The sequence below is a fragment of the Shouchella rhizosphaerae genome (genome assembly GCF_036700015.1).
GTDB lineage: Bacteria > Bacillota > Bacilli > Bacillales > Bacillaceae_D > Shouchella > Shouchella rhizosphaerae.
Genome location: NZ_CP144921.1, coordinates 1,260,705 through 1,318,375, shown reverse-complemented (window position 1 = coordinate 1,318,375; position 57,671 = coordinate 1,260,705). Strand labels below are relative to the sequence as shown.

General features: G+C 43.2%; 43 protein-coding genes and 7 CRISPR repeat arrays (2 of these 50 cut by a window edge). Of the genes, 35 read left to right on the top strand and 8 right to left on the bottom strand.

Annotated elements, in window-relative coordinates; all coding sequences use genetic code 11:
- From V5G21_RS06675 to V5G21_RS06595, 18 genes are all read left to right on the top strand, one after another.
- A protein-coding gene (locus V5G21_RS06675) for a BCCT family transporter (RefSeq protein WP_251225534.1) crosses the window boundary here: on the top strand, window positions 1-1,124 show its 3' portion. 436 nt of this gene lie to the left of the window's left edge; only the last 1,124 of its 1,560 coding nucleotides appear in the window; its start codon lies beyond the left edge, outside the window; its stop codon occupies window positions 1,122-1,124.
- A gap of 778 nt (window positions 1,125-1,902) precedes the next feature.
- Window positions 1,903-1,989 carry a putative holin-like toxin gene (locus V5G21_RS21400; protein WP_222869330.1) on the top strand — a complete coding sequence of 29 codons (87 nt, stop codon included), beginning with the start codon at window positions 1,903-1,905 and terminating at the stop codon, window positions 1,987-1,989.
- A 435-nt stretch (window positions 1,990-2,424) separates the two neighbouring features.
- Entirely contained in the window at window positions 2,425-3,105 is a 681-nt protein-coding gene (locus tag V5G21_RS06670; RefSeq protein WP_220557591.1) for an aspartate/glutamate racemase family protein, read from the top strand.
- Window positions 3,106-3,424: 319 nt separating this feature from the next.
- Entirely contained in the window at window positions 3,425-5,839 is a 2,415-nt protein-coding gene (locus V5G21_RS06665) for a CRISPR-associated helicase/endonuclease Cas3 (RefSeq protein ID WP_011248435.1), read from the top strand.
- Window positions 5,840-6,275: 436 nt separating this feature from the next.
- Window positions 6,276-6,986 (top strand): type I-C CRISPR-associated protein Cas5c, encoded by a 711-nt coding sequence (gene cas5c, locus V5G21_RS06660; RefSeq protein ID WP_095317604.1) that lies wholly within the window; start codon window positions 6,276-6,278, stop codon window positions 6,984-6,986.
- Window position 6,987: 1 nt separating this feature from the next.
- Window positions 6,988-8,871 carry a type I-C CRISPR-associated protein Cas8c/Csd1 gene (gene cas8c / locus V5G21_RS06655; RefSeq protein WP_095317605.1) on the top strand — a complete coding sequence of 628 codons (1,884 nt, stop codon included), beginning with the start codon at window positions 6,988-6,990 and terminating at the stop codon, window positions 8,869-8,871.
- Window positions 8,868-9,725, top strand: coding sequence for a type I-C CRISPR-associated protein Cas7/Csd2 (cas7c, locus tag V5G21_RS06650; RefSeq protein ID WP_011248432.1), 858 nt, complete (start codon window positions 8,868-8,870; stop codon window positions 9,723-9,725). Before cas8c ends, cas7c begins: the two co-directional genes overlap by 4 nt.
- Complete coding sequence (gene cas4, locus V5G21_RS06645; protein ID WP_041824141.1) at window positions 9,715-10,374, top strand: CRISPR-associated protein Cas4; 660 nt, start codon at window positions 9,715-9,717, stop codon at window positions 10,372-10,374. Before cas7c ends, cas4 begins: the two co-directional genes overlap by 11 nt.
- A complete protein-coding gene (cas1c, locus tag V5G21_RS06640; protein WP_011248430.1) occupies window positions 10,371-11,402 on the top strand; it encodes a type I-C CRISPR-associated endonuclease Cas1c in 1,032 nt (343 codons plus the stop codon). The genes cas4 and cas1c overlap by 4 nt, the downstream gene beginning before the upstream one ends.
- A gap of 8 nt (window positions 11,403-11,410) precedes the next feature.
- Window positions 11,411-11,701 (top strand): CRISPR-associated endonuclease Cas2, encoded by a 291-nt coding sequence (cas2, locus tag V5G21_RS06635; RefSeq protein ID WP_041824839.1) that lies wholly within the window; start codon window positions 11,411-11,413, stop codon window positions 11,699-11,701.
- Window positions 11,702-11,883: 182 nt separating this feature from the next.
- Window positions 11,884-12,446: direct repeats of the CRISPR family, unit length 32 nt.
- 114 nt (window positions 12,447-12,560) lie between these two features.
- Complete coding sequence (locus tag V5G21_RS06630) at window positions 12,561-12,974, top strand: hypothetical protein (protein ID WP_095317606.1); 414 nt, start codon at window positions 12,561-12,563, stop codon at window positions 12,972-12,974.
- Between the two features lie 230 nt (window positions 12,975-13,204).
- Window positions 13,205-14,562: direct repeats of the CRISPR family, unit length 32 nt; unit sequence GTCGCACTCTATATGAGTGCGTGGATTGAAAT.
- Between the two features lie 442 nt (window positions 14,563-15,004).
- On the top strand, window positions 15,005-16,801 hold the full coding sequence (locus V5G21_RS06625; protein WP_095253758.1) for a hypothetical protein: 1,797 nt from the start codon (window positions 15,005-15,007) through the stop codon (window positions 16,799-16,801).
- 56 nt (window positions 16,802-16,857) lie between these two features.
- On the top strand, window positions 16,858-17,574 hold the full coding sequence (locus V5G21_RS06620; protein ID WP_179289983.1) for a response regulator transcription factor: 717 nt from the start codon (window positions 16,858-16,860) through the stop codon (window positions 17,572-17,574).
- Between the two features lie 20 nt (window positions 17,575-17,594).
- Window positions 17,595-19,328, top strand: a complete 1,734-nt coding sequence (locus tag V5G21_RS06615; RefSeq protein WP_095256978.1) for a cache domain-containing sensor histidine kinase — start codon at window positions 17,595-17,597, stop codon at window positions 19,326-19,328.
- Window positions 19,329-19,418: 90 nt separating this feature from the next.
- A complete protein-coding gene (locus V5G21_RS06610) occupies window positions 19,419-20,684 on the top strand; it encodes an ABC transporter substrate-binding protein (RefSeq protein ID WP_035203523.1) in 1,266 nt (421 codons plus the stop codon).
- A gap of 19 nt (window positions 20,685-20,703) precedes the next feature.
- Window positions 20,704-21,633, top strand: coding sequence for a carbohydrate ABC transporter permease (locus V5G21_RS06605; protein ID WP_095293905.1), 930 nt, complete (start codon window positions 20,704-20,706; stop codon window positions 21,631-21,633).
- Entirely contained in the window at window positions 21,623-22,456 is an 834-nt protein-coding gene (locus V5G21_RS06600; RefSeq protein WP_011248421.1) for a carbohydrate ABC transporter permease, read from the top strand. The genes V5G21_RS06605 and V5G21_RS06600 overlap by 11 nt, the downstream gene beginning before the upstream one ends.
- Window positions 22,457-22,482: 26 nt before the next feature.
- A complete protein-coding gene (locus V5G21_RS06595) occupies window positions 22,483-23,847 on the top strand; it encodes an FAD-dependent oxidoreductase (protein ID WP_011248420.1) in 1,365 nt (454 codons plus the stop codon).
- 412 nt (window positions 23,848-24,259) lie between these two features.
- A CRISPR array of direct repeats spans window positions 24,260-24,952; the repeat unit is 32 nt; unit sequence GTCGCACTCTATGTGAGTGCGTGGATTGAAAT.
- 183 nt (window positions 24,953-25,135) lie between these two features.
- Here V5G21_RS06595 and V5G21_RS06590 read toward each other — a convergent pair.
- Together V5G21_RS06590 and V5G21_RS06585 are read right to left on the bottom strand one after the other, a co-directional pair.
- On the bottom strand, window positions 25,136-26,461 hold the full coding sequence (locus V5G21_RS06590) for a 6-phospho-alpha-glucosidase (protein WP_212929643.1): 1,326 nt from the start codon (window positions 26,459-26,461) through the stop codon (window positions 25,136-25,138).
- 29 nt (window positions 26,462-26,490) lie between these two features.
- Window positions 26,491-28,074: an alpha-glucoside-specific PTS transporter subunit IIBC gene (locus V5G21_RS06585; protein WP_212929644.1), complete on the bottom strand. Its 1,584-nt coding sequence runs from the start codon at window positions 28,072-28,074 to the stop codon at window positions 26,491-26,493.
- A 144-nt stretch (window positions 28,075-28,218) separates the two neighbouring features.
- Here V5G21_RS06585 and V5G21_RS06580 point away from each other — a divergent pair, with 144 nt between their 5' ends.
- The 5 genes from V5G21_RS06580 (at window position 28,219) to V5G21_RS06560 (ending at window position 32,714) form a co-directional block, all read left to right on the top strand.
- On the top strand, window positions 28,219-28,986 hold the full coding sequence (locus tag V5G21_RS06580; protein WP_338465409.1) for a MurR/RpiR family transcriptional regulator: 768 nt from the start codon (window positions 28,219-28,221) through the stop codon (window positions 28,984-28,986).
- A gap of 70 nt (window positions 28,987-29,056) precedes the next feature.
- Window positions 29,057-29,542 carry a DUF1648 domain-containing protein gene (locus V5G21_RS06575; RefSeq protein ID WP_063609164.1) on the top strand — a complete coding sequence of 162 codons (486 nt, stop codon included), beginning with the start codon at window positions 29,057-29,059 and terminating at the stop codon, window positions 29,540-29,542.
- 198 nt (window positions 29,543-29,740) lie between these two features.
- The gene (locus tag V5G21_RS06570) at window positions 29,741-30,214 is read left to right on the top strand and encodes a DUF5381 family protein (RefSeq protein WP_063609166.1); all 474 of its coding nucleotides are present in this window, start codon (window positions 29,741-29,743) and stop codon (window positions 30,212-30,214) included.
- 67 nt (window positions 30,215-30,281) lie between these two features.
- Complete coding sequence (locus V5G21_RS06565) at window positions 30,282-31,016, top strand: SMI1/KNR4 family protein (RefSeq protein ID WP_212929647.1); 735 nt, start codon at window positions 30,282-30,284, stop codon at window positions 31,014-31,016.
- A gap of 368 nt (window positions 31,017-31,384) precedes the next feature.
- Window positions 31,385-31,946: a CRISPR direct-repeat array (repeat unit 32 nt; unit sequence GTCGCACTCTTCGTGAGTGCGTGGATTGAAAT).
- A 294-nt stretch (window positions 31,947-32,240) separates the two neighbouring features.
- The gene (locus V5G21_RS06560) at window positions 32,241-32,714 is read left to right on the top strand and encodes a GNAT family N-acetyltransferase (protein WP_063609169.1); all 474 of its coding nucleotides are present in this window, start codon (window positions 32,241-32,243) and stop codon (window positions 32,712-32,714) included.
- Between the two features lie 153 nt (window positions 32,715-32,867).
- Here the strand turns inward: V5G21_RS06560 and V5G21_RS06555 are convergent, their stop codons facing one another.
- A complete protein-coding gene (locus V5G21_RS06555) occupies window positions 32,868-33,812 on the bottom strand; it encodes a 1-phosphofructokinase family hexose kinase (protein WP_212929648.1) in 945 nt (314 codons plus the stop codon).
- A gap of 182 nt (window positions 33,813-33,994) precedes the next feature.
- Here V5G21_RS06555 and V5G21_RS06550 point away from each other — a divergent pair, with 182 nt between their 5' ends.
- The 6 genes from V5G21_RS06550 to V5G21_RS06525 are packed head-to-tail and all read left to right on the top strand — an operon-like array spanning window position 33,995 to window position 38,854.
- A complete protein-coding gene (locus tag V5G21_RS06550; RefSeq protein WP_011248411.1) occupies window positions 33,995-34,783 on the top strand; it encodes a DeoR/GlpR family DNA-binding transcription regulator in 789 nt (262 codons plus the stop codon).
- The gene (locus V5G21_RS06545) at window positions 34,776-35,255 is read left to right on the top strand and encodes a PTS sugar transporter subunit IIA (protein ID WP_011248410.1); all 480 of its coding nucleotides are present in this window, start codon (window positions 34,776-34,778) and stop codon (window positions 35,253-35,255) included. Before V5G21_RS06550 ends, V5G21_RS06545 begins: the two co-directional genes overlap by 8 nt.
- A gap of 2 nt (window positions 35,256-35,257) precedes the next feature.
- Window positions 35,258-35,533, top strand: a complete 276-nt coding sequence (gene gatB / locus V5G21_RS06540) for a PTS galactitol transporter subunit IIB (RefSeq protein ID WP_011248409.1) — start codon at window positions 35,258-35,260, stop codon at window positions 35,531-35,533.
- A gap of 25 nt (window positions 35,534-35,558) precedes the next feature.
- On the top strand, window positions 35,559-36,905 hold the full coding sequence (locus V5G21_RS06535; RefSeq protein ID WP_011248408.1) for a PTS galactitol transporter subunit IIC: 1,347 nt from the start codon (window positions 35,559-35,561) through the stop codon (window positions 36,903-36,905).
- A gap of 20 nt (window positions 36,906-36,925) precedes the next feature.
- Complete coding sequence (locus V5G21_RS06530) at window positions 36,926-37,984, top strand: galactitol-1-phosphate 5-dehydrogenase (protein WP_035203494.1); 1,059 nt, start codon at window positions 36,926-36,928, stop codon at window positions 37,982-37,984.
- On the top strand, window positions 37,985-38,854 hold the full coding sequence (locus V5G21_RS06525; RefSeq protein WP_338465407.1) for a class II fructose-bisphosphate aldolase: 870 nt from the start codon (window positions 37,985-37,987) through the stop codon (window positions 38,852-38,854).
- Window positions 38,855-39,267: 413 nt separating this feature from the next.
- A CRISPR array of direct repeats spans window positions 39,268-40,166; the repeat unit is 32 nt; unit sequence GTCGCACTCTTAGTGAGTGCGTGGATTGAAAT.
- Window positions 40,167-40,608: 442 nt separating this feature from the next.
- Here the strand turns inward: V5G21_RS06525 and V5G21_RS06520 are convergent.
- Window positions 40,609-41,709: a tetratricopeptide repeat protein gene (locus V5G21_RS06520; RefSeq protein ID WP_338465406.1), complete on the bottom strand. Its 1,101-nt coding sequence runs from the start codon at window positions 41,707-41,709 to the stop codon at window positions 40,609-40,611.
- Between the two features lie 1,064 nt (window positions 41,710-42,773).
- Here V5G21_RS06520 and V5G21_RS06515 point away from each other — a divergent pair.
- The 4 genes from V5G21_RS06515 (at window position 42,774) to V5G21_RS06500 (ending at window position 46,587) form a co-directional block, all read left to right on the top strand.
- A complete protein-coding gene (locus V5G21_RS06515) occupies window positions 42,774-43,250 on the top strand; it encodes a DUF2975 domain-containing protein (protein ID WP_095236527.1) in 477 nt (158 codons plus the stop codon).
- A gap of 10 nt (window positions 43,251-43,260) precedes the next feature.
- Window positions 43,261-43,485 (top strand): helix-turn-helix domain-containing protein, encoded by a 225-nt coding sequence (locus V5G21_RS06510; protein WP_035203484.1) that lies wholly within the window; start codon window positions 43,261-43,263, stop codon window positions 43,483-43,485.
- Between the two features lie 44 nt (window positions 43,486-43,529).
- Window positions 43,530-44,321 (top strand): DUF817 domain-containing protein, encoded by a 792-nt coding sequence (locus V5G21_RS06505; protein WP_338465405.1) that lies wholly within the window; start codon window positions 43,530-43,532, stop codon window positions 44,319-44,321.
- A 343-nt stretch (window positions 44,322-44,664) separates the two neighbouring features.
- Window positions 44,665-45,760: direct repeats of the CRISPR family, unit length 32 nt; unit sequence GTCGCACTCTTTGTGAGTGCGTGGATTGAAAT.
- Between the two features lie 353 nt (window positions 45,761-46,113).
- Window positions 46,114-46,587 (top strand): GNAT family N-acetyltransferase, encoded by a 474-nt coding sequence (locus V5G21_RS06500; protein ID WP_095236529.1) that lies wholly within the window; start codon window positions 46,114-46,116, stop codon window positions 46,585-46,587.
- Between the two features lie 118 nt (window positions 46,588-46,705).
- On the opposite strand, the gene ppsA is transcribed toward V5G21_RS06500, so the two are convergent.
- From ppsA to V5G21_RS06485, 3 genes are all read right to left on the bottom strand, one after another.
- Window positions 46,706-49,306: a phosphoenolpyruvate synthase gene (gene ppsA, locus V5G21_RS06495; protein WP_338465404.1), complete on the bottom strand. Its 2,601-nt coding sequence runs from the start codon at window positions 49,304-49,306 to the stop codon at window positions 46,706-46,708.
- Window positions 49,307-49,811: 505 nt separating this feature from the next.
- Window positions 49,812-50,442: a CRISPR direct-repeat array (repeat unit 32 nt; unit sequence GTCGCACTCTTAGTGAGTGCGTGGATTGAAAT).
- 388 nt (window positions 50,443-50,830) lie between these two features.
- A complete protein-coding gene (locus V5G21_RS06490) occupies window positions 50,831-51,538 on the bottom strand; it encodes a GntR family transcriptional regulator (RefSeq protein ID WP_338465403.1) in 708 nt (235 codons plus the stop codon).
- An 80-nt stretch (window positions 51,539-51,618) separates the two neighbouring features.
- On the bottom strand, window positions 51,619-52,818 hold the full coding sequence (locus V5G21_RS06485; RefSeq protein WP_095236532.1) for an enolase C-terminal domain-like protein: 1,200 nt from the start codon (window positions 52,816-52,818) through the stop codon (window positions 51,619-51,621).
- A gap of 296 nt (window positions 52,819-53,114) precedes the next feature.
- On the opposite strand from V5G21_RS06485, the gene V5G21_RS06480 reads away from it, so the two are divergent.
- Both V5G21_RS06480 and V5G21_RS06475 read left to right on the top strand, forming a co-directional pair.
- A complete protein-coding gene (locus tag V5G21_RS06480; protein WP_338465402.1) occupies window positions 53,115-54,479 on the top strand; it encodes a PTS transporter subunit EIIC in 1,365 nt (454 codons plus the stop codon).
- Between the two features lie 467 nt (window positions 54,480-54,946).
- The gene (locus V5G21_RS06475; RefSeq protein WP_035203455.1) at window positions 54,947-55,444 is read left to right on the top strand and encodes a hypothetical protein; all 498 of its coding nucleotides are present in this window, start codon (window positions 54,947-54,949) and stop codon (window positions 55,442-55,444) included.
- A gap of 170 nt (window positions 55,445-55,614) precedes the next feature.
- Here V5G21_RS06475 and V5G21_RS06470 read toward each other — a convergent pair whose 3' ends face one another.
- Window positions 55,615-57,671, bottom strand: partial view of an ATP-binding protein gene (locus V5G21_RS06470; RefSeq protein WP_095236534.1) — the 3' portion only. Its footprint extends 907 nt past the window's final position; 2,057 of the gene's 2,964 nt are visible here — the last part of the coding sequence; its start codon lies off the right edge, out of view; its stop codon occupies window positions 55,615-55,617.

The window sequence follows — 57,671 nt, the reverse complement described above, 5'->3', positions numbered from 1 at the left end:
GGAGTTTCCAAACGTTTGCTGTCTTTGTGATGGCAGCGCCGGCAATGGCCTACATCCTTCACGTCCGGAAAAAGCCAAAAATGCGCATTTCCGAAGCGTGCCGTGTTATTTTTGGCGATAAATTCACGGACGGTCTTGGCGGCATCGTATTGGATACGCTCTTTTTAGTCAGCATTTTAGCAGGCGCTGCCGTAACATTAGGGCTAGGCACACCGATTGTGACAGAGAATTTAGCAGAACTGTTTAATATAGAGGTCACGTTTTTGTTAACGATGATCGTCACTTTAATTTGGGTGTTTGTGTTTACTCTTAGTGCCTACGTAGGGTTAGACAAAGGAATCAAACGTTTGAGTACAATGAACATGTACCTTGCCGGGGTTTTTGCTTTATTTATCATGATTATCGGCCCAGGCATTTTTATTTTAGATTTCTTTACCGATTCCGTTCGCGTCTTGGTATCACGTTATCTAGACTTTTCCCTTTATACAAACTCCCTCCATACAGAGGGAGGAGGTTCTCATATTGAAAGCCATACAGTCTTTTGGTTTGCGTACAATGCGACATGGGCGATGCTCCACGGTGTATTTGCAGCGGTGGTCTCAAAAGGAAGGACCATTAAAGAAATGATTTTAACGTATCTTTTAGCGCCGACGATGCTATCGTGGGTGGCGACAGGGATTTTAGGAGGCCTTGGCGTTGAGCGACACACAAGCGGGGACGTTTCTGTGTTAAATATTGTCCAAGAACAAGAACCCGTCACAGCAGTACCGCAAATTTTGGCGTCTATTCCGATACCAGAAATATCCATTGCGGTGTTTATCATCATTGCCACGATCTTCTTAGTCACAACATTAGACTCGACGACGTATACGATCGCGACCTATATGTCGACACAAGACATGAGCAGGCGCACCCCTTCAAGACACCTCCGCATTTTTGTCGCCGTGGTCATTACCGTGCTGGCACTAACGCTCATGAACATAGGTGGATTGGCGCCACTTGAAGTATTATCCGGGTTAATGGGCATCCCAATCATCGCGATTCAAATACTGACGATCATCGCCGCCAAAAAAATGATGGACGAAGACAAAGCATGGATTAATAACGTTAGAAAAGAGAAATAGGAAAGGGCGATTTGTAGAAGTTAGCTGAGCCTGCCGGTATAAGTAGCCGGCAGGCTTTGTATTTTTGGGGAAAGCACGTAATTATGAGTGGCGGTGAGGCCAGTGTTTGTGGAATGGGCGATTGCTTGCAAAAAGACATTAGATTTTGATCTATGATCATTAAAAGTGGAGGACGTGATATAATTTGGATAGTCTGACACGCTGAGAGGTGCGAACCCCAAGCACACATAAAATCCCTAGATCACCCGCACCAAAAAAGAGCTCAAATATGAGAAAATATGTGTAAAAGTGGTGAAATGTTGTTAGTTTCCCATGATATGATAAAGGAGAAGAGCGGCTTTTCTCTATTATTTGTGGTTTAAATTCCAAAAAATAGGGAGATTTGGCTATCGCACTCTTTGTGAGTGCGTGGATTGAAATCATACTTGCACCATGGAAATCAATATGTCGTCCGGTCGCACTCTTTGTGAGTGCGTGGATTGAAATGTATTTTCAATTCGATACAAAAAAAGCCTCGGCACAAAAATGCCGGGGCTACAGTTTTTAGAATGGTATGTTACTTTTGCCTGTTGATTTAAAGGTACTTAATTTCGCCTGCAGTTGAATCAAAATTTGGTGGGGTAAATTGGCAACGATGGCTGGCAGTTCATTCTACCAAGGTCCATTTCTGAAAGATAGTCTGTGTTAACAACAAGGGAACATGCTATAATTGAAAAACAATAGCATAACGGTTACTCAAGGGTGGTCGGCACACTCCCATGAAAGGGGGTGTTGCTGTATGACAGTATTTGAAGGAATTTCCCTTATGTTGACGTTTGGGCTTCTGATCGTTGCAATGCTGTCATTTCACAACCACAAAAAATAATCCACCCTTGAGTTAGTGGCTCAGGTGGATTATTCGTCCAATCGGCCGATCCCTTGCAGGGAACCGAGCTATTGTTTGACTGAAGGTGTGACAGCACCTTCAGTCTTTTTACTTTACTCATTTCTTATGATCAGTATACCCTTTTTCTTAGGAAAAGAAAACCCCAATATAAGACGTGACGGTTTCCTGAGATGAAACGGATAAAGTGAAAAAATGTTGAAATATTGTTCGTGTTCCATGATATGATGAGGGAAAGAGTGACTTTTCCCTATTATTATCGGAAGTACACGAAGTCGCACTCCTTGTGGTTGCGGGGATTGAATTGGCCTACTGTAGGCATTGCATTCGAGTGCGTAGATAGATTGCCCATAATCCTACCCTAGAGTAAAATGTACAATAGACTTAAAAAAGCAACATATTAATTAGGAGGAAACGATGATTGGAATATTAGCAGGAATGGGACCGAAATCGACTGGGCCATTTGTAGATAAAACTGTAGATCAGTGCCAAAAAATATATGGTGCAGTGAATGATATCGATTTTCCACACATGATGATTTATTCATGTCCGACGCCTTTCTATATTGATAAGCCGCTTAATCATAAGGATATGGAAATGGCTATAATTAATGGGGCTAAGAGGCTCGAGAAAACAGGTGTTGATTTTATAGCAATCCCATGTAATACGGCGCATGTCTATTTTGACCAGGTGAAAAATTCACTTTCTATTCCTTTGTTAAACATGGTCGAGGAAACAATAAAGAGAGTACCGGAACATTCAAAGAAGGTGGCTCTTTTAGCTACCACCCCTACCGTTCAATCTGGTATATTCCAAGAGGCCTTAGCCAAAGAGGGGTATGAATTTTTGCATCAAGATGATTGGCAAACGTGTATCAATCAAATCATTGAAAAAATTAAACAAGGTCAGATCAGTGAGTCTCTCGAATTATGGGATGAACTCTATTTACAATTAGCTGATACGATTGATACGGCTATTATTGCATGTACAGATTTAAACGTTGTTACAGATAAAAGTTCAGGCGATATTTCTCTTGTGGATTCATCCACTTGTCTCGCGGAAGCGATTGTACACAAATATTTATCATTAAAAAACTGATTTTACTCTTTTCGAAGTGAAAAAGCTCGTGCCTGTTCTTCCTGCATACTAAATCACGCAATTAGGATAGTATGAGGGAGGTGAAAAACTCCCTGTGAAATGATGATTGAATAGCTTTTTCTCGATGTCTATCGGGAGAAGGCTTTTTTAGTCTCAAAATCTGTGTGTGCGAAGTCTGAAGCCTTTTGAACTACTATAAAAACGCTCTACACAGATAATAGAGTAGAAAAAGAGAGAATGTTGTCTAGTTTTTAGTGATTTCGGACTTTTTATATGGTAAAATATACATGGATAAATCACATTTTTAGGAGATTTGGCCATGTATATTGCTCATGTACGAGAAACGGATAAAGCAAAACAAACGTTAAAAGACCATTTGCTTGGTGCCAGTCGAATAGCTGAGGCTCATGGGGCAAAGCTTGGATTGAAACATGTCGCTGGCTTAGCAGGGGTGCTTCATGACTTGGGGAAATTTAGTGATGAATTTCAAGATTACCTTGATAAAGCTGTATTCCATCCGGAACTAGCCGAGAAAAAAAGAGGTCAAGTCGACCACTCTACGGCAGGAGGCAAACTTCTATTTGGCATGCTTCATAATAAGGAAAATACGTTCCACGAAAAGCTTCTTGCCGAAATTGTTGGAAACGCCATCATTTCACATCATTCTAATTTGCAAGACTATATCTCTCCTACGATAGAATCGAACTTTCTAAAGCGTGTTTTAGAGAAGGACCTTGCGGAATATGGGTTAGCTGTCGAGCGCTTTTTTCAGGAAGTTGTGCCAAAAGCGGAATTCACAGAGTATGTCACGAAAGCAGTGGAGGAGATCAAGCAGTTTACGGATAATAGTCCAACACAAAGCTTTTTTCTAACTAAGTACATATTTAGCTGTTTAATCGATGCCGACCGCACTGACACACGTATGTTTGAAGAACAGGCGCAGGAAGAAGAACGTATTCAGCATAGGCCATTGTTTGAGCATTATTATCAAAAATTAATGAACCATCTTACATCATTAAAAGAAAGCAGCGAAGCAAAGCAACCGATTAATGTATTGCGGTCTGCGATGTCTGATCAGTGTGAATCATTTGCCAAACGACCATCTGGTATTTATACGCTTTCCATTCCGACAGGTGGAGGAAAGACATTGGCGAGCCTGCGGTATGCCTTAAAACATGCGCAAGAATATGAGAAGCAACGAATTATTTACGTTGTTCCTTTCACGACCATCATTGAACAGAATGCTCAAGAGGTCCGTGGCATTTTGGAAGATAATGAGAACATTTTAGAACACCATTCAAACGTAATCGAGGAAGAGTATAGCGAAAGTGAGTTTGGTGATGAACAAGAAGACGGGATGATCACGAAAAAGGAGCGGCTGAAACTTGCCCGGGATAACTGGGATAGCCCGATTATTTTCACGACTCTTGTCCAGTTTTTGAATGTATTTTACGCAAAAGGGAACCGCAATACACGGCGATTGCATAACTTAAGCCATTCCGTTTTGATTTTTGACGAAGTGCAGAAAGTGCCGACAAAATGTGTGTCTCTCTTTAACGAAGCACTCAACTTTTTAAAGAAGTCTGCCCACTGCAGTATTCTCCTTTGTACAGCGACTCAGCCTAGTCTTGAAAACGTAAAACACGGCCTTTTAAAGGAGCGGGATGGGGAAATTGTACCGAACCTAACGGAAGTATCCGAAGCGTTTAAGCGAGTGGAAATTATCAATAAAACCGCCAAACCGATGACTAATGAGGAGCTCGCTGAATGGATTAGGGCCGAAGCAACGTCATGGGGCAGTACCCTTGTCATTTTAAATACCAAATCAGCAGTTAAAAACCTGTATGAGAAATTAAAAGGCGGTCCCTTGCCGGTCTTCCATTTAAGTACATCGATGTGCGCGGCCCACCGTAAGGAACAATTAAATGAAATTCGGACTTTGCTTCAAGAAGGAACGCCGTTTATTTGTGTGACTACGCAATTGATTGAAGCAGGAATCGACGTGAGCTTTAAATGTGTGATTCGCTCACTGGCTGGGCTCGACTCAATTGCTCAGGCTGCAGGTCGATGCAACCGCCATGGAGAAGATCGCTTGCGTTATGTATACGTCATCGATCATGCGGAGGAAAAGTTATCGAAATTGAAGGAGATTGAGGCAGGGAAGTGGATTGCAGGGAACATCTTTGCCAATTTTAAAAAGAAAGCCGAAAAATACGAAGGCAATCTCCTCTCCCAAGCAGCAATGCGTGAATATTTTCTTTACTACTACAACCGAATGGATGCCGAATTAAATTATTATGTATCAAAAGTAGATAAAGAAATGACCAAGCTTTTGATGTTTCATGCAAAGGAAAATAGCTATGTGACTCATTTTCAAAAGAAGAATGGGACGGCTTTTCCTCTTTTATTAAACGGAAGTTATAAAACAGCAGCAGACCACTTTCGTGTAATTGACCAACACACGACATCCGTTATTGTTCCTTATGGAGACGGTCGGGATATAATTGCTCAACTAAACAGTGATGAGTGGGTTGACGATTTGGGGAAAGTGTTAAGAGAAGCCCAACAATATACAGTGAACCTTTATTCTCAGGAGATTGACCAGTTAAAAAAGGAAAACGCCCTCGTCATGCATTTGGACGGAATGGTGTATGAATTAAAGGAAAGCTGGTATCACGACAAGTACGGCGTCGATTTAAAAGGGGAGGGCGGGATGGAGTTTACGTCATGGTAAAAAACCTATCTTATTATAGATAGGCTTTCGTACATACTTATTATTATTTCAATCCACGCACTCGTATAGAGTGCGACATGATGCTTTGAAAAATTTCAATCCACGAATAAATAGATAGTAATACTAATTTACGATAACTGAATCAAATTAGAACTCGTTCTAAAAGATTTGGACTTGATTTTCAATAATAAGTAAGTACGGACGTTTTCCACTTTGCCTGCATATTTATAATGCAGAAAGGAGGAAAGCACATGATGAAAACGAACACGCAAAAAACAAAATTAATGAATGAAAAAGTCGAAATAATCTATGCTGAAATACTTAGACAAATTGTCGAAGTAATTAATAGGAGAACGAGCTAGATATTAGAGCAGCCTGTGGGGATAAAATTCTTTTCAGGCTGCGCCACACCCTAAAAAGGAGGTGAATCCAACGCATGAAAAACGAAATCCAATTTGAAGTATTTGGCGATTACGCTCTCTTTACCGATCCGCTCACGAAAATTGGCGGTGAGAAGCTTTCCTACAGTGTCCCTACTTATCAAGCCTTGAAGGGAATCGTTGAATCGATATACTGGAAACCGACTATTATATTTACCATTGATAAGCTTCGAGTTATGAAGCCAATTCAAATGGAGTCTAAAGGAGTGCGTCCGATTGACTATGGTGGGGGCAACACGCTTGCCCATTATACGTATTTAAAAGACGTGCATTATCAGGTGAAGGCCCATTTTGACTTCAATTTTAACCGTCCAGACTTGGCATTTGACCGCAATGAAGGGAAGCATTATAGCATTCTTCAACGTTCGTTAAAAGCTGGCGGACGTCGGGATATTTTTCTTGGGACGAGGGAGTGCCAAGGGTATGTTGCCCCGTGTGAGTTTGGTAGTGGCTCCGGCTATTACGATGGACAAGGAGAGTACCGTTTAGGAACGATGGTTCATGGCTTTAACTATCCGGATGAGACAGGGCAAAATCAGCTTGAAGTCCGTTTGTGGCCAGCTGTCATGAACGATGGATACATCAAGTTTCCAAAGCCGGAAGACTGTACGATGATTCGTCCGATCAAAGAAATGGAACCAAAGGAATTTAAGCGGGACGACATCCAATCGGTTGAGCAATTAAGTTATGAGGTAGGAGGTGAATAACATGAGTTGGTTGCTTCAATTGCATCAAACGTATGATGACAATCTAGACCAGGTTGGAAAAACGGTGAAAAAAGGGGAAGATCGGGAGTACACACTTCTGCCGATTTCCCATACGACGCAAAATGCCCATATTGAAGTAACGATCGATGAAGACGGTGACTTTCTAAGGGCAAAAGCTTTAACGAAAGCAAGCACGGTCATTCCGTGTACGGAAGAGGCTGCCAGCCGGTCAGGTTCAAAAATCGCACCGTATCCACTTCACGATAAGCTCAGCTATGTTGCTGGTGATTTTGTCAAATATGGGGGGGAGATCAAAAATCAAGATGACGTTCCTTTCGACACTTACATTAAAAATTTAGCTGAGTGGGCGAACTCTCCGTATGCGACGGAGAAGGTGAAGTGCATTTATACGTATTTGAAAAAAGGGCGTTTGATTGAAGATTTGGTCAGTGAAGGAGTACTTGTACTCGATAAAAATCAACAATTACTCGAAAAATGGGACAAGTCATACGAAGAGCAGATTGGAGGAAAGCCCGCTATTTTTTCAAGTGGTGCGACTGACCAGTACAGCGCTTTCGTCCGGTTCAATGTCTTTCACCCTGAATCGATTGATGATGTTTGGAAAGATAAACAAATGTTTGATTCCTTCATCGCTTTTTACAATGAAAAATTAGGCGAAGAAGATATTTGTTTTGTGAAAGGTGAGCGGCTTCCAAGTACGGAACGTCATGCGAATAAAATCCGTCATGCTGCAGACAAGGCGAAACTAATATCAGCCAATGATAATACTGGTTTTACTTTTCGCGGACGTTTTAAGACAAGTAAGGAAGCAGTAGGCATTAGCTACGAAGTGTCACAGAAGGCTCATAATGCACTAAAATGGTTGATTCATCGCCAAGGGAAAACAATCGATGAGCGAGTGTTTCTCGTTTGGAGTAATGATAACAGTCCAGTCCCGAATCCAGATGATGATGCGGTCGATATGATGAGGCATAGCAATCGGGAATTGGAACGGGATCCAGAAACGGGACAACTTTTTGCAAAGGAAGTAACGAAAGCCATCGGTGGCTACCGAAGTGATTTGAAGTACCAACCTGAGGTAAACATTCTTGTCCTTGATTCTGCGACTACCGGAAGAATGGCTGTTCTCTATTATCGAAATTTGAATAAAGAACTCTATTTAGACCGTTTAGAGGAGTGGCACCAATTTTGTGCTTGGGAGCATCGCTATAAAAGAGATGAAAAGGAATTTATTTCATTTTTTGGAGCTCCTGCAACGAAAGACATTGCCTTTGCAGCATACGGACCACGGGCAAGTGATAAGGTTGTCAAAGGCTTAATGGAGCGAATGCTCCCTTGTATTGTGGATAAGCGCCCAATTCCTAAAGATATTGTAAAGAGCGCTTTTCACCGCGCATCCAATCCTGTGGCGATGGAGCGGTGGGAATGGGAGAAAACGTTAAGCATTACTTGCGCACTAATTCGAAAAATGTTCATAGAAAAGAAGGAGGAATGGGGTGTGGCGCTAGATCAACATTCAAAAGACCGTAGCTATTTGTTTGGACGCTTGCTCGCTGTAGCTGATGTGTTAGAACGAGGTGCTCTTGGTAAAGACGAAACAAGGGCCACTAATGCGATTCGCTATATGAATTCGTTCGCAAAAAATCCCAGTCGTACTTGGAAGACCATTCAGGAAAGCTTGCAGCCATACCAAGCTAAACTTGGAACGAAATCAACTTATTTATCAAAGCTTATCGATGAAATTAGTGACCAATTTGACATTGATGATTTTAACAACACCCCTTTGACGGAAAAATATTTGCTCGGATTTTATAGCCAACGCCGTGAACTTTATAAGAAGAAAGAGGAGGAACCGAACCAATGAGCACACTTGACCATAAAATTGATTTCGCTGTTATCTTGTCTGTCTCAAAAGCAAATCCAAATGGAGATCCGCTAAATGGGAATCGTCCGCGCCAAAACTATGACGGGCATGGAGAAATTTCTGACGTCGCCATTAAACGTAAAATCCGCAATCGTTTGCAAGACATGGGAGAGCCCGTATTTGTTCAATCCGATGATCGGAAGGTAGATTCTCATAAAAGTTTGCGAGAGCGGGCAGATTCGAATCCTGAGTTAGCCAAGATGTTAAAAGCAAAAAATGCTTCTTCCGACGATTTTGCACAAATTGCTTGTGAGGAATGGATTGATGTCCGCAGTTTTGGACAAGTATTTGCCTTTAAAGGGTCGAACTTATCTGTCGGCGTTCGTGGTCCTGTTTCAATTCATACTGCAACGAGTATAGACCCCATTGACATTGTCAGTACGCAAATTACGAAAAGCGTAAACTCCGTAACTGGTGACAAACGTAGTTCTGATACCATGGGAATGAAGCACCGTGTCGACTTTGGCGTTTATGTGTTTAAAGGCAGCATCAACACACAGTTGGCTGAAAAAACAGGCTTTACGAATGAGGACGCAGAGAAAATCAAACAGGCACTCGTCACTTTGTTTGAGAATGACAGCTCCTCCGCTCGTCCAGACGGCAGCATGGAAGTCCATAAAGTGTACTGGTGGGAGCATTCTTCAAAGCTTGGCCAATATTCTTCCGCCAAAGTGCATCGTTCTTTAAAGGTTGAAGCGAAGACGGATTCACCAAAAGCTTTTGATGAAGAAAATTATTCTGTTGAGTTATCTGATTTGGAAGGACTATCTGTCGAGGTTTTGGATGGTCAGTAAGGAAGAAGATCGCTATTTGATGTTATCGGGCCTGCAGCATTTCCAATTTTGCAAACGGCAGTGGGCCCTGATCCACATCGAACAGCAATGGGAAGAAAATGTAAGGACAATTGAAGGACAGCATCTGCATAAAAAAGCGGATCAGCCATTTATTAAAGAAAAGCGTGGCAGTAAGCTCACTGTCCGCGCTATGCCGATTCAATCAAAGCAACTGCAAATTAGCGGGATTTGTGATGTCGTCGAATTCGTTGAGGATCCTGATGGCGTGGAGTTGTCAGGTGTGTCGGGCACGTATCAAGCATTTCCTGTGGAGTACAAGCGGGGCAAGCCAAAGAAGGGCGATGAAGACATTGTCCAATTGGTTGCCCAGGCCATCTGTTTAGAAGAAATGCTTGTTTGTCGCATTGACAAGGGGTATTTGTTTTACAATGAGATCAAGCACCGTGTGGAAGTAGCAATCACCGATAGTTTAAGAGAGAAAGTAGTCGAAATGGCAAAAGAAATGCATCATTACTATGACAATCGTTATACTCCAAAAGTGAAGACAGGTCCTTTTTGCAAGAACTGTTCGTTGCAACATATTTGCTTGCCGAAGTTGATGAATAAACGCTCCGTGAAAAGCTATATTGAGGGGAGGCTGAGCGAGTGAAGAAGCTGTTAAACACGTTGTATGTGACTCAGCCTGATACGTATTTGTCACTCGATGGAGACAATGTCGTTTTACTTAAAGAACAAGAAAAACTTGGCAGGCTTCCTCTTCACAATTTGGAGTCGATTGTCAGCTTTGGTTATACAGGAGCCAGTCCAGCGTTAATGGGCTATTGTGCAGATCGAAATATTTCGATAACCTTTCTAACAAAAAACGGACGTTTTTTAGCAAGAGTCGTCGGTGAAAGTCGCGGCAATGTCGTCTTAAGGAAGACACAGTATCGTATTTCAGAAAGTGAGAAAGAATCAACAAACATTGCCCGGAATTTCATCATAGGGAAAATTTACAACAACAAATGGATGCTGGAACGAATGACGCGAGAGCATCCTCTACGAGTAGATGTTGAACAGTTTAAATCCATTTCTCAGCTTCTTTCAACGATTTTGCAAGAGGTTCGTAGCTGTGATAACCTCGAAAGCCTTCGCGGTTGGGAAGGACAAGCCGCAATCAACTATAATAAAGTGTTTAATCAAATGATTTTACAGCAGAAAGATAGTTTTACCTTCCATGGACGTTCACGAAGACCGCCAAAGGACAACGTGAATGCGATGCTATCCTTTGCATACACTTTACTTGCAAACGATGCTGCCGCTGCACTAGAGACGGTCGGTTTGGATGCTTATGTCGGATTTATGCACCAAGACCGACCTGGCCGGGCATCTCTTGCATTAGATCTTATGGAAGAGTTAAGGGGAATTTATGCTGACCGATTTGTCCTATCTTTAATTAATCGTAAGGAAGTGACAGCGGATGACTTCTACAAAAAGGAAAACGGCGCAGTCCTTATGTCAGATGATGCACGTAAGTCGTTTCTGAAAGCGTGGCAAACCAAGAAGCAAGAAAAAATATCCCACCCTTATCTCGGAGAAAAAATTTCATGGGGGCTTGTGCCCTATGCTCAGGCTTTACTGTTGGCCCGTTTCCTACGAGGAGATTTAGACGAATACCCGCCATTTTTGTGGAAGTAGGTGAAAACATGCTCGTCTTGATTACATATGATGTCCAAACGTCAAGCCTAGGAGGGTCCAAAAGGCTGCGCAAAGTGGCCAAAGCATGCCAAAACTACGGACAACGAGTGCAAAATTCCGTTTTCGAGTGTATTGTGGATTCAGCTCAGTTAACATCATTAAAACTTGAACTAAGTAGTTTAATTGATAAAGAAAAAGATAGTTTGCGCATTTATCGATTAGGAAACAACTATAAATCGAAAGTGGAGCACATTGGTGCAAAACCGACCGTAGACATAGAGGATCCTCTGATTTTTTAATGGTGCGGACCCCAAGTGAACATAAAATCCCTAGGGGACCCGCACCAAAAAACAATTAAAATATGTGTTAACGTGTATTAATTTGAAGAAAGATGTTATTGGTTTTAAAGGATTAGAGTAGAATCAATGAAGATTTCCTACTTTAAGAGCTTTTTTTCCCTTTTAATTAGAGGATTTCCGCTGTCGCACTCTTCGTGAGTGCGTGGATTGAAATCAGTAGAGAAACAAACCTTTTATTCAGTCATCAGTCGCACTCTTCGTGAGTGCGTGGATTGAAATTCTTGGTTTAGTAGCTATCGCCTCTGCTGCTTTTGTCGCACTCTTCGTGAGTGCGTGGATTGAAATCTGAATTATGCGCTAATGGAATAGAAGACGGTACCGTCGCACTCTTCGTGAGTGCGTGGGTTGAAATGTGGGTCTTGACTACTGTATCATTCGAAAAGCTGGTCGCACTCTTCGTGAGTGCGTGGGTTGAAATTCGACGAGACACCGCATGTCTTACGTCTTATTATGGTCGCACTCTTCGTGAGTGCGTGGGTTGAAATAAAACGCGGTTTTAAGACTAAAGCAGAAGCCAAAGTCGCACTCTTCGTGAGTGCGTGGGTTGAAATTTTTGTGGCGAACGTGCTGCGTATTTCATACGTCAGTCGCACTCTTCGTGAGTGCGTGGGTTGAAATCCTTTTATAAGTCTTGAAGGATTTTGGATCGATGTGTCGCACTCTTCGTGAGTGCGTGGATTGAAATTTTAAGCACTCCATCGTAGCAGCAGCTTGTACCTGTCGCACTCTTTATGACTTCGTGGAAAAACAGAAAATATCGGTTATGTACTAAGTAAATACAGAGGACGTGAAATTTTATATGACTTGGCATAACCAAGATCCTTTAAACCTGAGTAAGGAAGAGTGGATAAATCTCTTGCAGGATGAAAAAGTTTTCAACAAGATCGGCTTAGAGATGGTTTTCTTTGTATATAAGCAACCTAATTATCAATCAAATGCAACGGAAATCGGTGAAGCTTTAGGCGGAGTATCGCAGCAACAGGTGACCGCCTGGAATCGTAGTATTGCCAAAAAGATCTATCAAAAGCTTCAAAAAGAACCGCCATTTAATAGTAGGGGTGGCAAACGTTACTGGAATGTACTATTTGATGGAGCTGTCGAGAGGGAGCTTGATGATAAAGGGAATTTTATCTGGAAATTAAGGCCTTCTCTTATCTCTGCTTTAAAAAGATTGGGAACTTCTGATAATAAAACGGCTAAAATTGAGAGTTGAAGATTAAATCCCAAATTGCAGAAATATTTGTGGGGTAGATCCCTTTTATTTGGTGCGAACCCCAAGCGCACATAAAATCCCTAGATCACCCGCACCAAAAAAGAGTTTGAATATGAGATAATATGTATTAAAGTGTTAAAATGTTGTACGTGTTCCGTGTTATGATTAAGGAAAGAAGCGACTTTCCCTAATATTTATTGTTTTATTCCCAATAAGTAGGGGAAATTCGCTGTCGCACTCTATATGAGTGCGTGGATTGAAATTGCTTTTCTATAGTCCGATTCGTTTATCCGTCCCCGTCGCACTCTATATGAGTGCGTGGATTGAAATTATTGGTGTACATGATAGTTTTTTTTATGAACAGAGGTCGCACTCTATATGAGTGCGTGGATTGAAATCAGGCTGGCCGTACAAGTGTCTCTAATGCCAGCCGGTCGCACTCTATATGAGTGCGTGGATTGAAATATCAATGACGGCAGCATAGCTGTTGTTTTAGTGAAGTCGCACTCTATATGAGTGCGTGGATTGAAATGGAGGAGGCAAGTAAAAACAATATTCACACTTACGTCGCACTCTATATGAGTGCGTGGATTGAAATAAGAACACAGCTGGAACTTGGTGCCATTTGTGCGTCGCACTCTATATGAGTGCGTGGATTGAAATAAAGCGGTAACAAGTGGCTTAAAGGACATCCAAGGTCGCACTCTATATGAGTGTGTGGATTGAAATCCCTTGCATCTCAAGAGTTGCCTGGGCTGTGACGTCGCACTCTATATGAGTGCGTGGATTGAAATCCACTTTCGGATCATGGACAAGCTCCGGCCCTCGTCGCACTCTATATGAGTGCGTGGATTGAAATATTTTGATATGGATAAAAGGCACCCTTAGCAGCGCGTCGCACTCTATATGAGTGCGTGGATTGAAATTCGTTAAAATGACATATTGGGAAGACGGCTTTTAGTCGCACTCTATATGAGTGCGTGGATTGAAATCTAAATTTAAAGTTGGTGGGAAATGGATTTATCCGTCGCACTCTATATGAGTGCGTGGATTGAAATTTAGCTCTTTTAAACGTTTTGAAAAAGTTGTATGTCGCACTCTATATGAGTGCGTGGATTGAAATATCAATGTTAAAAGCTGTTCCTTTTTCATTACTTGTCGCACTCTATATGAGTGCGTGGATTGAAATTTTAGGACGGTGTACGGTGGCTAGGAAAGACTTTAGTCGCACTCTATATGAGTGCGTGGATTGAAATAAAACAAAGCGAAGTCGATGCTAAAGAAGCTGAGTCGCACTCTATATGAGTGCGTGGATTGAAATGACTTGCCGGAATTAGACAAGCGTAAAACTAAAGGTCGCACTCTATATGAGTGCGTGGATTGAATATATATCGCTTTGTTTGTTAACCTTGTGGGGTTGATGTCGCACTCTATATGAGTGCGTGGATTGAAATCGGTTAAGATCGGAACTGTTGAGCTGTGGTTTGATGTCGCACTCTATATGAGTGCGTGGATTGAAATGCCCTAATGTAGGCTCGCCATTTACCGGATCTTTTGTCGCACTCTACATGAGCGCGTGGACTGAAATAGAAAGAAATCCACCAATCGATCATTTGTAGAAAAAGTCACCCTCGTTGGGTAGGCGTAGATTGAAGACGTCTCCTTCCATTTCACCTTTGAAGTTGCATTTCGAGAAAGTCGTCATACTTATTGCTTTGAGCGGATGGTTTCAACATCCGCTCTTTTGCGTGAATCCTTTTTTAACTCAAGGGACTTCTTTGACAAGCGTCTTCTTAGAAAGTCATAGCGATATGAACCAAGGCAATTACAAATGATTACCAACGAGAAAACGATTATGATGCATGTTCTAGTTTCTGAAGAGGTGCCTTCCTAAAAAGTGATGCAACTACCGATCAGTTCAATCAATCTAAAAAACCCCTTAAAAAAACACCACCAGATCTTAATGCAACAGGAATATCTACAGCTTTGCTTGACGCTATAATGAGTAGACATATGAGAGGAGGAGTTAAATGAAATCTCCATTGAAAGCGCTTACTGTTTCGGTGATTTTATTGTTGGCTGGTCTGGTTTTGGGCGATGATCGTATGGAGGCTCATGAGTTGCCGTTGTTTCATTTTGAAAAAACGCTGATTGAGCCGAGTGAGATGCGGTATAATCCAACGGGAGAAGTTGATTTTCCGACGGTTATTCGGGCTGCTGATTATTTTGAGAATCCTCTTGGAACGTATTACATGTATTATGGTCCCCACGATGCTCCAGGAGGGATTGCGCTTGCGTATGCGGATTCGGTAACTGGGCCTTGGACGGAATACGCTTCGAACCCGGTGATCTCAAGAAACTGGCAGCCGTACTACAATGTTTCACATGTGGCCTCTGCTCATCCGATTTGGAATGAGGAGGAGGGCAAGTTGTTTTTGTATTTTCATGGGGAAAACTCAGTGACTCGTCTTGCTTCTTCTGAAGATGGCATTCATTTTGATTATGAACAGGTCGTGATTGACACGTCTGATTTTACAGGGATTAGCGAGGCTTCTTATGCGCGTGTATTTGAGCATGAGCTTGATGGAAAGGACAATCGCTATGTGATGCTGTTAATGGGAAACAATAATGGGACGCGGCGGATTTATTTAGCTTGGTCAGCTGATGGGCGGGAGTGGGAGGCGCAACAAGAACCGCTCATTTCCCCGCAGCCTGGGCAAGGAGGGAATTTGTCAGGAGCTTACTACTTTCCTTACAATGGCCACCATTATGTTACGGTGCATGGGGGATCAGGAAATCAGTATGTGGTAGATGTTGGCGAGAATTTTGACCAGGAAATTCATTTAGGGCCTTATTATCAGCCGTCAGCTGTTGCTCCTGAAAACGGACGTGCGGCGTCGCGCTCCTATATTTATTCGGAAGATGAGCTATACATGGTGTATGAAGCTGGGCAACGTGGATCTACGAAAATTGCCCTTGCTCGGGCGATTCTTGGTGATGAACGAGTGGAAATGGCGTCAGCCTCTTTGCGATTGCCAAGTCGAGTTGTTTCAACCAATAGCGAAATTGATTTTGAGGTTCTTGCTCGTCGATACGATGGAACAACGATTGCGGAAAATGAGCTTTCGATTTCCCTGTTTTCAAGTGATTCGTCTGTTGTGAGGGTGGACGGTCAGCGCCTTTATTCTGGTGGAGAAGGAATCGCAGAAGTACGAGCAGAAGTGTCTTATCAAGGAAAAGTTATCACGACTGAAGCGATTTCGATAGAGGTGCGCGACGGGGAGGTGTGGAATGTCATTGATGAACGCTTTGACGATTACACAAGGCGGTGGCAGATTGCCAAAGGGAGCGCTGCACAAGGAACGATTGAGCAAGGTGCTGGGTTCGTTGACATTATTGAAAACCGTAGAAGTGGAGGCGCTTACCATTACTTGACGTATGAGGGGTTTTACTTGCCAAATTCGTTTTATACATTAGAGGCGGAGCTGTCGGTCTTTGCTCCGAGTCAGGGCAATGAAATTAGCATTAGAGAAGGCAACCGACAGAAGTCTCTATTTATCACATATGACGGTAACCAAGGGTTTATTCAAGATCGGCTTTTCCAACCTACCGTCGCGGTTGAGATTGACCCAACGGAGAGAGCGCGTTATAAATTGGTGTCCACAGGCCAAACCACGTACGACGTTTATCGAAATGATGAATTTTTGTTTCGTTCGACATCAGTTTCCCAAGCTGGGCAAAATTTAGTGAAGGTGGGAGCTGACTCACAAGGAAGTGCGGCCTTGAGAGTGGATGCACTGCGGATTCAGACGAATACAGCGCCATAAAGAATGGAGGGACCTTCTGTTAAATGAAGGTTCTTTTCTTTAAAGGGGGAGCAGAAATGTACAAAGTTGTCATTGCGGAAGATGAAAAGATGATCCGAAAAGGGCTGGTGATGATTGTCGATCAGCTTGTCACTGATTTTACTGTTATTGGCGAAGCCGATAATGGCGAGCGGGCGCTGGAGTTGCTTGCTCATGATTGTCCTGATGTTTTATTAACGGATATTCGGATGCCAAAGCGTGATGGCTTATCGCTTATTCGAGAAGCACGAAATTACTATCCCCATGTAAAAATAGTGATTGTTAGCGGGCATGAAGAGTTCGCGTATGCTCAACAGGCCATCCAACATGGGGTGAGTCGTTATTTATTGAAGCCCATTGACCGGACGGAAGTGGTGCTTGCTTTTGATGAGATAAAAAGAGGTCTCGTTGAACCTGAACAAGAGGATCATGAAAACCATTTAATTCAACAAGTGGATTCGTATATTAAAACGCATATTGATCAAGATATTACCCTTCAGGCTGTAGCGAAGCTCGTTCATTTGCATCCTACTTATTTCAGTCAATGGTTTAAAAATGAAACCGGTCAAAATTTTTCAACCTATGTTACGCAAAAACGATTGGAACGGGCTGAAACGTTGCTTCATCAAACGAATCTCCGTGTGTATGAGGTAGCGAGGATGTCAGGCTATCAAAATGAAAAGCACTTTATGAAACTATTTAAAAAAGAGAAACGCTGTACACCTACCCAGTTTAGGCAAAGAGCCTTATTGTAGCGGAGTGGAGGGGACTTAAGGTGTCGTTACGGCCAAAGATTATTTTGCTGTTTTTATCGATTGTTTTAGTACCGTTAAACCTTTTAGGGATGATCACATATGCGTACTTTTCAAAAACGCTTGAAGACCAAACGTACCATTATACGGTTCAAGTGATCGGTCAAGTGAACCAAAACGTGAATGCCTATATTGATGAGATGCACCGTTTGTCGCTGTTGCCGTTATATGACAGAGATATTTTAGCGATTCTTAAAAACCGGTCCGATGTCCATCATTCCTATTATCCCCAGACTGAAGAGTTCGAACGAATGAGCTCGTTTTTATCGACGCTCTCTTATAATCGGCAAGAGCTTTCTGGTATTCATATCATTACGCGAGACGGAAGTTTGTTTAGTGACCTTGGCTCACCTCGAACGGTGCATCGTTTAGCCGAAGGGACGTCTGATTGGCAAGAGGCGATTGAAGCAGGGAATGGCGCGTCTCTGTTACTACCAACGCACTCTCCGTCCTATGTGCTAGGAGCAGAAAAGTCTGTTTTTTCTGTTGGGCGTTTGCTTCGCGATCCTGATGGCTTTCGTCCCCTCGGCATGATTAAAGTCGACATTGAATTAAGCTTCATTGAATCCCTTCTAGAGGATGTGGATTTATCGGAAGATGCCTCGATTACGATGATTGATAGAAATGGGGAACCGATTTACGAAACAGGGAAAGCGATTTACCCCCTCTTAAAAGCGAAAGGAGAGGACGTTTGGCAGCTGGCTGAGCGTGAGAGTATAGCGGTAGATGGGGTGGATTACTTGCCTGTTATTCGAAATGATTCAAGTGGAGACGTGCAAACGATTGTCTTCTTGCCTGAGCATCATATTGTCGGGGCGTCACAATCGTTGCGCTTGTTTACAATCGGGCTGATGCTGGCTGTCTCTGCAGTGGTGATTATGCTTGCCCTTGTAGCGGAACGTTCCTTAACAAAGCCGATTTTTGAGCTTCGCCAAGTCATGGCGCTAGCAGAAAAAGGCGAGTTTCATCATCGAATGAATCGAAGCTCAAAGGATGAGCTGGGGCAATTGGCAATTGGGTTTAACCATATGATGAAGCAAATTAATGAATTAATTGCGAAAGTATACCAAACGGAGATTAGAGAAAAAGACGCGGAAATCAAAGCACTCCAAACGCAAATGAACCCGCACTTTATTTACAATACATTGGAACATATTAATATGATGGCGATTACAAAACAAGCGTACGAGCTTTCCGATATGGTCGCCTCACTCGGGCGCCTGATCCGCTACAGCATTGATCAAAAAACACGCTTTGTCCCGCTCAGAGAAGAGTTGGCTTTCGTTGAGTCGTATATCACAATCCAACAGAAACGTTTAGAAGGGAAAGTGACTTTTTCGATCGCTGTTCCAGAAGCGATGCGCTCCCTTTCCATTCCAAAACTAATTTTGCAACCGTTAATTGAAAATGCAATTGAACACGGGCATCAGCATGGGGAATGGCGCGGGGGAATTTCCATAAAAGGCTGGCAAGATGATGCCTATTCGTACATTGAAGTCCGGGACAGTGGCCAAGGGATGAAGCAAGAAACAATTGAACGAATGAAAGAAGAACCTGGACGTGGTGCAGGAAATCAAGTCGCGCTTGGAAATATATCAGAACGACTTCTCTTGCTTTTAGGGGAACAAGCACGGCTCATGATTGAGAGTGAGCTAGGACGAGGGACAAAGGTGACCGTCCGATTGCCGAAAACCTGAGAAAAGGATACCAAATCGAAAACGAACACCCTCTTAAACTGTAAGCGCTTTATTTAAACTGAAGGTAGAACAAAAAGGGGGGAATTTAAAGTGAAGAGATGGAGCATAAGTGCGGGCCTGTTGCTCGTTGTGGCAGGGTGTTCATCTTCTGGTGGATCAACGGATGCAAATGGAGACGAACAAATTGAGTTGACGTTCTCAACTTGGGGCAATGAAAACCACATTGCCGTTTATGAAGAATTATTAGAAGCGTATTACGTCGATCATCCAAATGTACATGTAACGATCCAGACGACGCCTTTTCCTGACTATCAGCAAAACATGACCGTGCTTGCAGCGGGGCAAGAGCTGCCGGATATCGGATGGGCGGCTGAGCGAATGGTGCCTCAATTTATTGAAAACAACATACTCGCTGATTTATCTGCACTTCGTGAAGATGAGTCGTTTCACTTTGAGGACATTTTGCCAGGGACAATTACGCAATATGAAGTGGGAGACGCCCTTTACGGCGTGCCGTTCTCAAGCCCGCCACATATTATTTTCTACAATAAAACCTTATTTGAAAAAAATGGACTAGAAACGCCACAAGAATTGGAAAGCCGAGGCGAGTGGACGTGGGAAGCTTTTGAAGAAGCCGCAGCTGTAATCGCTGAGGAGGAAGGCGTCTATGGGGCGAATTTCTTTAGAGCTTGGGAAACATGGGAAAATCTTTTAGCACATACGCGAGCTGAAGGGGGAGACCTCTTTAACGAAGACACGACTGAGTTTACTTGGAATAGCGATGCCGGAATCTCGACGTTAGAAATGCTTGAACGGATGATGTTTGAGGACCGCTCACATCCTCGCGCAGGGGACCAAGTCGCATTTGAAGCTGGGAACGTCGGTATGTTTTTTGATGTCTACAGCTATGTTTCAACGGCTCGGGGGATCGAAGATTTTGAATGGGATATCGCTCCTGTTCCTCTTGGCTCACAAGGAAGATCGCCTATTCTCGGGCAAGCAGGCTATGTCATGTTTGAAGGGACGGAGCATCCTGAAGAAGCACTCGATCTGATTCGCTACTTTGCGAGCGAAACAGGGATGGAAGCGACCTCGACGTACTTCGCGCCACCACGGGCATCAGTACTTGAATCAGATGCTTTTATTGAACAACCAGGCAATCCGCCGAGAGCGAGCATGGAGTCAACGATTTTAAACTTAAGCGAAGAATCACGTGTGTTACCGATTCATCCAGAATGGCAAAACATCGACAACCACATCCTCCAAGGCTTTGATCATTTATTCGGCCAAACGGCAGAACCAGCTGACATTCTTGAGCAAATGGAAGCAAGCATCAATCCATTGGTGCAAGAATGAGCGGCGGGGTGGATAAGACATGAATGCAGATGTTCAGGCAGAATGGAGACAAAAAAAGAAAAGGCCTCGAAAACCGATATTTAAACGAGATGAGCTAGCAGGTTGGCTTTTTATAAGCCCGATGTTACTCGGATTTACGATCTTTATGTTTATTCCCATTGGCTTCGCTTTCTATATGAGCTTCACCGACTGGCCCTTACTCGGCCAGTCGGAATTTATCGGAACGGCCAATTATCAAGCAATCGTGCAAGACCCTGAATTTCAACAAGTGATGAAAAATACAGTTCTGTTTACCGCAGGCTTAGTACCATTCAATATTATTCTCGCCCTAGGGCTAGCCTTGCTTTTACGACATCCATTACCAGGAATGGGCCTATTCCGCACGATTGTTTTTGTGCCAGTGGTCACAACGCTTGTCGTCTGGGCGATTGTCTGGCGCTATATGTTTGCGACTGACTTTGGTTTTATTAACTCGATTCTTGCTTGGTTTGGCATTGAACCACAAGCCTGGTTGTATAACAAAAATTTAGCGATGCCCGTTGTGATTTTAACTAGTGTCTTGAAAAACGTCGGGCTAAACATGGTGCTGTTTTTAGCCGCCTTGCAAATGGTGCCGAAAAACTTATACGAAGCGGCGCGAATCGATGGTGCTGGAAGCTGGCGTCAATTTAAAAACATCACGCTCCCAATCATTTCGCCTACCGTCTTTTTGGCGACGATTATTACGATTATTGGAGCGATGAAGATCTTTGCGCAAATCTTTGTGATGACAAAAGGTGGCCCAGAGAGCAGCACAAAAGTGATTGTCTATTATATTTGGGAAAAAGCATTTCGGTTATTTGATATGGGTTACGCTTCTGCGGCAGCGTTTATTTTATTCTTTGTCATTTTTGCATTCACTTTGATTCAATGGTGGCTTCGAAAAAGGTGGGTCTACAATGAAGATTAACTCCGTTTCTACAGTCGTTCGTTATGGTTTATTAACGATCATTTCAGCGATTATGCTGTTGCCGTTTATTTGGATGGTCACGACGTCTTTAAAAGACCCTAACCAAATTTTCGCGTTGCCACCAACCTTTATCCCAAACCCCATTCAGTGGGATAGCTATCTCAATGTTCTTAGTAGCACCCACTTTCTTAGGCAAATGTTTAACAGTATTTACATTGGGGCCACGGTGACAATCGGAACGGTATTGCTCGCGTCGCTAGCGGGGTACGCCTTCGCCCGGATTCCATTTAAAGGACGAAATGTCGTTTTTCTCGCTTTCCTAAGTGTGATGATGATTCCTGGCGAAGTAACGATCATCCCGCTCTTTCTTTTTATGCGGGAACTCGGCTGGATTGATACTCATTTGCCTTTAATGATCATCCCGATCTTTGGCGCAGGCGGAGCGTTTGGCATCTTTGTAATGAGGCAGTTTTTTAAGCAAGTCCCAGCAGAACTTGAAGATGCCGCCCGAATTGACGGCTGCTCCCGTTTCCGCATCTTTGTGCAAATAATGTTGCCGCTATCAAAGCCAGCGCTTGCGACGGTGACGATCTTTACCTTTTTAACGAATTGGAATGAGTTTCTCGAACCTTTAATTTTCATCAATTCAAGAGAATTAATGACGTTGCCGCTAGCTTTGTCTCTCTTTACCGACGAGGCTGGAACCGATTGGAGTTCATTGATGAGCGCATCCGTCCTAGCAACATTGCCTGTTCTAACAGTCTTCTTCTTTGCGCAGAAGCAGTTTATTGAGAGCCTAGCAATGTCTGGATCAAAGGAATAAAACGTATAAGTTGGAGGAATAAACAGATGAGACAAGTAACGGAAATAGAGAAACAAGTACGTGTACGCGCGGAAGCCGATGTGGTCGTTTGTGGAGGGGGACCAGCAGGGATTGGCGCTGCCTTAAGCGCCGCCCGAAACGGCGCCAAAACGATTCTTCTCGAATCACACGGCTTTCTCGGCGGGATGGGGACAGCTGGAATGGTGACTTCTTTTGCCTACGGTTATCATGATAAGGAGCGCTTTATTACCGGGGGCATCTTTCAAGAGATTCGCCAAAAGCTCCATGACAGAGGCGGGCTGATCATGACCGATCGCAAAGGCTGGGAGCCGTTTAATGCCGAACAATACAAGATTCTCGCGTTTGAATTATTGGCAGAAGCAGGTGTCGAGCTCCTTTGCCACACAACCGTTGTCGATACGATCACAAAAGCAGGCACGATTGAAGCGATCATTATTGAAAGCAAAGCAGGCAGAGAAGCTTTGCTTGCGACGCACGTCATTGATGCGACGGGAGATGGAGATGTCGCCGAACGAGCCGGTGCGATCTGCAAAATCGGCAGAGATAAAGACGGAGGCACGCAGCCTTCCTCACTTATGTATGTACTTGGCAACGTCGATACAGCAGCACTTGGCGAAAAGCTCGACCAAGAAGGGCGGCGTGGCTACTGGAAAACAGAAGACGGGTATAGGTACGTAAACGCAACCGGCTTCGCAGACGAAATCGAACAGGCAAAGCGCGACGGTTTCTTAACAAAAGTGAACCGAGACCATATCGCTGCGATCTTCACAGTCCCGTGGGTGGACAATGTCGTAGGCATTAACTTTGGACGCATTCAAGGCAAAAACGCCCTCGACCCACAAGACTTAACGGATGCGGAAGTGATCGGGCGAGAACAAGTGCTAGATGGCATCGCTTTTCTGAAAGAATACGTGCCAGGGTTCAAGCGAGCAGAGCTCCTTCAAACAGCCCCACAAGTCGGAATTCGGGAAACAAGACGGATCATCGGCGACTACGTCATCACACAAGAAGACATTGTCGAATTAAAGCAATTCGACGACTGCATTGCCCAATCTTGTTACATGATTGACATTCACTCGCCAGACTCGTCAACGACGGAAATTTACAAACTGCCAAAAGGCACCCATTACGACATCCCGTACCGCGCCCTCCTGCCACAAGGGCTAAACAACTTGCTCGTCGCCGGCCGCTGCATCTCAGCAACGCACGAAGCATTAGGCTCCTTCCGCGTCCAAGCCATTTGCCTCGCAATCGGAGAAGCCGCCGGAGCTGCCGCTGCCATCGCCACAAAAGAAAAGTGCCTCCCACGAGAAATTGATGTGAAGCACTTGCAAGACACGCTGGTGAACCAAGGGGCGATATTAAGCTGACATTTTCGAATAAAAGGATTTGCAATGGTGCTTGAAGATGGACTACCTATAAAAATGAGACGAACAAGAAACTCCAAACATTGGGTTATGGAGTTTCTTGTTTTAGGTGTTCGTGGTATTAAAATGGGGTGGGATTAGAAGGATAGGTGGGAGCAACGGTTTAATTGGGTCAACCTAAAGAAGTTTGCCATTGAACATTAACGCCGTCGAAGACAAAAGCTTAAATCAGACGGTGCGAACCCCAAGCGCACATAAAATTACTAGATCACCCGCACCAAAATAGAGCGCGAATATGAGCTTATGTGTATAAAGATGTGAAAATATGGCTCGTGTTCCTTGATATAATGAAGGGAAAGCGCGACTTTCCTATATTAACTGTGGTTTTATTTCCAGCAAATAGGGGAATTTCGCTGTCGCACTCTATGTGAGTGCGTGGATTGAAATAGTAGATTCGGTCTTTAAAGAAATTTCAATCACGTCGCACTCTATGTGAGTGCGTGGATTGAAATACTAATACGTTTAAAATCTTCCCAATCAGACTTGTCGCACTCTATGTGAGTGCGTGGATTGAAATTATGAAGATCGAAGATGGTCATGGCTTTGCGGTTGTCGCACTCTATGTGAGTGCGTGGATTGAAATTCCCGGCCGAAACGCTCCTGTTGCCTGTAGCCTTGTCGCACTCTATGTGAGTGCGTGGATTGAAATTACTGGTTTACCATCTAACAAGAACTCGTATGCGGTCGCACTCTATGTGAGTGCGTGGATTGAAATTTTAGGTCATGAAGAAGGACATGGAGCGTAATCCGTCGCACTCTATGTGAGTGCGTGGATTGAAATAGCCCTTGGCTTTTTAGCCCCAAGTACCATTCTCTTGTCGCACTCTATGTGAGTGCGTGGATTGAAATTCCGCTCTTTTCCGCCTCTTTAATGTCTTCGTAGTCGCACTCTATGTGAGTGCGTGGATTGAAATTTATTGTTTAATCCATCTTGGAGCTTCGGCAGTGGTCGCACTCTATGTGAGTGCGTGGATTGAAATTGTAAACTGTCCGTTGCCGACTAGACAAATGTGATAGTCGTACTCTAAGTGAGTGCGTGGATTGAAATTTGCTTCCGGCGAACGGAATGTGGCTTTCTGCTCGGCGCACTTTTTATAACTGCGCCAATTAACATCCACATGAATCGACGTTCACTTGCGAAACGACTAGTCATGCAAAAAGCAAGTCCGAAAAACCAAATAAGCAATATAGGCGCACCGACGCCCATATTGCTTATTTTCGTTTTTATTGTCTATTTCAACGCTGGCCAAAATGCTTTATTCGCTTCGATTAAGTCGTCTAGTATATCTTTTGCTACTTTTGCACTTGGCACGGTTTTCGATAATGTGATTGCTTGCCATAACTTTTGATAGGAACCTTCTTCGAATGCTTCTACTACTAGTTTTTCGACGCCAACTTGTTGCTCCATTAGGCTTTTTTGGAATCTAGGGATTTCTCCGACAACCAGTTTTTCGGGGCCGTTGCTGCCGACGATGCAAGGGATTTCTACCATTGCTGTTGGGTCGAAGTTCTTGATGGCGCCATTGTTTTCGACAATCATTAACATCCGTTCTTTTGTGTTAAAGGCAATCGCTTTTGCTAAATCAACGATGTAGGAAGCGTGCTCATCAATGACTAGCTTTGTTTCTTTTGCAGTGCCTTTGTCGATAATAGCTTGACATTCACCAAAGACAAATTTTTCACGCCCTTCCATGACTTCGTTGGCACGTGTAAATTCTTTATTTGAATGAGCCACTTCGTAGTCTGGATATAGATAATATTTTAGATACGTATTTGGCACCGTTTTTGGATCGAGTGCTTGTACATCTCTTGCTTTTTTTAGTGTGCTATTCCAGCTTTCTTGCTGTTCGAGTTCGGATGTTCCGTCTGTCGCATAACCGTGCTGGCTCACATGCTTAATCACGTCAGGCATTAAGCTATTTCCTTCTTTATCTCGAATATCTGTCCACCAGCCAAAGTGATTCAAGCCATAATAGTCGACTTCCATTTCTTTGCGTGAGGATAATCCTAAGTTTTTGGCGATCAGTTCTTCAATCCCGATCGGCATATCGCAAATGTTTAAAATCTTGGAATTCGGTCTTAGTTTACGTGTTGCCTCTGCGACAATTGCTGCAGGGTTCGAGTAGTTCAGCATCCAGGCATCTGGTGAGTATTTTTCCATATAATCGACTAGTTCCAATACGCCGGGAATCGAACGCATGCCGTAAGCAATTCCGCCAGGCCCGCATGTTTCTTGTCCGACAACCCTATGTTTTAATGGAATTTTCTCATCCAATTCACGCATTGCATATTTACCGACACGGATATGTGCCATAACAAAATCTACATTTGTAAAGGCTTCTTCTGGATTTGTGCTTGCTAGTAAACGTACTTCTGGAGCACGTTCTTTTAATAAAATCGCGCACGCATCGGCAATCGTTTTTTGCCTATCGCCATCATTGTCGTAAAGTTTAATCGTATCAATCGGAAACTCATCTAAGTAGTCGAGCAGCATCAAAATGATCCCTGGTGTAAATGTACTTCCGCCTCCAGCGATGGTAATGTTAAATGTTTTCATAGTAAATCTCTCCTTCTCCTATTATCTGTTTAAAGTTTTGTTTCAAAGGAATCTCTTACTTGCGGTACACTTAAGCCAACAATAATTTGTATGCTTTGGCCGCTTTTAGCCAATCCATGGGCCATTTTATTGTTTGTGAAGTAATCGCTGTCTTTGACCAAGCTAGGGTCAATCACTGTAACACGTAGACGCGTTGCACAGTTTGTCACATCTTTAATGTTTTCTTTGCCGCCAAGGCCTTCTAAGTAATAGACCGCTTTCTCTTCATACTCAGACTCGTAAGCTGCGGCAGCTTCCTTTTTATGATTACTCCCTTTTTTAGCCTTCTGATAATCTTGTTTTGTGTATAGCCTAGCCTCCTCTTCCTTTTTTCGCCCTGGTAATGGAATATCAAATTTAACAATCATCCATCTGAACAGGACAAAGTACAGTGCTGCAAATATAAGCCCAATCATGGCTTGGACGATATAAATGCTTCCGTGGTTAGAAGCGAGTGGAATCCAGTTTAACGCGGCTATTTCAATTAATCCGCCGCCCATCATGCCGACGACGCCAAACATGTTCATCAGCGTTACCATAGTCGCGCCAAGAAGGGCATGGATCACAAATAAATAGGGCGCGATAAATAGAAATGTAAATTCAAGCGGTTCTGTAATTCCCGCAAATATCGCTGTTAATGTTGCAGGCAATACGAGCGCAAGCACTTTTTTTCGGTTTTCTTTTGGTGTTGAATAATACATGGCGAGTGCGATCCCTAAACAGCCGAACATCTTAATATTTCCATGCAGTAAAAACCCATATGGATAAAGATCTTTTAACGCTGAAGTTGAAGTAGCAAAATCATTTAAATTGGCAATCCAATATGGTTTTAACCCTTCATTTACAGCAGCCGGACCAAATTCAAAAGGAGTGTAAATAAAATGATGCAGCCCCGTCGGTATTAAAACCCTTTCCAAGAAATGAAACAGCCAGACACCAACATAACCAGCTTGTGAGATGAACCCTTGGAGGGAACCAATGCCTTGCTGGACATACGGCCATACAAAAGCAACGAGAAAAGCGAAAGGAATCATTACAAAAAAGCCAATGATCACCACAAAGACGAGACCCTGGAAAATGCCAAGCATTTCAGGAAGCATTTGATCATAAAAACGATTATGGATCCAAATCACAATCGCAGATATGACAATGGCGCCAATGATATTTGTATCCAATGTAGGGATACCGGCAATTTCTTTAACACCTGTTATGTTCTCGACCCCTTGTGATAGATCGACGCCGAAAGTGGATGGCCAAAGTGTCAAAATCGCATTAATAAAATTATTGAAAACAAGGTAAACCATCAATGCTGCAAGTGTGGCCCGTGCTTGCGCTTTTTTTGCCAATGAAATGGGCAAGCCGATAACAAACGCCAGCTCCATATGATTAAAAATGGTCCAGCCTCCACTTTCAATCAGTGACCAAACCTTGTACCACATCGTCCCTTCTGCAGCGATGTCTCCCATAATCGCCGGGTTTTTAAATAAAGTTGCCAGGCCGACGACAATGCCAAAAAATGCGAATAAGAGAACAGGGACAATCATCGCGCTGCCAAACCGCTTGATTGCGTTCATAAGCAAAACTCCTTTGCGTGGTCTACAATTTAACTGTAAAGGCAGCGCTTTCAAAACCCAATAGGTTTGACGCATTTAGAAATCAAGTTGTACGATTAGATTATATTTTCACAGAAGGAAAATATTTTCATAGAAGGTGAGCACATGATTCTGGACAAGTTAGTCAATAAACACTTTGAATCACTAAGCGAGAATGATTTGCATATTATTAAGACGATTTATGACCATATTGATGAGATGAAGACGATGAAAATCCAGGATCTCGCTGTTTATGCCCACACTTCCATCTCTTCCATCCACCGACTCACGAAAAAAATTGGTTTAGACGGCTACAGCGACTTAAAATCTTATATTAAATTGAACAATTTTACGGAAGGTACGAGCCAAGATTTAATGGAACTGCTTGACCAAGATATCCACCAGACGAGGAAGTACATGGAGCAACTAAACTTTTGCCAATTAAACCGACTGATTGACCGCGCCCCATATATCTATATTTACGGAACGGGGGCTGCACAGCTGGATTTGGCGAATGATGTTCAGCGGCAGTTATGGACGCTGCACAAGAAATCTCAAGTCATACGAAGTGAACGGGACTTTACAAATGGACTCGGAGAAATGGGCGAAGACGATCTTTTGTTTATTATTTCTTTATCCGGCGAATCGGAAAACCTCGATGAAATTATTCATGCGATTAAAACAAGAAGAATTAAATGTGTCAGCCTGACCACATTAAGAAATAATTTACTCGCCCAAAATGCGATGTTTAATATTTATGTAAACAGTACTCCTTTCTGGTTGTATAACAAAGTCGAGAACTCTAGCTTTTTGCCGTTTTACATTGTGGTTGATATTATCGTGAGGAAATTCAGTGAGTGGAAAATGGAACAGTTGAAAAATAACATGACTTAACAAACGCCAAGAATAATTTTGTTTAATTATGATAGACCTACTATTTACAAGTAAGAGGAGGAAGGTACATATGGAAAAGGCGAAGGATGGCAACTTAAAAATAGACTATGTATTAGCCTTTCTATCTGCTTTTATTCTTATCTATCACCTTACAACACTAGTCATTGCTTGGTCAGATATTCCTAATCAAATTGCCATTCACTATCTTAATGGTATACCTGACAAGTATGGACCTAAGTATTTGTTAATTGTTATTCCACTAATAGGTGTATTAATATGGTTTCTTCTCGGTATTTTAGTTAGGAAACCAGAAAAATTCAATTATATTAATTTGACTGAAGCAAATAAAGACCTTCAGTACATGAAGGCTAGAAGGATCATGTCCGTCATACAAAATACAAGCTTTATTATGCTCTTATTTGTCAATAAAGCTTTAATAAGGGGGGCAATGGGACTTGAATATAGTTTCCAACTCTCCATTTCTTTGCTGTTATTAGCAATTTGCGGTCTGACCCCTTTGTACTTCCTAATATGGGCTTTCAGATTAAAACAGTAACAGAAAGTAGTTGGGTATATTGACAGGTTTGGATGAGGAACGCGTTCTATCAAAATAGGGGTGTCTAAAGGTCAAGAAATGTAACAGACCTTTTTTGTTTATCCTTAAAGGCATAAAAAAACCGCCTAATCTTGTATAATGTAGTCACCAAATCAATATGACGAGAACGGTTAAATAAAATCAGAAAGGCATTAGAGGATGAAAGCAATCTCTTATCGAAAATCGGTGGCATGGGGCAAAGCGCTTGGCAGTTTACTGTTTGTGCTGGTTTGTTTGTTTCTGCTGTATGTTGCTTTTTTTACCGATGCTACGTTAATTCATACGTTTTTTTGTATCACGTCAGCTATCATAGGGATTCCGTTTTTTGGTGGATATTTGGTTGTCTGCTTGCCACGGGCATTGAAATCAAATACGCAGTTACTCACTTATGACCAACAGGCAATTTCAGACGGTAAGCAAACAGTAGCGTGGGTGGACATTGCAAATATCAGCTACAGTGGCCCTTCCATTCAAAAATGGCTGCTTCCGCAGTTTCCTCAACTGATTTTTCATTTGAAGAACAGAGAAACCTGGACTGTGAATACCTATTATTTGCTAACTGATACCGAAATCCAATCAGTCATGAAGCTCCTGCGCGGGTTGATCAGCCGCAACGGTAAGGAAATAAAGTAGTTTCAGTAGATTTATATTTTTATTAGCTGAGGATGTCTACAATTAAAAGAAAGGAAGGCGTACCATCATGAAAGTGAGCATCGAAAACCTCCTTCGTCTATTGGGAGACCAGCACGAGGCGCATCATGGGATTCCAGAGAGTGAGATCGAGGCGAAGGAACGAGAGCTTGGTTTTTCCTTGCCGCTAGTGTTACGGAATTACTACAAAGCGTTGGGACGGTCTCCTCATATCACCCAAGGGTGCAACAATCAATACGAACCGCTGCCGTTGGAGAAGCTGTTTATTCCTGATAGCACTTTTTTCACAACAGACAAAGCATTTTTGGTTTTCTACCAAGTAGAAGAATCTGTGATCTACTGTGGGATCCGGTTGGACGAGTTGGAAAAGGAAGACCCGCCAGTTTATTTATGCGCTTGGAGCTTCGCCGACTGGCAGTTAGAGAATCAGTCACTAAGCCGTTTTCTCGCTGGTAAAGCGCTAATTCAATTGGGTGTTGAAGATCGGCTGCCGTATTGGGCGATTTTCGATGAAAGCACGTGGAACTTGTCCGACTATCACGACTGGATGCGTTTAGACGACCGCGAAGATGAGATAGAAGAAGGTTCCGAGCTAAATACGTGGAAAATCTTTGTGAAAGATGATGTGCTGATCGTGTTTGAACTTTCCGGTTCAGAAGAAGAGGAGGCTCCGCTGGCGGTATATCTTGCTTCTTTTAAGCGAACGAATTTGGAGAATCTACTAAACGAGCTGGAAAAGGCAGCGAACCTGCCCGCGTTTCGAACCAACCTGTCTGAACATTAATGGAGTGGGGACTCATGAAGGAGGCATCCTGTGATCGAAGCATGGACAAAAAACACTACGAGACGATCCCCTCTAATCGTGGCTTTCGGTCATCTACCAGCTAAAAAAATGGTTCGTTAAAAAAATGTTGAGGTAACTCATGGGTTGTTTTTCAGTTTTAACTTCCATCCCAAACACCTACCATTTTGGTGCGAACCCCAAGCGCACATAAAATCCCTAGATCACCCGCACCAAAAAAGCACTCAAATATGGTTAAATGTGTGAAAAAGTGTTAAAATGTTGTTCGTATCCCATGGTATGATAGAGGAAAAGAGCGATTTTTCTCTATGATTCATCCATTAGTTTCCAAAAAATAGGGGAATTTCGCTGTCGCACTCTTCGTGAGTGCGTGGATTGAAATTAGTGCTAGGAATGCTAAAGAAGAAACCGCTGGAGTCGCACTCTTCGTGAGTGCGTGGATTGAAATTCCCCAGCATGCACCAGTATTCCAGGCGATGCGGTCGCACTCTTCGTGAGTGCGTGGATTGAAATTCCGCACTTCCACATCAATCTCATCTACTTCGATGTCGCACTCTTCGTGAGTGCGTGGATTGAAATGTCTGGCAATGTGTTAAGCATACGATCAGTAACAGTCGCACTCTTCGTGAGTGCGTGGATTGAAATATTGAACTGAATTATCAAATTTATCGAGTTAAAGTCGCACTCTTCGTGAGTGCGTGGATTGAAATATTTGCGCGAATTGCCATCATGAGAATAAAACGACAGGTCGCACTCTTCGTGAGTGCGTGGATTGAAATTTCAAGAAATCTAATGTCATAGCTATTTCTAAAGTCGCACTCTTCGTGAGTGCGTGGATTGAAATGCTGTCGTAACACGCCTTAAATGCCGTCATATCAATGTCGCACTCTTCGTGAGTGCGTGGATTGAAATTTTCGGTAGTAAGTACGCTCACTTATACCCATTTCGTCGCACTCTTCATGAGTGCGTGATTGAAATACAAGTTTTTATCCGATTTTATTTTGGAATCGATGTCGCACTCCTTACGAGTGGCTTGTCTAAATAGGGTCGCGAGCAGGCCCTACCGCGCTGTTACCCCAGCCTGCTCGCGGAAAATCCCTATTTATGCAATCTTGCAATTTCCATGCTTGGCGAAATGGAGCGACCGTTTTTATTGCTGTGATTCGTGTTAATAGAAAAAAGGACTAGCTACAGGAGGAAGCGAAATTGGAAATTCGTACAGTGAAGGGCTCTGACTACTATGTCATTTCCCCACTAATTAATAAGTGGTGGGGTGGAAGGAAGATGTCGGATAAGTTACCGAAATTATTTTTCGACCATTTTTCTAATACAAGTTTTGTTGCTGAAAGGGATGGAACACTTGTCGGCTTTCTAATCGGATTCTTTTCTCAATCTCATCAAAAAGTAGCCTATATACATTTCGTTGGTGTCCACCCTGATTATAGAAAGCAACGTGTTGGCAACCTATTATACAATCGATTTTTTCATGTGGTTCAGCAAAACGGGCGAAATATTGTTCGCTGTGTAACTTCTCCTGTCAATCAAACATCCATCGCCTTTCATACGAAGATGGGATTTTTTATTGAAGAGGGCGATAAAACGATTGACGGTGTTTATGTGAACACCGACTATGATGGACCACATCAAGACAGAGTTTTGTTTGAAAAACATTTAATGTAATGCAATGTCATGATTTCCTTCTACCATTTCCACGAGGCCACACGACCAATTCCTCTTGAGATATGAAGAAAGTGTCCACTTAAAACGAGAGCCAGGAGTTTTCCTCCTGGCTCTGTCTGCTTTTTTCAAGAATTGCTTTGCTAAAATGCATGACTAAACAGCTGAACCGACCCGCTCGATGTGGATTTTTTGCTGATATTGTTCGGCTTGTGAAAAATCAATCGTTGGCAGCCAGTGGAGGCAGTTTGCCAATGAGAGGGCGCTGCCTGCTAATAGAGCTGCTTTTACATCGTTTGTTTTTCGCCACTCGCGTATAAAGGTGCCGAGAAAAATATCGCCTGAGGCGGTAGCATTTGTTACGTTAATCGTTGGGAGCGTGACACGCCAGATGTCTCCGTTGATTTTGGCGACTGTTCCTTCGCCGCCTAATGTGACGATGCAGTTAGGGTAAGGGCTGTTTTTTAAAGATTCTTCGATTTGCTGCTGTCTGTTGGCGGCTTCCTCTTTTACCCCCATTAAGTCTAAAAATTCCTCTCCGTTGATCTTTATTAGCCATGGTTTTGCCTCTGCTCCGTATGCTAATGCATCACCGCTGCTATCGAGAATGGTCTGGACGCCGCGACTTTCTGCTTGGGCAATGATGTCCCGGTAAAAAGTGAGGGGGGTCCCTTTTGGGAGTGATCCTGAAAGCACGAGATAGTCGCCTGATTTTAGGGAGCAAAAAAGCGATTGCAAAAACTGCTGTTGTTCTTTTTCTGTAATGGAAGGTCCTTGTTCATTGATTAGGGCTGCTTCTTGCTTTGATTCGTTTACGAGAATGGTGCAGTATCGGTTATCGCCTTCAATGAATGTTGTTTCCCCTGCTAGTTGGGCGTTTTTCATCATCTGTGCTAATTGTTCTCCTACAGGCCCGCCGAAAAATGTGTGCATGTGAATCGTTTTTTGCTCATTTGTGACAATAAAAGGAAGGGCGACATTGAATCCTTTCCCGCCAAGGCCTTCATGGGAGGCACTAGAACGGGTTACGCCATTTGGATAAAAAGCTTGAACGTAAATGGTTCGGTCAAGGGCTGGATTGGCACATAAAATATGGATCATTGATTACACACCTCTATTTGCATTGGTTTGCATTTTGAGTTAATCATATAATAAAAACCAAGTATTGCAAAGTCGTTAATGAATTAATGCAAAATAAAGCAAAAATAATATTTGCTTTTTTTGGCTTTGTCACTTATAATCCAAGGTAAGCGATTTCAGTAATAAGGGAGGGGGATGGTTCTTTGCTTCCGCAGGAAAGACAAGATTTGATCATGAAGGAATTGTATGAATACCATTCTGTCAAAATTTCCGAACTTAGTTCCAAACTAGATGTAACGCGAGAAACGATTCGCAAAGATTTATACGAATTAGAAGAAAAAGGGCTCATTCGCAAAGTGCACGGAGGAGCGGTGTTAAACAAGGCAAATCTTGAGACGAACTATAGCTCGAGAAAAATTGTCAATGAGTGGGAAAAGCGGGCGATTGCGAAAAAAGCAGTTGAGTTTGTCTTTGATAACGATACGATTTATATCGACTATGGCACGACCGCCCTTTATTTTGCTCGCGAGCTTATTATGAAAAAAACGGGGCTGACGATTGTAACCAATTCGCTTTCTTTGGCCAATGAGCTTGTGGAGCACTCGAATTTCTCAATTATTATCATTGGCGGCAACGTCCGAAAAAATGAGCGTTCCTTGTATGGGCCAGTTGCGAACCAAACAATTGCCAATTTGTATGTCGATACCGGCTTTTTTGGCATTGGGGCTTTGCATCCGGAAGTAGGCTATACGAACATCCATATGGGGGAAGCTGAAGTATCGCGCCTTATGGTGCAACATTCGAAAAGGCGCGTGATGATGGCTGACTACTCAAAATTCGGCTCCATCCATATGAATAAAGTCGCTCCAATTGAAGAAGTTGACACACTCATTACCGATTCCAAGGCCGATGCAGAGATGCTGAAAGCGATTCAAGCGAAAGCACGAAATGTCATCGTCGTTGAAGCTGAAGGGGGTGAGGGAGATGAGTAATGCTTTACTTGATCGAGACTTGATTTTGTTAAACCAAACATGCCAAACGGTTGAAGAGGTGTTAGAGACAATAGCGGCGCCGATGCAAGCTAAACAGTTTGCGAAAGAGACGTACGCTGACGGTTTAAAAGAGCGAGAACAATCGTTTGCGACAGGGATACCAACTGAGCCGTTTGGTGTGGCGATTCCTCATACCGATGCCAGTTATGTACTGGAAAGCAAAATTGGATTGTTGACGCTAAAGGAGCCTGTCTCGTTTGGCGTAATGGGGTCGGAAAACGATCAAATCGATGTGAAAGTTGTGTTGTTGCTTGGCTTAGCTGATGGTTCAGCTCATTTGAAAGCGCTGCAAACCATTGTGGAACGTATTCAAGATGCCCATTTTGTGAAGAAGTTGGCTTCTGTACAAGAAAAAGACGAGGCGTTAGCCCTATTGGACGCTTCCATTACTAAACAACTCGAGGGGGAATAAACATGAAAAAAGTATTAGTCGCATGTGGTGGAGCTGTTGCTACGTCTACGGTAGCTGCAAATAAAGTGAAAGCGATTTTGAAAGAAAACAACATCCAAGCAGACGTCAGCCAATGTCGTGTCAGCGAACTCGGTTCAAAAGCGCAAGGCGCTGATTTGATCATCTCCACGGCAAAAGTCGATCGTGATTATGGCGTTCCTGTGATCCATGGGTTGCCTTTTATTTCAGGTGTTGGCCTTGATAAAACGAAACAAGAGATTTTGGATATTTTAAAATAACCTATTGCTGATAGGGGGAGACATCATGAATGTGCTGCAATATATATTGGATTTAGGGCCTGCTGTCATGCTTCCGGCTGTGATCTTTGTCCTTGGCCTCTTGTTGCGCCAAGGAATTGGGAAATCGTTAAGATCAGGGATCACGATTGGGGTCGGATTTGTAGGCATCACTTTAGTTATTAGCTTACTGACAGATAACTTAGGGCCAGCCGCACAGGAAATGGCGGAACGGTTTAATCTTGGTTTATCAATTGTCGATGTTGGTTGGCCAGGAGCTTCTCCGATGGCGTGGGCTTCTAATATAGGAACGGTGGCCATTCCTGTTGCCATTCTTGTCAATGTCGTCATGTTGTTGTTGAAATGGACCCGTGTTGTTAACGTTGACATTTGGAATATTTGGCATATGGCATTTGCCGGTGCGATTGTGTCCACCGCATCAGGAAGCTTTTGGCTTGGCGTTCTTGGTGTTGTCATCTATGCGGCATTTGCTTATAAGCTAGGGGATTGGTTTGCGCCGATCATTCATAAATACAACGGCTTGGAAGGAATTTCGATTCCACATGGCACAGGGGCGATAATGGCGCCAATCGCTGTTGTCACTGACGCAATTATAGAGAAAATTCCTGGTTTGAAAAACGTGAATATTAACTCAGATAAAATTGAAAACCGACTTGGACCAATCGGAGAACCTGCGATTATTGGTGCCATTCTCGGGACAGTCATCGGTGCCTTGGCAGGTTACGAGGTATCAGCGATTTTGCAATTGGGCATTCAAATGGCGGCGGTAATGCTGTTAATGCCTACTGTCGTCAAGTTTATTATGGAAGGATTAATGCCAATTGCCGAGGCTGCAAGGGAAATGCTCGATAAACGATTCTCAGGGCAAGACTATTATATTGGGCTAGATCCTGCGCTCTTGCTCGGCAATTCACAAGTGGTCGCGGCAAGCTTGATTTTTGTCCCACTTACACTTGTAATTGCAATTCTTATTCCTGGAAACGAAGTTCTTCCGTTCGGTGACTTAGCGACAATTGGCTTCTTCATCTCGATTGCAGTCGGCATCCACGGCGGAAACTTGTTTAGAACGTTGATCTCAGGGACGCTCATTATGACAATGACGATTTGGATTGCGAACATGATGGTCGGCGTCCACACTCAGCTTGCACTCAACACTGGAACGATATCCGGGGGGCAAGTAGCATCCCTTGACCAAGGCGGCAGCCCGCTTCAATTCATCATGACCGAACTAACAACATGGCAAAATCTACTTCCGCTTATTGTCGTGACGGCGATTTATGGATTCTGTGTCGTATTTACGATTGTTCAGCATAAACGGGGCAAATTACTCCCAGCAGAGACAGATAAAAATTAATTGAGTCAGGAGTGGAGATCATGAAAGCGCTCGTTCTTGAAGCGAATCAATCATTTACTATAAAGGACATTGAAACCCCTGTCCCTAAAGAGGATGAGGCATTAATCAAGGTTGCTTATTGCGGCATTTGCGGCTCTGATTTGGCACGGTACTTCGATGGCAAAGTCCACAATTACCCGATTGTTCTCGGACATGAATTTTCTGGAACGGTAGAGGCTGTCGGCGCAAGCGTCGATTCAGTAACGGTTGGTGACCGTGTAGTCGTCGCCCCCCTTTTGCCAAATAAAGACGATCCCTTTATGCAAAAGGGAAGCCCAGCTTTAAGTAGCTCATACAGTTTTCTTGGTTCCCGGGAAAATGGCGCAATGGCCGAATACGTAGTCGTAAAAGCGGAAAATCTCCTCGTTTTGCCGGAAACGGTAACATTAGCGGAGGCGGCGTTAATCGAACCATTGACAGTCGCGATCCACGGAATTGAGCGAATTGTGCTACCGGCAGGCGAACACGTCTGTGTTCTAGGAGCCGGAACGATTGGCATTATGACCATTCTCGCCTTAAAAGCACGCGGGGCAGGGAAAGTAACAGCGATTGATATCAACGACGAGAAACTGGCATTTGCCAAAAAAATCGGCGCAGACGACACGATTAACTCTTTAAAAGAGGACCCGGTTTCATACGCTAGCAAACATGGCAAGCCTGGCGCTGTTATCGAAACAGCAGGCGTGCCGAGCGCCCAAGAGCAAGCGGTCGCTTTAGTTGAGAAAAAAGGGAAGATTGTGTTTGTTGGAACGGCGTCAGGGGATGTGACGTTTCCAGCAGCGACGTTTGAGAAAATTTTACGTGAAGAATTGGAAATCACAGGTTCTTGGATGAGCTATTCTGGCCCATTCCCCGGCTATGAATGGCAGGCTGCGATTGATTACATCGCGTCTGGCAAAATCGATGTCAAGCCTTTGATCCATGACGTGTTTAAGCTAGAAGATGGCGACAAGCCATTTCAAGCAATGAAAGACCCAGACAATCATTCAATTAAACTACTATATCAAATCGCAGAAAACGAAGGGCAGGTGGGCAAATAAATGGGATTACAGTCAACGACACCGATGCTAAAAAAAGCAAAAGCCAACAAACACGGGATTGTCGCGTTTAATGTCCATTCATTTGACAGCATTTTCTGGGTGCTCGAAGCAGCAGCGGAATTGAAGTCCCCGGTAATCCTGCAAACGACAGTCGGGACGGTCAAGTCACTCGGTGCAAAAAACATTGCTGAAGTAGCCAAGGCCGCAGCGGAACATTACCAAGTGCCAACAGGCTTGCACTTAGATCACTGCACAGACTTTGAGGTGATCAAAGACGCGATCCGCGCTGGCTATACATCCGTGATGATGGACGCTTCCATGCATCCATTCGCAGAAAACGTCGCTCGGACAAAAGAGGTCGTCGCGCTTGCCTCGTCCCTTGGCGTCAACGTGGAAGCAGAGCTCGGCAAAGTCGGCGGCGTGGAAGACGACATTGTCGTAGACGAAGCCGACGCCCAAAAAGCAATTCCAGAAGAGTGCCGCCAATTTGTCGAGGAAACAGGCGTGCCGACACTTGCCCCTGCGATTGGCACTGCCCATGGAATTTACAAAGGCAAGCCCGAAATTGACTTTGAGCGAATCGCTAAAATCGCCGAAATGGTCGACGTCCCCCTCGTCCTTCACGGCGGCTCGGCCGTGCCAGAAGAAGACGTGCGCCGTTGTGTCGCCCTTGGAATGGCAAAAGTCAACGTATCAACAGAACTAAAAAATGCCTACTCCGAAGCAATTCGCGACCACTTCGCAAACGAACCAGACAGCCTCGATCCGCGAGCGTATTTACAAAAAGCAAAAGAAGCAGCGAAAGAAATGGCAAAATCAAAAATTCGCATGGTCGGCAGTGAAAATACGGTTGTGCCAGCGTTTGTGTGAAAAGTGTGAGCCCGGACTGTCACCTTCGCTTGTTAGGCTATGTACTAACAAGCGGAGGTGTTTTTTCATTAATTGGGGAGGAAGGGAGAAGAACTCAATCGAATAGGTGTATAAGCAAGGAACCTCCTTACGCAAATAGAAGCTTTTTAATGGAAAGAGTAAAGTAGAGATAGACACAATTGAGCCAAGGAGATTAACTTTACAATTATTCATCTTTTGAGCCGTGATTCTTAGTGCGAACCCCAAGCGCACATAAAATCCCTAGATCACCCGCACCAAAAAAGGACTTTAATGTGGGATAATATGTGGAAAAGTGGCAAAATGTTGTTGGTGTCCCATGGTATTATATAGAAGAAGAGCGGCTTTTCTCTATTATTTATTAATGGGTTTCCAATAAATAGGGGAATATCGCTGTCGCACTCTTAGTGAGTGCGTGGATTGAAATTACTGGTTTACCATCTAACAAGAACTCGTATGCGCGTCGCACTCTTAGTGAGTGCGTGGATTGAAATTTTCATATTCGTACTCCTCCATCCATTTTTTAACGTCGCACTCTTAGTGAGTGCGTGGATTGAAATTTAGTGAAGTTCTTTTGCCATGCAGGCTTTTCATCGTCGCACTCTTAGTGAGTGCGTGGATTGAAATAATCAGTTACGTACAATCCGCGACCGCAAGCGTCATGTCGCACTCTTAGTGAGTGCGTGGATTGAAATAGAGAGCGCTACGGAGCGAATAAAGCGCGCGATAGTCGCACTCTTAGTGAGTGCGTGGATTGAAATACGTCTTCCCATTTTTGGCCCCACCATTCTGAAGTCGCACTCTTAGTGAGTGCGTGGATTGAAATCAAATGCACAGGTCCATGAATCAGTTAGCGAAAGTCGCACTCTTAGTGAGTGCGTGGATTGAAATTCCACAGGCTGAGAGCATGAACAAGCTTGCAAATAGTCGCACTCTTAGTGAGTGCGTGATTGAAATACAAATAAGGCAACTATAAAGGAGAGAAAAAAAGTCGCACTCTTAGTGAGTGCGTGGATTGAAATATGCGACTGCTTTGTTTTGAAAGTCTTGCTGTTTTCGTCGCACTCTTAGTGAGTGCGTGGATTGAAATATGCGACTGCTTTGTTTTGAAAGTCTTGCTGTTTTCGTCGCACTCTTAGTGAGTGCGTGGATTGAAATGGATAAGCTTCGTCGAGGGCATCGAGGTATTCCGTGGTCGCACTCTTAGTGAGTGCGTGGATTGAAATTTTGCCCACTGGCTTCCAACCCTCATACACTGCCAAGTCGCACTCTTAGTGAGTGCGTGGATTGAAATGTTTACATGATTTACGACATTCCCATGTAGCATTACGTCGCACTCTTAGTGAGTCGTGGATTGAAATATTTCATGATTTCTACGGTCCTCTTTTGATGTCGCACTCATAGTGAAGCTTGGAATTGGTTACTGTCCAGTTTCCTAATTTAGGGCTCCATTAGAATTAGGGGAAAAAGTAATGCAGAAATTAATAAAGGAACGAAAACAAGAAAAAGTTTATAGTTTAAAAAATAAAAAACGCACTTCTTGAAAAGTGCGTCTAAAAAACAAAGATATTTATTTTTCCTCAAGGGTTGTAAAAAAAATTTTCTCTTAGATTAATGAACGGTATCTCCTTTATCTCGAGTTTCAATTGTCGGAGAATCACGATCAATGACGACATTTGTTTGGAGGGTAAAAGAAACACACAATAATGCTGCAAATAGGGAAAACCATATTTTTTTCAAGGTTGATCGACTCCTATGTTTGATAGATTTTGGCGTGCACGATAGGCGACGCTTAAATACTTCCACGCTAGTTCTTGTTCTCCTTTTTGTTTAAAAAACGTTGCTGCTTCCTCTGCGATCTCCTCAATTTCAAAGTTCATATCCGACTCACTCAGGCTTTTAATGGCTTGGTCAATTTCCTCCGGATTAGAGTTTACGTATAGTCCGTAAGTAGCAATACATCTAGCTTGATATTCGTGGTTGTTGTAAGATTGTGCTCCTGCATAGGCTTTGGTTAAATGAGGGAGTGCCTCATTGAATAAGCCGATGCGAAACAATGTGTTTGCTAAATTATACTCGCTTTTGACTCCTAAGATAGTCTCCGTGCATTCAGGATAGGAAAGGCTCTTTTCGAAATACTCCTTAGCCTTTTGGTAGGCTTTTTTTCGCAAAGCGTCTAATCCTATGATACGTAAAACTGCTACTTGGGCCATGGGGTAATTATTCGAAATGCTAAGAGCCTCTTCTAATAACTTTCGGACTTTCTCATGCTGTCCCGCTTCAGAATAAATACCTCCAAGTATCACTTGGCAGTATACAGCCCGTTCGATATACCCGAGGCGATTAAAAGCAAGTAATGCTTCTTCAATGTATGAAGCAGCGTACGGATACTGATTGATTCTATATAAAGACGAACCCATGTAGTAATAGAACTCTGCTTCTTCGGCTTCATCGTTTATATACTCAAGCAAACGTTCTGCTTTACGGAATAACCGAATCGCAGACTGGTAACGTTCTTTTATAAATTCATTTTGACCACTTACAAATAAATAGAGGTATTTGAGCGTATGATCTATCGAATCTTCGATCATATTGCCCGCCTGTTGTATCCTTTCATCATCCTTTTCGTCCTTGCCTCCCTGTTTGGCCATGATTGAATGCCTGAACTCAACTAAAGAATAATAAGCGATTACTCGATCATTTGGCTCCATTGTTTTGATCATGTTTTCTGCTTTTTCTTTGAGTTCATTTGCTTGCTCCACAGACCGTGCAATAATACAGCTATACCACTCAGCAATTATCGTGCTTACTTCCTCTGGAGATAAAATAGCAGACATAAAGTTCTCCCCTCCTTAAATAAAGATTTCATAGAATTTTTTAAAATTATACTAGAAAATAGAGAAACATGTAATAGATTTAAAAATTTCCCAATATACAAATGGCTAATTTGTGTAGGAAAATGTTAAAAATAACCTTGCTTTATAATAGAAGCAACGTTTTTCTCAATGGCGATACACTTGCTCCTGATTTAACAAAAAAAGAGTTCGAATTAGATTTATTAGACCGAATGAACGATGACATTGCAATTGAGGAAGAAAAGCTTGATTTTCCCTCACAAATTAAAACTGATAGATGACTATCATGTCTCAAACACGAGAAGCGTGGTATGCTAAAAGTGTTAAAGTCTTTGGTATGAAAGTAATGGAACACAAGTCATCGCTTGATTATAAGCGAACCGCCCATGGAGGTCGTATTACTAGTATTCTTGGTTCCGATATAGAATAACTCGTAAGTTCACGATTAACAGCATTAACTATACAGGGAAGATTTCGGATTTCGCCAACACATGGGCGTATTCAAGATCAAATTTCAGTATGTCATTGATTCATAAAGGCGTATGGACTTATCAAAGTGGAAAAGGTCAAGTGCGTGTGGACAACAAAAATAACATAACTGGGTACTTCAGTAACGATGGTTAGTTGTGGGGAGGAATATATAAACAATGAAACGATCATCAAAGATAATTTTAAGTGTTGCTGCTGCTATTGTGGTTATCACGTTAGCAATTACATTTTATGCCGGAAATATGCTCGGTTAGGTTAATATCGAATATACTTCACTTCTTCCAATCGACTAAAATACCGTCCTTTAAATAGGAGCGGTATTTTATTTTGAGAATTTTCGTTAAAACATTGACTGTACAATGTGGTTAAACCGTCCCTGTTCGTGAAGACGCAACCATCACCGATCTGTTAGCAGAATAGCAATCAAACGAACTATGAGCATACAAGAAGTATATTCTAATGCAGTAATAAAAACATGAAAATCAACAATAATTTATTGATAATCGATAAATTTGTGGTAGAATCAATTGAACAACAAATTAATAGAGGTGTTTTTCATGAAACGAGGTTCTACGCTTTTTTTAAAGATAGCGGTGATGCTTATGGGAAGTCCCGTTCTTGCTTTGTGTATCTTTGGGTTGGTATGGTTACCTAGTCATCCGGTAGATCCACATTATGACCACATCCTATATCCTATTCTTATCGGTGTATTTTTAACAGTGATACCGTTTTTTGTCGCGTTGTCCCAGGCTTTTAAACTTTTAAGTTACATTGACAAGAATCAATCGTTCTCGGAACTGTCGACGAGAGCGTTGAAAAAGATTAAATATTGCGCAATCATCATCAGTGGTTTGTACGTAGCTATTATGCCGTTCTTTTACTTGTTAGCAGATCGAGATGATGCCCCTGGTCTCCTATTTATGGGAGTCGTCCCTCTCTTCGCTTCAACGGTAATCGCAGTATTCGCTGCTGTTCTTCAAAGACTTTTCCAAGAAGCGATTGATATCAAATCTGAAAATGATTTAACGGTTTGAGGTGAAAATCATGGCGATTATAATCAATGTTGACGTGATGCTAGCAAAAAGGAAAATGAGCGTTACTGAACTTTCCGAACGAGTTGGGATAACGATGGCGAATCTCTCTATATTGAAAAATGGAAAGGCCAAAGCGATTCGACTCTCCACGTTAGATGCGATTTGCAAAGCCTTAGATTGTCAACCTGGAGATCTTTTAGAGTACCGAAGTGATGAAAACCTCCATGATGAATGAAAGTGGACGGCAGAGAAGACTTAGTCAGAATGGAGGCATGAATGATGAGGCCATTAAAACAACTCGTTCGTTTTGGGTGGGAGCAAGCTTTGTCCTGCTTGTTTCCTGTCGTTATATTTGCTTCTTTGGCCATTACACAGCTCGTGCCACTTCCCTTTTTGCCACGGTATGATTGGCTGCTCATTATTTGTCTTTTTATGCAGTGGTGGATGGTGCGTTCTGGGCTTGAAACTTGGGACGAATTGAAAGTCATTACATTGTTTCACCTTATTGGGCTGGCTCTTGAACTTTTTAAAGTACACATGGGCTCCTGGTCCTACCCAGAGGAAGGGTATTCCAAGGTATTTGGTGTCCCTTTGTATAGCGGATTTATGTATGCAAGCGTAGCAAGTTATCTTTGCCAAGCGTGGAGGCGACTAAAGATAGAATTGGTGAAGTGGCCGTCGCTGTTACTGGTTGTCCCTCTTGCAGCTGCGATTTACTTAAATTTTTTTACTCATCACTTTTGGATTGATATCCGTTTTTGGTTAGCGGGGCTTGTCATCATCGTCTTTTGGCCATCATGGGTTACATATGAAGTGAATGAAACTCGTTACCGGATGCCACTTGCACTCTCTTTTGTGCTCATCGGATTTTTTATATGGATAGCCGAAAATATTGCAACGTTTTTTGGGGCTTGGGAATATCCGAACCAAACCGATGCATGGAGTCTTGTTCATTTGGGGAAGGTCAGTTCATGGCTTTTATTAGTGATTGTTAGTTTTCTGATCGTCGCGACATTAAAACAGGTGAAGGGGAAAAGGCGCACTGGAGTAGATGCTAGTCAATCTTTATAAAAAGCAGTGCTTTAGTTTAGTAAGGAACTTTGCGTTTTTACGATTCTTATTATTTTGCCAGTGCAAACAGGTGCTTTTTTGAAGAAACCTATAGATGGCACAAGTATAATAGTAGTAAAGTTGAGGAGGCAACATTTACTTCGTATTATACGCAGTTCTTTTTGGTGCGAACCCCAAGCGCACATAAAATCCCTAGATCACCCGCACCAAAAAAGAGCTTAATTATGAAAAAATATGTATGAAAATGGTGAAATGTTGCTCGTTGTCCATGATATGATAAAAGAAAGAGCGGTTTTTTCCTATTATTGATTGTTTCACTGCTAATAATTAGGAGAATTTCGCTGTCGCACTCTTTGTGAGTGCGTGGATTGAAATGTTATTAAACAATCGCAATTCAGCTAGTTTTTGTGTCGCACTCTTTGTGAGTGCGTGGATTGAAATATGAGTGGAAGAAAGATACAGATGGAGAGAACTTGTCGCACTCTTTGTGAGTGCGTGGATTGAAATATCAAGATTGTACAGGTACCGCCCAATTCCAAATTGTCGCACTCTTTGTGAGTGCGTGGATTGAAATGCCGACTACTGGCGGCAGGAGCTAGAAAAACGCTTGTCGCACTCTTTGTGAGTGCGTGGATTGAAATTAGTATGGCAAGATTAAAAAACGCATTGCGCGGGCAGTCGCACTCTTTGTGAGTGCGTGGATTGAAATTTCTAACTGTTTACGGAAGTTGTCAAGTACCGTTGTCGCACTCTTTGTGAGTGCGTGGATTGAAATATCAATGTCACTCCCGTATTTGATTAATGTGAGCGTCGCACTCTTTGTGAGTGCGTGGATTGAAATAAGATATTCGACCGACTTAGCTGCCGACTTGTACGTCGCACTCTTTGTGAGTGCGTGGATTGAAATAATCCATCTTTTATATCTATTAGCATCCAACTCGTGTGTCGCACTCTTTGTGAGTGCGTGGATTGAAATTTTTGTAAACTTGTCCGATCTGTAGGGCGTATTGGGTCGCACTCTTTGTGAGTGCGTGGATTGAAATATGAATTCGGCCGTATCTGGTCCGCTTAGTACAGGTCGCACTCTTTGTGAGTGCGTGGATTGAAATTGTAGGAACTTAGAATCTTTTAATAGTTTAGCGTGTCGCACTCTTTGTGAGTGCGTGGATTGAAATAAGAAGGAAGATCAATTGGTTAAGCACCTTAGAGTCGCACTCTTTGTGAGTGCGTGGATTGAAATTGCGGAAACCATCCGGTCGATAATTTCTTCATTGTCGCACTCTTTGTGAGTGCGTGGATTGAAATAATGGCGCAGGAGGCTAGAATTGTGGATTACCACGAGTCGCACTCTTTGTGAGTGCGTGGATTGAAATCCATAGCAAATTACCACGCCATAATTGGTTCTTGGTCGCACTCTTTGTGAGTGCGTGGATTGAAATCAATACGTCATGACTTCCCCTAACACTGGATGGGTGTCGCACTCTTTTTATGAGTGCGTGGGATTGAAATCCGTCTACGCACCCAATCACCAGGGTCGCCATCGTCACACTCCTGGCGAGTACGTGGGTTAAATAAAGGCGGGAGTAAGCCCCTCGCGCTTGCTCCCTTGTCACACGAGTGCGTCGCTAAGTTTCTAGCTATAGAATTCCGACCCCAGCTTGCATAAAAAATCCCCTTTTCTCGGAATCTCCCCAATTTCCCGCGCCCCAAAAATGTAGCCACATTTTTATTGCTCATAAAATTTTCCTAAATGGTAATATGTTTAAAAAGACTAGATACGGGGGGAGCGAAATTGGAAATTCGTACAGTGAAAGACTCTGACTACTATGTAATTTCTCCACTAATTAATAAGTGGTGGGGTGGAAGAAAGATGTCTGATAAGTTGCCCAAATTATTTTTCGACCACTTTAGCAATACAAGTTTCATTGCTGAAAAGGATGAAAAACTTATTGGCTTTCTAATAGGATTCCTTTCTCAATCACATCAAAAAGTAGCCTATATACATTTTGTTGGAGTTCACCCTGATTACAGAAAGCAAAGCGTTGGCAACCATTTATACAATCAATTTTTTCATGTGGTTCAGCAAAACGGGCGAAATATTGTTCGCTGTGTCACTTCTCCTGTCAATAAAACTTCAATTGCCTTTCATACCAAGATGGGATTTTGTATTGAAGAGGGAGACAAAAAGATGGATGGTATTTTTGTAAATACCGACTATGATGGACCGCACGAAGACAGAGTTTTATTTGAGAAACGTTTAATCTAAGTCACGATTTGCTTTTCTAGGCATGGAAGGATAATAGCGTCCGCTTAAAAAAGAGAGCCAAGAGTTCAACTCCTGGCTCTAATTAGGCTTATAAGATTCGAATGCCCTTTTTTATGATTCATGAATTTAGTATCTCTACATACCCATCTGTTCCATTCACCCTGATTTTTTGTCCATCCTTAATCAGCTTGGTGGCATTTTCTACCCCGACAACTGCTGGCAAGCCATATTCACGTGCGATCACGGCTCCGTGGGTCATCAGTCCGCCAACTTCGGTGACTAGGCCTTTTATGGATACAAATAATGGCGTCCAGCCTGGGTCTGTAAAGGAGGTGACTAATATATCTCCATCTTCCAGATCGGCATTTTCGATGTTTAAAATGACACGCGCTCTTCCTTCTATCACTCCGGTAGAAACAGCGAGACCTGCAATCGCATTAGCCGGTAAATTTGCTTGCTTGTACGCACCTGTAATGATTTCGCCATCAGACGTGATAACACGTGGGGGAGTTAGTTTTTCATATCGTTTGTACTCGTCTTTCCGTTTGTTGATGATCTGGTCATCTGTTTTGTTGGTGCGGGCAACTTCGTGAAGTTCTTCAAAAGTGAGATAGTATATATCTTCCTTTTCCTGAATAACGCCTGCTTGTACGAGTTGTTCGGCTTCTTTCAATAAAGCCTGCTTATATACGAAATAGCGACTTACTATGCCGTATTTCGGATATTCCCGGTAGCCGATGAAATGCCGGATGAGGTCGATCATTTGTTTTGTTTCTTTGGCTTTTTGTTCACCATCCGGTAATTGCTTCAATCGATCTATTAACTCTTGTTCTTTTTCTAAAGCAACACGCCGCCCTTGCTCAAACTTTCGATTGCCTTCATTAGGCTCAAAGTTTTTGATATGACTAAGAATCATCGGGACAAGTGCAATTGGTTTTTCGCTCCAACGAGTTCTTGTAATATCGATTTCTCCGGGACACCGCATTCCGTATTTGTCAAGATAAGCATAGATAGCGTTTCTAGCTTCCTGTCCGCCATCAAACTTAACCAGTTCATCGAGAAAGTTGTCTTCTTTTGCATGCTGCAAATAATCAATCACTTCTGGGTAAGGGCGAATCACATCCGCGACATCCATTAGCGCCAGACCCATTTCCGAAGTAATATTGTTCGGTACAGAAAGAGAAAGCGTATCTGCGGCGTTTTTTTCGCCTAGCCACTCGTTCATGTTTTCGTTGATCCATGTTGTAGCATTTATAGCAGCCATAAACACAGCCGTACTTTGCGGGTCAAATAAGATCTTCTTTAATTGCTCGATATCTTCCAGAATAAAATCAAACAAATCCAATCCCGATTTCGCTTGGATGTTTTGTTTTAACTGTTCGATTGATGTTTGACTGCGCTTAATCAATTTAGAAACAATTGTCGGATCAGTCTCGAATTGTTCCGGCATATCTGTATGACTACTGCCTGGAAGTGGTGCTGCTTGATCATTTGGTAACAATTTTATATAATCTCGCTCGATTACGGTCATGAGGGCGCTTTTTGTGAGCGGATCGGACCCCACGGTATTTAATAAGGCTTCCCGGCCGGCACGTGTAGTTAACCTAGGTGAAACATCAACAAACAACCGCCCGCCGGCTTTACGCATAGGTGCAGGAGTAATTAACAGGTAAAAAGACAACCCCAACGGTTTTATCGGATCTGTCATCATTTGCTGATGACCAACTGATAAATAAACGTGATTTTCTTGATCATTTGTTTCAGGGATTGGATATAAAGTAGTGATCGGCCGGCTCTGGACGATATAGAAGGTATCACCAGTCAAACACCATTCGATATCTTGTGGTTGGCCGAAATGAGCTTCGATCTGTCTTCCGATGCGTGCTAGTTGTAAAATCTGTTGATCAGTAAGTGTTTGTGTCTTTTGCTGATCAGGATCGATCTGTTGAGTCTCCGTTCCGCCTTCTTCTCGTCCATAGATAGCCAATTTTTTGGTTGCTATCCTCTTATCGACAATTTGATCTTCTCGTACTTTATAACAATCTGCAGAGGCCAAGCCGGAGACCAGAGCTTCTCCAAGTCCAAAGCCGGCATCAATGGATAGCACCTTTCGGTTAGAAGTCATTGGATCAGCGGTAAATAAAATCCCTGAAGCCTGCGGGAAAACCATCTTTTGAACGATTACGGATAAATAAACTTGACTGTGATCGAAGCCGTTCTGCATACGGTAGATGACTGCGCGATCCGTAAATAGCGAAGCCCAGCATTTGCTGATATGCTGCAAGATCGCATCCTTGCCTATAATATTTAAAAAGGTATCTTGTTGCCCAGCAAAAGAAGCATGTGGCAAATCTTCAGCAGTCGCGCTAGAACGCACTGCATACGCATGTTTTTCGCCAAACTGAGAGAGATAGTGAGCAACGGCCTTCACAACGTCTGAAGGAATTTCTATATTTAGAATGAGTTCACGAATCCTACTGCTGATGTCACCAATTTGATCTCGATCCTCTACTTTTGCCCTTGCTAGTTGATCCAACAAAGCTTGAAACGTTTCGTTCTGTTTGATCACTTTTTGAAACCCTGTTGTTGTGACACAAAAGCCTTCTGGTACGTGGATTCCTTGAATTTTTGATAATTCCCCTAAATTTAACCCTTTTCCACCAACAAGCAAAAGCTGTTTTTCGTCCATTTCCTGAAAATCGAGAACCAAAGAACTCATTCTATCTCTCTCCTTTCAAATCTTAACATTCTAATGAATTTTAGCAGCAGTAAAGGAGAATGAATAGTCTATAATAACTTGTTTCTATATGCTATAATTAATCTAGGGAAAGTGTAACTTTTTTAACATAGCTAACCGTACTGTAAACGGGTGACCCGTTTCAACCTCTCGAAAGCAATTCATACCTCCTTTAGTCCACAACGAATATCGTTAAAACCCGATTTTAAGAACAGCCTTGATGAACAAGCGCATGTAAAAGAGCAGAAGAGAATGACATTGATTGCCCTTCTTAGTATTTAAAAGAATAGAAGTGGTGTTTTTTTTGGTGCGAACCCTAAGCGCACATAAAACCCCTAGATCACCCGCACCAAAAAAGAGCCTAATTATGAAAAAATATGTGTAAAAATGGTGAAATGTTGTCTGTATGCCATGATAGAATAAAGGAAAAGAGCGGCTTTTTCCTATTATTGATTGTTTTACTTCCAATAATTAGGGGGGGTTCGCTGTCGCACTCTTAGTGAGTGCGTGGATTGAAATCAACATCTTCTAAAGGGGGTCAGTTGAAGCTGCAGTCGCACTCTTAGTGAGTGCGTGGATTGAAATGGTAATGTCCCTAGAGCCACCTTTTAAACGCTTGAGTCGCACTCTTAGTGAGTGCGTGGATTGAAATAATTTTTGGAAATCATCCTGGCCATAAAAATAAAGTCGCACTCTTAGTGAGTGCGTGGATTGAAATATTGCACACCATCCTTTTCAGCGGCGTAACGGTATGTCGCACTCTTAGTGAGTGCGTGGATTGAAATGAGCAAATTTCATCGCGGGAACAAAATCACTATCGCGTCGCACTCTTAGTGAGTGCGTGGATTGAAATCTAAAAAATCAGCATTATCTACGTTTGATAGTGGTCGCACTCTTAGTGAGTGCGTGGATTGAAATGTATTGAAATTCATTTGCTTTTGAGGTGAAAATATCGTCGCACTCTTAGTGAGTGCGTGGATTGAAATTCATAAGCCGGAAGCATAAAGCCTGATTTGTTACGTCGCACTCTTCGTGAGTGCGTGGATTGAAATATCAGATCGATGCGCGCCCTTAGCTTTTCTGATGGTCGCACTCTTGGTGAGTGCGTGCATTGAATGATTTTCCGCACCAGTGGTCATGGTGTGTGGCTTTTGCCACACTCTCTGTGAGTGCGCGCTCGTTCGTATGCAAAACCCAATGACCACCTGTATGTGAAAAATTTGTTCGACGAAATGCTTTAGGGGGGATCTGCCATAAAACGAAAAACAATCGTTCTAAGTGTAAGTGGGCTTCTAGTAATTGGTATGGCTGTAAGTGCAGTCATCTTATTGAATGCTGATAAAGATCCTTTGCCAGAGGAAACTCAATTAACACAGAATAAAACAGACTCGACCGATTATTGGACCGACGACAACATGAAAAAAGCTGTTCCGGGGGCAGGAATGGAGGACTAACGCCTGCTCCTCGAACAGCTTTTGCTAGCTAGTTGGTGTTTGGTTTCGTTCGTTATTTTTTTCTGAACTGGTGTTTAAAACGGTTAAACGGGGTGAAGTATGAAACGGCGTAGTCTAAGTTAATGAGCTCGCTGTATTCAAAGACGCGCCCGTCGTTAAGAATGCCGCGATTGACAATTTTCATGGCTGCGATGCCTTTTTTGCAATTTAACAAATTGGCTTGTTCTCTTGTCACGTTGACGGCACTGTAAGTGGTAATAAAGTGGGAGATGTCGTAGCCGCATTGCTGGACATATTCATGGACGGAGCCGGCAGCAATTTGTTCTGTCAGGTCAGGGAAATAGGAGCAGGGAAGCTGTGTTGTTTCAATTTGGACTTTTTGGTAATCGACGATCCGGACGCGTGTAAACTCCCACACAAAGTCGTTTTTCATATCGAATATGTTTTCAATTTCAGGCGTCATCTTCTTCTTTTGCATGGCAATGACCGTTGATTGAATGTCTTTGAATTTCTTTTCGGTTAACGAATTATAAATAAGGGGGCTTTCCCTAATTGTTTTTGTGACAAACATGCCAGAGCCTTGCACAACTTGTACACTGCCGATGTTTATTAATTTTTTGATTGCTTTTCGGATTGTGTAACGAGAGACTTGGTAGTGTGTGGCGAGGGCTCTCTCCGTTGGCAATTTTTCGCCAGGGGCATATTTGTTTTGATAAATTTTGCTTAGCAAGTCATCGGCGACAAATTGTCTTTTCTTCATGTTTCTCCCCTCATCTAAGGCTGAATCGTTTCATTTAGTATAAAAGCCCTGTTTGCACACTGCAAGCAAGGCTTTTATCGTTATGGCGTATGAATCGCTCCGTTTGGCAGGCGAGCCTGTGTCCACTCATGTTTTCGGTACACGACTGGGTAGTTTTCCGCCAACGTTTCGTCAAATGACACACCAATGCCAACTTCATCAATCGGGTAAATGTAGCCTTGCTTGACTTGGACGGAACCGGGAAACATTTCCTCAATGATGGCTTCTGGTTCTTGGATTTCTTGAATGGCAGCCTGATGGAGGTGAATGTTCAAGTGTGTGTTGACCGCTACACCGATCGGCGTCATATCAGATGGACCATGCCAGGCAATTTTCACACCAAACTGGCTGCATAACGCGCCGAGCTTTAATGCAGGTGTAATTCCGCCTATTTGTGAAACGTGGCATCGAATGTAATCGATTTGCCGATTGGCAATTAAGTGCTTCCACTCCATTGGGTTATTAAACAGTTCGCCTGTGGCAATAGGAGTTGTACACTGGGCGCGTAGTTGGGCGAGCCATTCATTTTGGTCAGGGGGCAAAACGTCCTCTAAAAAGTACGGCTTATACGGTTCCAACTCTTTGGCAAGCTGGATCGCTTGGATCGGTGAAAGCCGTTCGTGGACATCGTGAAGAAAATGGAGGCTATAGCCATATTTTTCACGCAGCGCTTTAAACATCCGCACGACATCTCTCATGTAAATGTCAGGATCGTAATATTCCCCTTCCAGTTGTCTTACTGGTAAGTGCATGTCATGGTTTTTGCCGCCATATTTGCCAAGTTGGCAACGAATATGTTTAAACCCTCGCTTGATTAGCGCATCTACGTTTTTGAACAATTCTTCCAAAGTAAGCCCGTCCGCATGAGCATATGCAGCAATCGCGCTTTTTGATTTTCCGCCAAATAATTGGTAGAGCGGCATGTTTGCAAGCTTTGCTTTCATATCCCACAACGCCATATCGATGCCAGCAATGGCGTTGTTCATAATTGGGCCATTGCGCCAGTATGCGTTCACCATCATCATTTGCCATAAATCTTCAATATCGTGGGCGTCACGCCCGAGCAAAAGCGGTGTTAAGTACTGGTCAACGACCATTTTGACAGGAAGCGGTCGCTGTTGGAACGTGGCGCAGCCATAGCCAGTAAGGCCAAGGTTGGTCTTGACTTTCACCACCACAAAATTATGGCGATGGGGATTGGTCACAAAAGCTTCAATAGATGTAATGATGTTTGGTTCCACGGGATGCACTCCTTCTCATTGATTCCTTTTTATAGAACGGCATGAGGACATAGTTTCTACCTGTTTTCCTGTTGATTAAAGCATATGGAAAACAAGGGGTCAATTTGGTTAGAAATGCATCGGCTAAAACGAGTATTTACCATACCAATTTCGAATGAATATTTGTGTAAGTACTGATAAATAAGGATTTTACGTTTTTATTGGTATTTTTTGAAACGTTTTCAGTCGGGGGCTCTTATGCTACGATATGCCTGTCGATGATCATCAAATTCGAAAGTGAAGGAAGGCTGCTTCTTATGAAAGACAACGAACTTATTCCACTTATCATTCAATATGTAGGCGGACAAGACAACATTAAAAAAGTATGGCACTGTATGACCAGACTTCGGTTTGATTTGCATGATTTCTCAAAAATAGAACGTGATCAAATAAAAGAGTTACAGGGCGTAGTAGGAGAACAACTGACCAACGACCAATACCAAATCGTTATTGGCACGCATGTGCAGAAAGTCTATGCAGCCTTGACAGAAGAGCTAGGGATTGATGCAGGCCAAAGTGATAAAACTGGTTCAGAACCTGCGAAGAAAAAGGGCTTTTTCGGGGCGATTTTAGACATTGTTTCTGGCGTGTTTGGCCCGATCGTGCCTGCGATTGCAGGGGCGGGGATGATCAAAGGAATTTTGGCGGGGCTAATTGCATTGGATGTGCTATCGAATGAGAGTGATGCCGTCATTATTCTTGATCTCGTGGCGAGCTCTGTGTTTTATTTCTTGCCTTTCTTCTTAGCAGCTTCGGCAGCCAAAATATTTAAAACGAACCCGTATTTAGCGTTGGCGGTCGCAGGTGGATTTATGTATCCATCGCTTTTGGATGCCGCGAAACTAGGGGAAGTGACCCAATTCAGTTTTATGGGACTGCCTGTTCCGGTCATTAACTATAGTGCAACGGTTATTCCGATCATCCTGTCTGTTTGGGCGTTAAGCTATATTAACAAATACGTTGATCAATATATGCCAAATGTGCTGCGCACGGTATTTACACCGACGTTAACGCTGTTCATTGCGATTCCATTTGCGCTAATTGCCACGGGTCCGCTAGGTGCGTATGTCGGCAGCTTGCTTGCTTCGTTTATTGAACTGTTGTTTAATCTTTCGCCTATTTTAGCAGGTGTAGTAGTTGGCGGCATTCGTCCGATTGCGATTGTGTTTGGCATGCACCATGCGATGACGCCCATTGCTTTGCAAAATTTCGCTGACAACGGCTTTGATATGATGATGCCGATGTTCTTAATGACAAATATGGCGATTGCAGGGGCCACGTTTGCGGTCTTTTTCAAATCAAAAAGCAAAAAGGAAAAATCGGTTGTCTTGTCGGCTGGTGTATCTGCTTTGCTTGGTATCACGGAACCTGCACTATTTGGGGTGTTAATTAAATACAAAAAAGCGTTTATTGCTTGTACAATTGCCAGCATGGCTGGTGCGACGTTCTTTGCGCTTCTTGGCGTCCGCATTTATGGATATATTCTTTCGAGTATTGTCAGCCTTGTCGCTTATGTCGGGCCGTACTTCTGGTTCGCAATTCTTGGCATTGTCTTATCGATTGGAATAGGGTTCGCAGTGACGTACTTCACACTTAAAAGCAAAGAAGTGAACAGCCATTAATGTGAAAAAATGAACAACATGGTGGGGGAGAGGAGGGAGCCATCGCCGTTATCCAACAAGAAGGGAATATGTTTAAGCAACTTAGGGTACGGCTTCGCTCAGATTTTCTAAAAGCGCCTTGCCCACATATAAACGATTTGCCAACTGCGGGGTTTGCCTTGAAACAATGGTGCACCGCCAGAATGGCAGCTCGACTTTTTTGGAACGGCGGACAAAGCAACGCCGTTTCTTCATCGTTTGCGGCTTTTCCATCTTAACAGGTTAGGCCGTACGTTTTTCGATCAAAGTTCTTACTCGCTCCCCTATATTTCCCATTGCTGCAAGAAACGCCTCTTCCTTTAGGTCATCAAAGCAAAAGAAGGAAGTTGGCTACTAGAAAAAGAATAATAGCAAAATGAATGGAGCATAGCATGTGTAGCAAATGAACGTGAGACGCTAAAACAACCATTCAAGGGAGCGATAGAGGGATGGCAAAAAAGCTGGGAGTGGCTTTTCTCTTTGTATGGCTGAGCGCTGCTGTAGCTGGGTGTGGCATGTTTGCAGCGGGAGGACAAGAAATAGAAGAAAAATCGAAATTTGAAGCCGGTGTAAAAGAGCCTCCTATTCCCACGATCACAATCGGCAACGAACCATTTCAACCAGCGCTTGGCGCTTATTCCTGGGGAGTTGAAAATAGCAGTGGCACCGTGACAAGTACTGAAGTTGACATTGCTCCTCCTCCTGAGCAGGCGAAGCATATGGAGTCAATTGCTGTTGCTGGGGAAGATGATCTTGAAATTGATTTTGGTTCAGTCCATCCGCCAAAGCCAATGGATTTACACATTTGGGAGGACGGAAAACGACGTTTTGTCGACGGTGACATGCGGTTAGCTGATTATAAGGGGACGGGTTCAGTTATTGTTGAGTTGTATGGCGAGTGGCACGAAGGGCATGCAAGCTACGTATTTGTATTAGAAGTACGGTGATGTCGTATGCTGCATAATATATTGTAAGAAGTTGTGGAAATGAAGCGAATCGGCTAGGAAATCAAAACATAGGCTTGTCCGCTTTCGCCACGTTGCCGCACAGGCGAAGTTACTGGAAAACAAAAGCGGCCATAGCGTAAGACAAATTCTTATGCTATGGCCGCTTTTTGTTACTGAAGGGGCGCTGTAAAGGAAACGGTCGTGCCTTTGCCGATTTCGCTAGAGACGGAAAGGCCGTTTCCTAGTTGTTTTTGGAGCCGTAAATTCGTATTGGCGAGGCCAATGCTTTTTTTCGTTGATTTGGTTTGGGTGAAGAGTGTATTCAGTGTGTCTTGGTCCATGCCGACTCCGTCGTCTTTAATCGCGATGTGCGCTTTTCCGTCTTTTTTGTACACATGCACTTCTAATGTTCCGCCTGCTTCTTGCTTTAAAATGCCATGAAGGATGGCGTTTTCGGCAAGGGGCTGGATGGAAAGAGGCGGCACCAGGCAATCAACATGCTCGTCAATCGCCCATTTGACTTGCAGACGCTCGCCGAATCGTTCTTGTTCGATGTACAGATAGGAGCGGAGCAAGTCGAGTTCTTCACTTAGCGGGATGACAGGCGACAGTTTTTTTTCGTTGAAGCTGGCGCGCAAATAGCGGCCAAATTCAGCGATTAAATCGAGCATCCTGTCTGTGTCAACGGTGCTAAGGGAGGCGATGGTGTTTAGCGTATTAAATAAAAAGTGTGGTTCAATTTGCGCTTGCAGCCAGGCGGCTTCGAGGCGCAATCGGTCTTCGATTGATTGCTTTAAGGCGAGCATGGCCTCAATCCGTGTTTGTAGTTCGAGCAAATCGACTGGTTTGCCGATATAATCGTTTGCCCCGGCGCGGAAGCCTGCGTAAATGTCTTCTGGCTGTATCCGGGCTGTAACGAGCAAAATCGGCAACTCGGAAACCGAATAGGTTTGGCGGATGTGCTTGACGAGCTCAAGGCCTGACATTTCCGGCATCATGACGTCAGCAATCACTAAATCCCAGCGTTCTTCTGCTACTTTCCGCAGCGTGGCTTTAGGTGACGTCTCTGTCACCAACTGGTATGGCTTTGTCGATAGGGCGTGGCGCAACACTTTTAAGTTGACGGGGTCGTCGTCAACAGCGAGTATCCGAAATGGCGCTTCCCTCTCAGGCTGTTGTGGCGCTTCGGCAGCGGCAACTTCGTTTGGTTGTTCAGTCGTTAGGGCGGTGGCGATGGCTTGATGGTTGGTGCTTTTTGCTAATGGCAACGTGAAGGAAAAGCTTGAACCTTGGCCAGGCGAAGAGACGACGTTGATTTGACCGCCATGCATTTCTACGAGCTCTTTGCAAATCGCTAGTCCAAGCCCTAATCCTTCGTTGTCAGCATTTGCCCCTTGTTCGTATGGTTCAAAAATGCGTGCCTTTGTGCTTTGGTCCATTCCTAATCCTGTGTCGATGACGCGGATCGTTGCCAGCTTCCCTGAATGGGAAGCGGCAATCGTGATTGTGCCTTCGTTCGTGAACTTGCCGGCATTGTGAAGCAAGTTAAACAAAATTTGGCTTACGCGATTGGCGTCGGCAAACACAAGCGGAAAATCGTTCGGGATAGCGACAACGAAACGGGTTTTTTCATTGTCGATTAAGAAGTTCAACGTATCCAAAGTCCGGCGAATGATTGGCTCAAGTTGGATAGCTTCTTGTTGCAATGTCAACTTTCGCTCTTTAAATACAGCTAGGTCGATTAAATCATTAAGCAAGTAAGACATGCGACGGCCTATTGAAACGAGCAACTCTAAACTTTGTTGGCTTTTTTGGTCAAGAACTTGTTTGTTTTCTGTTGCGACAGTTTGGGCGATGTTCATCATCCCGTGTAATGGGTTCCGCATTTCATGGGATGTGGAAGCAAGAAATTGGTCCTTCTGTTTATACTCTCGTTGTAGCTTCGCCAACAATGTCGCATTTTCGTCTTCGGCATGGAAAAACCGTAAAAACCAAAAGCTTGAAAAACATAGAAACGCAACCGTTAAATCAACAGGGTAAAACATTAGTGTTGGCATAGCAACACTATCGACGTAACGGTAAAGCATCATCCATAGGACGTTGGAGGCAACCGCCAGTGCTGCCAAATAGAGCAGCAAAGCCCCTTTTAGTTGGGCCTGTACGATTTTCAGCATGATAAACGTGATCGTGCTAAATGCAAACACAATAGCAACCGCCAGCAAGAACC

Coding starts and splice junctions, on each gene's coding strand:
- V5G21_RS21400 (WP_222869330.1), top strand. CDS start 1,903: ATGACAGTATTTGAAGGAATTTCCCTTATGTTGACGTTTGGGCTTCTG.
- V5G21_RS06670 (WP_220557591.1), top strand. CDS start 2,425: ATGATTGGAATATTAGCAGGAATGGGACCGAAATCGACTGGGCCATTT.
- V5G21_RS06665 (WP_011248435.1), top strand. CDS start 3,425: ATGTATATTGCTCATGTACGAGAAACGGATAAAGCAAAACAAACGTTA.
- cas5c (WP_095317604.1), top strand. CDS start 6,276: ATGAAAAACGAAATCCAATTTGAAGTATTTGGCGATTACGCTCTCTTT.
- cas8c (WP_095317605.1), top strand. CDS start 6,988: ATGAGTTGGTTGCTTCAATTGCATCAAACGTATGATGACAATCTAGAC.
- cas7c (WP_011248432.1), top strand. CDS start 8,868: ATGAGCACACTTGACCATAAAATTGATTTCGCTGTTATCTTGTCTGTC.
- cas4 (WP_041824141.1), top strand. CDS start 9,715: ATGGTCAGTAAGGAAGAAGATCGCTATTTGATGTTATCGGGCCTGCAG.
- cas2 (WP_041824839.1), top strand. CDS start 11,411: ATGCTCGTCTTGATTACATATGATGTCCAAACGTCAAGCCTAGGAGGG.
- V5G21_RS06630 (WP_095317606.1), top strand. CDS start 12,561: ATGACTTGGCATAACCAAGATCCTTTAAACCTGAGTAAGGAAGAGTGG.
- V5G21_RS06625 (WP_095253758.1), top strand. CDS start 15,005: ATGAAATCTCCATTGAAAGCGCTTACTGTTTCGGTGATTTTATTGTTG.
- V5G21_RS06620 (WP_179289983.1), top strand. CDS start 16,858: ATGTACAAAGTTGTCATTGCGGAAGATGAAAAGATGATCCGAAAAGGG.
- V5G21_RS06605 (WP_095293905.1), top strand. CDS start 20,704: ATGAATGCAGATGTTCAGGCAGAATGGAGACAAAAAAAGAAAAGGCCT.
- V5G21_RS06600 (WP_011248421.1), top strand. CDS start 21,623: ATGAAGATTAACTCCGTTTCTACAGTCGTTCGTTATGGTTTATTAACG.
- V5G21_RS06595 (WP_011248420.1), top strand. CDS start 22,483: ATGAGACAAGTAACGGAAATAGAGAAACAAGTACGTGTACGCGCGGAA.
- V5G21_RS06590 (WP_212929643.1), bottom strand. CDS start 26,461: ATGAAAACATTTAACATTACCATCGCTGGAGGCGGAAGTACATTTACA.
- V5G21_RS06585 (WP_212929644.1), bottom strand. CDS start 28,074: ATGAACGCAATCAAGCGGTTTGGCAGCGCGATGATTGTCCCTGTTCTC.
- V5G21_RS06580 (WP_338465409.1), top strand. CDS start 28,219: ATGATTCTGGACAAGTTAGTCAATAAACACTTTGAATCACTAAGCGAG.
- V5G21_RS06575 (WP_063609164.1), top strand. CDS start 29,057: ATGGAAAAGGCGAAGGATGGCAACTTAAAAATAGACTATGTATTAGCC.
- V5G21_RS06570 (WP_063609166.1), top strand. CDS start 29,741: ATGAAAGCAATCTCTTATCGAAAATCGGTGGCATGGGGCAAAGCGCTT.
- V5G21_RS06565 (WP_212929647.1), top strand. CDS start 30,282: ATGAAAGTGAGCATCGAAAACCTCCTTCGTCTATTGGGAGACCAGCAC.
- V5G21_RS06555 (WP_212929648.1), bottom strand. CDS start 33,812: ATGATCCATATTTTATGTGCCAATCCAGCCCTTGACCGAACCATTTAC.
- V5G21_RS06545 (WP_011248410.1), top strand. CDS start 34,776: ATGAGTAATGCTTTACTTGATCGAGACTTGATTTTGTTAAACCAAACA.
- gatB (WP_011248409.1), top strand. CDS start 35,258: ATGAAAAAAGTATTAGTCGCATGTGGTGGAGCTGTTGCTACGTCTACG.
- V5G21_RS06535 (WP_011248408.1), top strand. CDS start 35,559: ATGAATGTGCTGCAATATATATTGGATTTAGGGCCTGCTGTCATGCTT.
- V5G21_RS06530 (WP_035203494.1), top strand. CDS start 36,926: ATGAAAGCGCTCGTTCTTGAAGCGAATCAATCATTTACTATAAAGGAC.
- V5G21_RS06525 (WP_338465407.1), top strand. CDS start 37,985: ATGGGATTACAGTCAACGACACCGATGCTAAAAAAAGCAAAAGCCAAC.
- V5G21_RS06520 (WP_338465406.1), bottom strand. CDS start 41,709: ATGTCTGCTATTTTATCTCCAGAGGAAGTAAGCACGATAATTGCTGAG.
- V5G21_RS06515 (WP_095236527.1), top strand. CDS start 42,774: ATGAAACGAGGTTCTACGCTTTTTTTAAAGATAGCGGTGATGCTTATG.
- V5G21_RS06510 (WP_035203484.1), top strand. CDS start 43,261: ATGGCGATTATAATCAATGTTGACGTGATGCTAGCAAAAAGGAAAATG.
- V5G21_RS06505 (WP_338465405.1), top strand. CDS start 43,530: ATGAGGCCATTAAAACAACTCGTTCGTTTTGGGTGGGAGCAAGCTTTG.
- ppsA (WP_338465404.1), bottom strand. CDS start 49,306: ATGAGTTCTTTGGTTCTCGATTTTCAGGAAATGGACGAAAAACAGCTT.
- V5G21_RS06490 (WP_338465403.1), bottom strand. CDS start 51,538: ATGAAGAAAAGACAATTTGTCGCCGATGACTTGCTAAGCAAAATTTAT.
- V5G21_RS06480 (WP_338465402.1), top strand. CDS start 53,115: ATGAAAGACAACGAACTTATTCCACTTATCATTCAATATGTAGGCGGA.
- V5G21_RS06475 (WP_035203455.1), top strand. CDS start 54,947: ATGGCAAAAAAGCTGGGAGTGGCTTTTCTCTTTGTATGGCTGAGCGCT.